The following is a 57,671-nucleotide window of genomic DNA, read 5'->3' as shown; positions in this document are numbered from 1 at the left end:
GACCGTTTTCGAGACCGGCGCAGACTCGGTAGGGCTTGAGGTCGCAGTCTCGCGCGCGGCCGGTCGTTCAGCGGGGCAGGATGCGCAGTACTGCCTCGCGATTGCCGCTGAGCTGCAGGCCTTGCTGTACCGCGGCGCTCAGATCGAGGTCGCCGAGCAGGGTCGCGGCCAGCAGGTGCGGCGGTCCGGTCAGGGACGCGGTGGGGTGGTCGACCCGGCCGGCGTGGGTGTGCACCGAGCCGTCCTTGACTTCGATGACCAGGTCTTCGTTGCCGTCGGCGTGCAGTTGCAGGGCGATTGCCGGCTGGTCGGGACGGTGGTCGGTCAGTGCCCGGGCGGGCATGTCCAGCCAGTGGGTGCGGAAGGTGTCGCTGCCGGCCGGCTCGCGCAACAGCGGAATTCCCCATCGGCTCAGTTCCTGCAGCACCGGCTCCAGCGCGCGGCCACGCTCGGTGAGGGAGAACAGGGTGGTGGCCACCGGCGGCGGGGCGGCCTTGCGGTGGATCAGGCCGGCTTCCTCCAGTTCGCGGAGCCGGTCGACCAGCAGATTACTGGCGATCCCGGGCAGCCCGTTGCGCAGGTCGGTGTGCCGGCACGGACCCAGGGCGAGCAGTTCACGGACGATCAGCAGGGTCCACCGGTCGCCGATGGTGTCCAGTGCTTTCGCGATGCCGCAGTACTGCCCGTAGGTGCGCATGCCACCACCCTACCTTGCGGCGTTGAGATTCAGAACTCTCTTGTTGACTTTCTCAACAACGGCGGTCTAGCGTCGCTGCCCATGACCACCACCCTTTCCGTGCGTCGGCTGGCCTGGGCCGGCGTCGAGATCCGTCTCGGCGACACCCGCCTGCTGATCGACCCGCTTGAGAACGTCGCTCCGCTGGCGCCGGTGATGGGGCCGCCGCACCGGCCGGTCGACCCGGTCGACACCCCGCCCGGCACCCACGCCCTCATCACCCACCTGCACCCCGACCACTACGACCACGACCTGATCGCCCGGATCGCGGCCACCGGCACGATCGGCTGCCACACCCCGAGCGCGGCGGCGCTGCAAGAGGCGGGCATCACCCCCGTTGCCCAGGACCTGGGCCGGTCACGCCGCATCGGAGAGCTGACCGTCACCCCGGTGACCTCGCTGGACTGGCGCGGCAACGACTGCGACCAGGTCGCCTGGGTCGTCGAAGGCGCCGGTCGGCGGATCATCCACTGCGGCGACACCCAGTGGCACGGCAGCTGGTGGCAGATCGCCCGCGACCACGGCCCGTTCGACGTCGCGTTCGTCCCGGTCAACGGCGTCATCGCCCACTTCGAGGGCTACGCGGCCAACGTCCCGGCGACCATGACCCCCGAGCAGGGCGTCGAGGCCGCCGTCGCGCTCGGCGCCGGCACCGTCTGCGCCATGCACTACGGCCTGTTCCACAACCCGCCGTTCTACACCGAACAACCCGACATCGAGCAGCGCTTCCAGCACGCCGCCGACGAGCGCGGCATCACCGCGGCCATCATCGCCGACGGCCGGCCCGTCCTTTGACCATCAGAAAACATCAGAGACCATCAGAAACAAGGAGCAACACATGAAGATCGTCCTGTTCGGTGCCGGCGGCAACATCGGCCGGCCCACCACCGAGGAACTACTGCGTCGCGGCCACACCGTCACCGCGGTCACCCGAGCCGGCCACGTCGACGGACTCAAGCACAAGGCCCTGACCGTGACCACCGGTGACGTCACGGACGCCGCCGCGGTCGCCGGCCTCGCCGCCTCCCACGACGCCGTACTGTCGGCCGTCGGCCCCCGGATCGGCCAGGAGGACGACCGCGCCACGATCGTCGGTGCCGCCCGTGCGCTGATCGACGGACTCCGCCGAGCCGGCGTCACCCGCCTGGTCACCATCGGCGGTGCCGGCAGCCTGCGCACGCCGACCGGCGCCCGGGTCATGGACGACCCGGACTTCCCCGCGCTGTGGAAGGCCAACGCCGAGGCCCAGTCCGAAGCGCTCGACCTCTACCGCGGCGTGCACGACCTCGACTGGACGTACGTGTCGCCCGCCGCGGTCATCGCAGCGGGCGAGCGGACCGGGGCCTACCGCAGCGCCGGGGACACCCTGCTCACCGACGACGACGGCAACAGCCGCATCTCGTACGCCGACTACGCGATCGCCTTGGCCGACACGATCGAGAGCGGCACCGCGATCCGCCGCCGCATCACCGTGGCGTACTGAGCCATGAGCAACGACGCCGCCGGCCCGCACACCCGATTCATCGTCCTGCTCGCAGCGCTTGTGGCCCTGGGACCACTGTCCATCGACGGCTACCTGCCCGGACTGCCGGACCTCGCCGGCGACCTGCGCGCCGGCGCCGCGGCCACCCAGCTCACCATCACCGCCTGCCTGGCCGGGCTGGCCGTCGGGCAGCTGATCGCCGGGCCGCTGAGCGACACCTACGGCCGGCGGCGTCCGTTGCTGGCGGGCCTCGCCCTCTACACGATCGCCGGCGCGTTCTGCGCGGTGGCGCCCGACGTCCCGACCTTCGTCGGCCTACGCCTGGTCCAGGGCATCGGCGGGGCGTTCGGCATCGTCATCGCCAACGCCATGGTCCGCGACCGCACCTCCGGAACCCGCACCGCACGTCTCTTCTCCACACTGACCTTGATCACCGGCCTGGCGCCGGTGCTCGCGCCGGTCCTCGGCGGCCAGCTACTGCGCGTCACGGCCTGGCCTGGAATCTTCGTGGCCCTGGCCGTACTCGGCGCCGTGATGCTGGCGGCCTGCGCCGCAGGACTGCCGCAGACCCGGCCCTCCGCGTCACGCCAGCCGCTGCCGGCTGTCATCGGGCAACTGCTCGGCGACCGGGTCTTCACCGGGTACGTCCTGGCCAACGGCCTGGTCTTCGCGGCGATGTTCGCCTACATCTCCGGCTCGCCGTTCGTCCTGCAGGAAATCCACGGCCTGTCACCGCAGCAGTACAGCGCCGTGTTCGCCGCCAACGCCGCCGGACTCGTCGCGGCCGCCCGGATCAGCGGCCGGCTGGTGGCCCGGGCCGGCGCCCGCGTGCTGCTGCTCGCCGGTCTGCTGGGCGCGACAGCCGGTGGCACCACGGTCCTGGGCGCGGTGCTGACACGGGCGCCCCTGCCCGTGCTCCTGATCGGCCTGTTCGTCCTGGTCTCCAGTGTGGGCCTGGTCATGCCGAACGCCGCGGCCCAGGCCCTGGCCGGCCACGGCGGACACGCCGGGTCGGCCGCCGCCCTGCTCGGCTTCAGCCAGTTCATGTTCGGAGCGGCACTTGCTCCGCTGGCCGGCGCGGGTGGCGCCACCGACGCCTTGCCGATGGGAATCATCGTCGCCGTGCTGCCGGCGCTCGCCCTGCTCACACTCGGCGTCCTCACCCGGTCGATGCCCGGTGAGCGCACCCGCAGGCCGGCCCGCCAAGGACCTCCCGGGCACCGGTGACCGCGCCGGCACACCGATCGCAGACGGGCCCGCATCAAGTGAATCGGGCCGGCGGCCCGGGCCGCGGTCCTCCGGCACGATCACCTCAAGCCATGACGGAGCGGGGGTACGAGGGTGAACAGGTGGATCACCACGCGTGGCGCCGAGCCGTCGCGACTGCCTGGTGTCGGCCACAGACGCCCCTGAACGTCATGGCGACCTGATCCCGCGGGCCGTGAGGTGAGCGCGGACGGGCCCGGGGCTCGCGGACGGCGGTCGCTCACCCCGCTCCGGCGCATGCCTCCGCTTCTGCCAGGTACCGCGCCACCGGGCCCAGGGTCAGCAATCCGCCGGCGGCGCCCGCGTGTTCTGCACGGGCAACACGCAGGGCAGCCGCAGCGCGGGCGGCGATTCCGCGCTCGCCGAGGCGTACGGCGGCACGGGCGGTCAGGCACCACATGGCCTCCTGCATGTGGTCACGCGGTGGATCGGGCACCGCGGCGAGGGCGGTACGGGCCTGCTCGCCCCGGTTCTGGGCGAGCAGCACGAGGGGTCGCGTCCAGGGCCCGTACGGGCCCCAGTCGAGGTGCGGGTCGGTGGGCGCGGGCCGGTCGTGCAGCAGGCGCAGTCCCAGCAGGGCGAGCGGGAAGAGGCCGCGGTGCAGCCCCGGCATTCCGGCCGTCCGGAGGGTGTCCTCGGCGGCGCGGTAGTGCGCTGCTGCCGTGGCGGCGGTCGGTCCGCCGGGTTCGGCGCTGCGGGCGGCCGTGGCCCGGGCCCTGAACCACCCGGTGAGGACGGGGACGAGGGGCGCCTCGGTGGCGGCGGCGAGCCGGTCGGCTGCATCGGCGTGCGAGGTCGCGGCGTCGAGGTCGCCGAGGGCCGAGGCGGATTGCAGGCGGACGAGTCGGCCGAGTACGGCGAAGTTCGGCAGCTCGTGCCGGGTGGACAGGTCGAGGATCTCGACGCCGATCCTGTCCCGTTCCGCCGCGAGCCCGGGGCCGCTGAAGGACTGCAGGAACACCCCGTTGAGGGCGAAGGCCAGCAGGGCTGGATCGGCCAGGTCCCGTGCCAGCGCCTCTGCCTGACGCGCCGCCTGCTGCGCGTGCTTCAGCTCGGTCCCGGACAGATCGGCGCTGCGGCTCTCGACGGCGACCGTGGCCAGGAGGCGGGCGCGCAGGTCGGCGGGGCCGTCTGGTCCGAGCCCGGTGAGCGTGCGCTCGGCAGCAGCGACGACGGCGCGGGACTGCTCCGGGTCATCGGCCCGGCTCCAGATGGCGGGCACGTCGTAGGCGCCGATGATGCGGGCGGTCAGGGAGAGGTCGCCCGTGCGTTCCGCCGCCCGGACGGCGGCGAGGCGGTCGCGCCGCGAGTGGACGAGGGCGTCGCCACCCGCCAGTGCGAGGGTGCGGGCCAGATCCACGGTGGTGCGCGGGCCGAGCCGGACACCAGGGCCGGTCCACGCGGTACGTGCTCCTTCCGGGCGCGCGGACCCGTTGAGGATGTCCCTCTCCAGGCGCTGCAGGTCGCCACCGGGGTCGAGTCCGAGTTGGCCGACGAGCATCGCGCGGGCGCGGCGGAGAGCGGCCAGCGCGTCGGCCCGGCGGCCCGCGCGGTACAGCGCGCGGGCAACCAGCTCCCAGGCCGACTCGCGCCACGGGTGTTCGGCGACATGGGCACCCAGTTCGGCGACGAGATCTGCCCCTTCCCCGGAGTCGAGGAGGATGCGGGCGCGCACTTCCACCCCGTCCAACCTGAGCTCCTCCAGCCGGGTCTGCTCGCGCTGCGCCCATGGGGAGCCGGTCACATCGGCGTAGGCGGGTCCGCGCCAGGCCGCGAGTGCCGCGCCGAGGTCGGTCACCGCCTCGGGGGTGCGGCGGGCTCGGGCCAGGGCGTCCTGGAACCGATGGACGTCCACGTCCTCGCGCGGCAGGCGCAGCGCGTAGCCGGGACCTTCGGTGACGATGACGCGCGGCGGATCGCGGGGCGGTCGGTCGGGTTCGAGGGCGCGGCGCAGCGCGGCGACGAAGGTGCGCAGCGCGCCCACGGCGCGGGCAGGTGGATCGGTCCACAGGTCATTGACGAAGGTGTCGGTGGTGACCATCCGTCCCTCGGCGGCGACGAGCCGGGCGAGTACCTCACGATGGCGGGGTCCGCCCAGGTCAACCGGGCTGCCGTCGTCGTGGAGGGCCCGCACCGCACCGAGCACGTCGATTCGCATGCTCCTATCCTCCGGGCCAGGGGCCGGCTGCGCCCAACCGTACTGATCGGCTGCTGATCGCTGTCGCCCAAGCTGATCCGGTCAAGTCCCCGACCCGCAAGGATGCTCCCTCATGACGCTCACCATTCCCGGCTTCGATCACATCCGCCTGCCCGGCGCGGACGGTGTGGAGCTGGCTGCCGCTGTCGGCGGCAGCGGCAGCCCGGTCGTGCTGTTGCACGGTTTTCCCCAGACCCACCTGATGTGGCGGCACGTCGCCGAGCGTCTCGCCGACGAGCACACGGTGATCTGTCCCGACCTGCGGGGCTACGGCGCCAGCGACAAGCCGGCGGCCACTGACCCCGATGTGTACGCCAAGCGCACCATGGCCGCCGACGTCGTGACCCTGGCGGCGGCGCTCGGGCACGAGCGCTTCGCCCTCGTCGGCCACGACCGGGGAGCCCTGGTCGCCTTCCGGGCGGGGTTGGACCACCCTGAGACCATCACGCACCTGGGCATTCTCGACATCGTGCCGACGCTCGACATGTGGAACGTCCTGCACGGCGCCTCGGCGTCGGTCGGTTACCACCTCTTCCTGATGGCGCAGCCGCCGGGCGTGCCGGAGGCGATGATCGCAGGCAGTGCGGACGCGTTCTTCGGCTCGTTCCTCGACGCCTGGGCCAACGACCCGACCACCATGCCCGAAGAGGTGCGTGCCGAATACCTGCGCGCGAGCGCCGCGGCGGTGACGTCGATCGTCGCGGACTACCGGGCCTCGGCGGACATCGACGTCACGCACGACCAGGCGGACCTGGACGCCGGGTCGCAGCTGGCCATGCCCGTGGCGGTCGTCCAGCAGGACTGGGGTGCGCAGCTCGGCTACGACGCTGTCGGGGTGTGGAAGGCATGGGCGCCGGATCTGGACCACCGGCTGACCCGATCCGGGCACTTCATGGCCGAAGAGGCACCCGACGAGATCGCGGCCGCGATCCGGGACCTGCTGGCCCGCTGAGCCTTCTGCTCTCGACTCGCCGGCTGGGCCACGGCCGGTCGGCGAGCGCCGACCACCCTCCGCCTGCGCGTGCTCGCCGGCCGCCCACTCCGCCACCGGGCCCGCCACATCCTCGCCGCCTTCGAGCAGCTGCGGCCCGGCACCGTGACGGCCGTCGACGTCCGCGTCGGCGCCGCCCCGTGGTGCAGGCCGGCCAGGGCCCCGGCGGCCGGCCCACCACGCGGCCGGCCCGGTCCTCGCTCACCGACCACCACACCTATCGGGAGCTGCGCCGCCGGATGAGCGAGGACGCCACCGCCCACCGAGCCGCGCTCGACGAAGCCGCAGCGAGCCCGAGCACGCCCAACGGCCCGCAAAACGCGGACACCCCGGCCACGATGATGAGCGGCATGTGACGGCTGCTCAGTGCGCGGTCACGAAGACATGCGCGGCCGCCCGTGCGGGAAGTTCCGCGGCCCCTTGTGCGTTGGCGACCGCGACACCGTCGGGCGACGGTGTCACCTGCACGACGGCGCCGGGCTGCACCCCGGCGCGGCGCAGGGCGTGCATCAGCCGGAGATCGGCCTGGATCGGCTCTCCGATGCGGTGTACGACCGCGCTCGCGCCGTCCGGGGCCCGCCGGAAGTCGTTGAGGCTGATCAATCCCTTCAATTCCTCCCCGAGGGACGGGTCCGTTGTGTTCTTCTTGTCGAGCTCCTCCAGGCCCGGGATCGGGTTGCCGTAGGGGGATGTGGTCGGGTGTTGCAGCAGGTGCAGGACGCGGCGTTCGACGGCTTCGCTCATCACGTGTTCCCAGCGGCAGGCTTCGGTGTGGGCCTGTTCCCATTCCAGGCCGATCACGTCGACGAGCAGGCACTCGGCGAGGCGGTGCTTGCGCATGACACGTGTGGCCAGTCGGCGGCCCCGGTCGGTCAGTTCCAGGTGCCGGTCGCGGGCGACGTGCAGCAGTTCGTCGCGCTCCATCCGGGCGACGGTCTGGCTGACGGTGGGTCCGCTCTGGTGCAGTTGCTCGGCGATGCGGGCACGCATGGGGACCACGCCTTCCTCCTCAAGTTCCAGGATGGTGCGCAGGTACATCTCCGTGGTGTCGATGAGTTGCGACATGGTGCTGGTCAGGCGGGGGTTTCGGCGGTGGCGGTCAGGACTGCGCGGCCGAGGATGTGGCCGGCCATGGTGAAGCCGAGGACGGCGGGGGTGGCGTCGGCGGGGACGCCGATGGTGTCGACGTCGAGGGCGTGCACCACGATGAAGTAGCGGTGCGGGCCGTGTCCGGCCGGCGGGGCGGCGCCGATGAAGCGGGCCATGCGGGCGTCGTTGGGCAGCTGGAACGCGCCCTCGGGCAGGCTGGAGCCGGTGTCGTCGCCGGCACCCTCAAGCAGCTCGGTGACGGTGGCGGGGATGTCGGCGACCGCCCAGTGCCAGAACCCGGACCCGGTGGGCGCGTCGGGGTCGTAGACGGTGACGGCGTAGCTCCGGGTGCCTTCCGGGGCGCCGCTCCAGGACAGCTGCGGAGAGACGTCCTTCCCTCCCGGGATGAGTCGGGTCGGATGAGTGGCTCCGGGGCGAGTTCCGTGACGATCGTCGGCGGTGGTCGGCGGTGGTCGGCGGTGCCGTGACGGCGGACCGCGGGCGTCGTGGGGCGTCCGCGGTCCGCTGCTGCCGCTACCGGGCCACCGTCAGGGAGCGGGGTGCCTCGGGGGTGGGCTTCGGCTGGTAGTACTCCGTGTGTCCTTCGACGTGGAGGTGGGGCAGACGGCGGTCCAGCCAGCCGGGCAGCCACCAGTTGCCGCGGCCGAGCAGGTGCATCACGGCCGGTACCAGCAGCAGTCGGACCAGCGTCGCGTCGATCAGGATGGCCGAGCCCATGCCGACGCCGATGACCTTGATCGGCAGGTCGGGCGACGGGACGAAGGCCGCGAACACGGCGACCATGATGGCCGCCGCCGCGGTGATGACCCGCGCGGTGCCCGCCAGTCCGCTGACGATGGACTCGGCGTTGTCGTTGCTGCGAAGCCAGGCCTCACGCATCCGACTCACCAGGAAGACCTCGTAGTCCATCGACAGGCCGAACAGGACGGCGAAGGTCAGCACCGGCACGAAGGCCGGCAGCGGGGTGGGGCTGTCGATGCCGATCAATCGGCCGGCGGTGCCGCCTTCGAGGACGAGCGCGACCACGCCGTACGCGGCTCCGACGGAGAGCAGGTTCATCACGGCGGCCTTGAGGGCGACGGCGAGGCTGCGGAAGGCCACCAGGAGCAGGAGCATCGACACCGTGACCACGCCGCCGACCAGCAGGGGGATGCGACGGGAGATGTTGTCGGTGCTGTCGATCGCGCTCGCGGTCGCGCCGCCGACGTGCACCCGGACGCCGGGGCCGACCGCACCCGGGACGACGTGGTCGCGGAGGTCGCGGACCAGGGCCTTGGTGGCCTCGGACTGCGGACCGCTGTCCGGGACGACGGTGAGCAGCAGCGAGCGGCCGTCGGAGCCGGGCATCGGAGGGGTCACCGCCGTGACGCCGGGCACCGCTTTCAGCGCGGTGGGCAGTGCGGCTGTCGCGTCGGCGGGGGTGCCCGGCGCCAACTCGGCGACCAGGACCAGCGGTCCGTTGCTGCCCGGTCCGAAGCCGGCGGCCACCGTGTCGTACGCCAGCCGGTTCGAGCGCCCGGCGGGGTCGTTGCCCGCGTCCGGGAAGCCGAAGCGCACGCCCAGGAACGGTGCCGCGAGCGCCAGCAGGACGACGACGCCGGTGACGGCGCCGAGGACGCGGTGACGCTCGACGAGCCTGCTCCAGCGCAGCCAGTCGGCGCCCACCGCGCTCCCGCCCCGGGCGGCGCGGCGCTGGGGCAGGGGCAGTCGGAGGCGCTCGATGTGTCGGCCGAGGTAGCCGAGCAGGGCGGGGAAGAGCGTGGCGGACGCGGCGATGACGACGAGTACGGAGAGGATCGCCGAGACCGCGGCGCCGCGCATGAACGACAGGCCCATCGCGAACAGCCCGAGCATGCTGACCACTACGGTCAGTCCGGCGACCACGACCGCGCGGCCCGCGGTGTCCAGCGCGGCGACCGTGGCGGCCTCGGGTTCGAGCCCCTCGGCGCGCCACTCGCGGAACCGGGTGACCAGCAGGAGCGCGTAGTCGATGCCGACGCCGATGCCCAGCATCGCGGCGAGCGAGGTGGACCAGTCCGGGACCGGCATGATCGCGGCGAGGACCGGAAGCAGGGTGCTGCTGACCGCGAGCCCGCCGAGCGCGGTGAGCATCGGCAGGCCGGCGGCCACGACCGAGCCGAAGGTGATCACCAGGATCACGGCGGCGGCCGCGATGCCGATGGCCTCCGAGCCGATCGCGCCCTGCTCGGCCTGCTGGACCGTCATGCCGCCGAGGTGGACGCGCAGGCCGCCGTCGACGGGGCGGGCGAGGTCGAGCAGCCGCTGGGTGTCCGCCTTCGGCATGTCGGGTGCGACGGCGACGTCCAGGTGGATCTGCCCGAGGGCGGTGCGGCCGTCTGCCGATACCTTGCCGCGCGGGCCGTACGGGTCGTCGATGCCGCTGACGTGCGGCACCGTGGCCATCCGGGCGAGCAGGTCCTCGACCCGGTCGCGGGTGGCGGTGTCGGTCACGCTGCCGTCGGTGGTCAGCACCAGGCTGATCGACTCGCCGCCCAGCCCGGGGAAGTCCCGTGTCAGCAACTGCTGGGCCTGCTTGGAGTCCGAGCCGGGCGCGGTGTAGTCGGCGCTGTACTTGGCGCCGAGGCCGGCCGAGAGGCCGAAGGCCGCGCCGGCGGCCAGCAGCCAGAGCAGCACTGTGCGGCCCCGGTTCCGGAAGCTCCAACCGGCTATTCGGCCGAGCGGGCCGGGCCGGTGTGGCCCGCTCTCGCCGGCGGCTGTCCGCCGGTCCTCGCGCAGTCCCTGGGACATGTGGCCCTCCGTGCGTCGTCAGGGGCTCCGCCCCCAGGCGATGCGTTACGCTGCATAACGCGCCTTATGAAGCGTAACGTTTCCCTTGGCGGGTACGGATTGTCAACGCGGTGACTGGCGCGGCGGGCGGACGGAGATGCGATGACGGGCGGGCCGACCGACGAGAGCGGGCAGCGGAGCCGCCGAGAACGGCTGCGCGCCGACACCGTGGAGGAGATCAAGCGCGCGGCCCTGGGCCTGATCGTCGAGCGCGGCGCCGCGAATCTCCGCTTCACCGACATCGCCCGCAGCATGGGGATGACCCCGCCCGCCCTGTACCGCTACTTCGCCGACCGGGACGAGCTGCTCACCGCCCTGGTCGCCGACTCCTACGACAGCCTGTCGGACGCGTTGACGGCGACCCGTGGGACCGTGCCGCCGGACGACCTGGACGGCCGCTTCGTGGCCACCTGCATCGCCTACCGCACCTGGGCGCAGCGGAACCCGGAGCGCTTCGCCCTCATCTTCGGCTCCCCCGTACCCGGGTACGCGGCCCCGCCGGACGGACCGACTGTGGCGGCCGGTCGACGGGCGATGGAGCACATGGCCGAACTCGTCGCCGACACGACCGAGCGCGGCCGGCTCGGCAGCTCGCTGGCGCCGGACCCGGCGGAAGCCCTGATGCTGGCCTGGGCCACGGTGCACGGCTTCGTCACCCTCGAGGCGCACGGCCACTTCCACACGCTCGACCAGCAAGCGCGGGACCGCCTCTTCGCAGTCCAGGCGGGCGTCGCCGCGCGCACCGCAGGCCTGTCGCCGACCGTGGACCAGCGGTGATCAGCCCCTTCGGACGGTCGGGTTCGGCCGGTCCGATGCTCATCCGGCCGAACTGACGGCGAGTTCGCGACGCGTCGCCTCGACGGCGGCGCCCGTGCTCGCGGCTGTCGGGTTCGCCGTCCTGCTCGGTGGCATGGTCGAGACGACGCGGGTGGCCTACCCGGCCGGACGACTGTTCCGGAGGCCGGTCGGGCGCTCCGGGTGGCCGCGTGGTGCGCTGCCGAATGGGTGAATCGCGTCCGCTGACGGGCGGTGGCCGAGCGGGCGGCTCGACAGCGGTCGGCGACGGAGTGTAGCCATGGGTGCTTCGGCCGGTGTGGGGCGTGTGGGGCGGGAGGGGGACCAGTGGCCCGTGTGGTCGGGACGGCGGGCCGGGCAGCATGGGGCGGGTCAGGGAGGTGGGCGGATGAGAGGGCTCGGGGTCGGCGGTGCCGGGATTGCCGCGGCCCTTGCGGCTGCCGGGACCGCGCTGGCGTGTGCGGCGGCCTGGTCGCTCCTCGCGCTCACCCACCCCGGGGTGAGGGGTGTCAGCGAGCAGTATTTCTCCAACGGCGTCTGGGTGGCGGTCGGCCTGACGTTCACGCTCGCGGGCCTGTTCCTGGTGGTGAACCGGAACGGCCAGGCCCTGGGGGCGGTGCTGCTGGTCGCCGGCCTGCTGCAGTCATTGCGCATGGTGCTGCTGCTGGCGGCCGTGTCGGCCGGAGCCGGGTCGACGGCCGTCGCGGTGATCGCGGCGGTGGTGCTGGCCGCCGACATCGCCAACGCCTCCGTGGTGATCGGTTTCCCGCTCTGGCTCCCCGACGCCCGGTTGCCCGGCGGGGCGTGGCGGTGGGTCGCCGCCCTGGTGGCCTCCTGGAGCGCCTTGCTCGCCTTCGGCAACACCGCCCAGGTGCCCGAGTGGTACGGCCTGCCCAATCCGCTCCACCACACCGCGCTGTTCGCCTGGCTGGACGGATGGCTCAGCCCGTATGCCGTCAAGGAGTTCGCCGCGACCCTGGTGTTCACCCTGGCGGTGGCCGCGGTCCGCTGCTGGCGCCTGCCCGGACCGCACCCGTACCTGCGTGCGGTGATCGCCGCCTACCTGGCCTGGTCCGCGCTGGCCGTCGTCCCGCACTTGGCCGTCGGCGAGTGGCTGCCCTACGCGGTCATCGTGGCCGGGGAGGCCGCCTTGATGCTGGTGCCGATGGCCGCCTTCCGCCGTGACCGCCAGCTGTCGTTGGACCGGGCCACCCGGCGTTACCTGGCCGCGTTCGCGTTCTGCGTGCTGCTGTTCGTCGGCGGTCTGCTCGCCGCCTACCTGACGCACCGCCTGCTGCCCGGCACCGGGTTCGGCGCGCACTGGTGGCAGGTGGTGGCGGCCGTGGCCCTGGGCGCGTTGCTGCGACCGGCCGCCCGGGCGGTGGGGCGCGCCGTGGACCGGTACTACTACGGCGAGCGGGCCCACCCGTACCAGCTGGTCCGGCAGCTGGCGGAGCGGATGAGCCATGCCGTCGACCCGGCGGACGCGCCGCCGTTGCTCTGCCGGACGGTGGTGCAGGCCCTCGGGCTGCCGGCCGCCGTGGTTCGGGTGCGGACCCGGAGCGGGCCGCGTGAGCTGGCCCGGCTCGGGACCGTCGATCCGCCCGGTGTGCCCTTTCCCCTCACCTACGAGGGCGCCGAGATCGGCGAGCTGCTGGTGCCGCCCCGCTTCGGGCAGTCCGAGCTGGACCGGCAGGACCACGAGGTGTTGCGCCTGCTCGCGGACCAGGCATCGCCGGCGATCGCCTCGCTCGGCCTGTACGAGGATCTCCAGGCCAGCCGTGAGCAGCTCGTCGTGGCCCGCGAGGAGGAGCGCCGCCGCCTGCGCCACGACCTCCACGACGGCCTCGGCCCCGCCCTCTCCGGCCTGCGCCTGCGAATCGATGCCGCCGGCACCGACCTGCCCGACGACTCCAAGGCCGCTGCCTCGCTCACCGCGGCCTCCGCGGGCATCGGCCAGGCGATCACCGAACTCCGGCGGATCACCGGCGGCCTGAGCCCCGGCCCCCTCGACAGCAAGGGCCTGGCCGACGCGCTCCGCCGACTCGCCGACACCCTCGGCAGCCCGTCACTCCGGATCACCCTCGACCTGCGCCCCGATCCGCTGCCCGTGCTGTCCGCCGCCGTCGAGGCCGCCGTCTACCGGATCAGCGGTGAGGCCCTGAACAATGTGGTCCGCCACTCGGGCGCCACCGTGGCCAGGCTCAGCCTCCACGCCCTGTCCGACCGGGTCACCGTCGAGGTCGCCGACAACGGCTCGGGCTTCGCCGACCGCGCCTCCACGTCCGGTGTGGGCCTTCGCTCGATGGCCGAGCGCGCCGAAGAGCTCGGCGGATCCTTCACCGCCGGGAACGCGCCCGTCGGTGCCGTCGTCCGCGCCGACTTCCCGCGCGGCCGGGCCGACTGATGCTCCGGTCCGGTCCCGTCGGGGAGCGTCCGGCAACGATCGGAGAGCGTCCGGCAACGAAACGATCGGAGAGAACGGCGGCCAGTTCGACGTACTCCCGGTGACGTCGGTGACGTCGGTGACGTCGGTGACGAAGTCGCCTCCGGCGGCTGCTTCGTGGGGCCCGGGCCGGTCGCTCCGGCGGCGGTAGCGCCCGGCGGGGCCTGTGCCGCCGTCGAGTTGAGCGTGCCGTCGAGCGGTGCTTACCTGGACGTACGGGGGAGTGGAGGGCGCAGCGCGCTCGGAGGCACCGGGGGCGCCCGGCGAGGTTCCCGGGCCCCGGCGGTGTCGTGCGCGCCCCCTCATCACGCTCGTACGAGCGGTCGTACGAGACGGGAGGGTTCCGGCCAGGGGGCCAGGAGGCGGCGACATGCCCAGCGGTATCCGGGTCGACGGGGCGACGCGGACGGATGTCGAGGCGGCTTTCCTGGCGGCCGTGCGGGGTGGGCGGCCGCAGCCCGGGCCGGAGCGGGTGGGCAGGGTTCCTGACGGCGAGCTTCGGGCGGTGACCGGCCGGCTGTTGCGGCTGCGAGGCGAATGCGGGTGCCGGGCCGGTGCGTGGTCGATGACGGGGGCGCTGGTGGTGTCGGTCGTCCTCGCCGTGCTGCGCGGGGCGTCCGGCCTGTGGGGTGTGGCGGCGTCGGCGGGCGTCTGTCTCGTCGGCACCGTCACGGTGTCGGTGCTCGGCAAGGGTGTGGCCGTCGCCGTGGCGCGTGTCCGGTGGCGGCGCGCCCGGGACCGGGTGCTGCGGTCGCTCGCGGAGGAGGAGGCGGCGGATGTCGCCCTGCGGTGAGATCCGGTACTCGATCACCCGCACCCGGGACGAGTGGCGTGCGGGGCTCGTCCGGACGTGTTCCCGGTGGGCGGACGAGGGGTCCAACCGGTGCTCGCGGTGGGTGGACGAGGGGTCCGACCAGTGCTCGCGGTGGGCGGACCAGGGTTCGGAGCAGTGTTGTGACTGGGCGCCGTGCTCCTGGTTCTGCGACGCGTTCTACTGGGTCGCCAAGTGGGTCTGCCTCGGCTGGTACTGGGTGGCCGACCTGGTCTGCCAGGCCTGGTACTGGCTGGCGAAGTGGGTCTGCCGCGCGTTCGCCTGGGTCATCTACTGGGTCCTCACGGTGGTGGCGTACGTCGTGTGGCTGGTCCTCTGGATTCCCTGCCGGATCGTCGGTCCCACCGGGCCAAAGGGGCGGATCGAGCACGTCTTCGTGCTCGTGCTGGAGAACCGTTCGTTCGACCATATGCTCGGCGTCTCCACCGGCACGGTCGACGCGGGGCTCGGTTTCCGGCCGGGTATCGGGGTGGACGCGGTGAGCGGGGTGCCGACCACCGTCAACGGGCCCTCGGCGAGCGGGACGAACACCCATGACGGCCAGGTCTTCGCGGTGCGCGCCGGCGCGCCGTTCGTCATGCCGGTCGACCCGCCGCACGAGTTCTGCGACGTCCAGCTCCAACTGGCCTCGGTGCCGATCGTCGGCAGTCCGAAGGACGACGCGTGCCACTACGGCGGCGGCTACCCCGCGCTCACCATGCGGGGGTTCGTGGACAACTACGCCAACCAGGCCGTGGCCAAGGGCAACGCGTCGGCGCTGGCGGACCTCGGGGCGGTGATGGCGTGCTTCACCCCGGCCCAGGTGCCGGTGATCAGCACGCTCGCCCGCGAGTTCGCGGTGTGCGACAACTGGTTCTGCGCCCTGCCGGGGCCGACCTGGCCGAACCGGTTCTTCCTGCACGCGGCGACCTCGGGCGGGCTGGACCGCAGTCCGGACCCGGTGGAACTGGCCGCCTCACAGGTCGACGGCTACCAGTTCGAGAACGGCACGATCTACGACGCGCTCGACAGCAGGGACTGCGACTGGCAGGTGTACCACGGCGACGCCCTTCCGCAGATCGGCGCGCTGGCGGGCATGGACCTGGCCACCATGCTGGAGCGTTTTCACGGCCTGGACGAGCTCGCCGGGGACCTTCGGCACCAGGACTTCGCCGCCTCGTACGTCTTCATCGAACCCAGCTACGGTCACGTCCTCAGCCGCGGCGGCAACTTCCAGTGCGGCAACAGCCAGCACCCGATCGACGACGTCACCCGGGGCGAGGCCCTGATCAAGTACGTCTACGAGTCGATCCGGCAGTCGCCGCACTGGGAGTCGAGCCTGCTGGTGATCACCTACGACGAGCACGGCGGCTTCTACGACCACGTCGAGCCGCCGGCCGCCGTCCCGCCCGGTGACGTGACCGACCCGGCGAACAACAGCCACGGCTTCCGGTTCGACCAGCTCGGTGTCCGCGTCCCCGCCGTCATCGTGTCGCCGTGGGTCCCCGTCGTCCGGCCGGGCGGAGTCGAGGGCCTGAACTGCAACCTGATCGACCACACCGCCTACGACCACGGATCGCTGCTGGCATCGGTCGAACGCCTCTACCACCTGCCGAGCCTCACCCTGCGTGATGCCAGAGCCAATGACTTCATCCACCTGCTGTCCGCGGCCGAGCCGCGCGGCGATGCCCCGCTGACCCTCCCCGCCCCGGCCGACTCCGGGTTCACCTGCGACGACGACGAGGCCGAAGGCGAGCGACCGGTCGCACTGGACGAGCGACCGGTCGGACCGGAGGAGGGGCCGGTCGCACCGCGGGCCGCCGCAGACCGGCCGATCAGCTCCACCTTGCAGGGCTTCCTCCAAGTCGCGGCGCTGCACGACGCCCGCCTCCACCCCGCCGAACGCGAGCGCATCGTCGGACAGCTCCGCTCGGTCCACACGGTCAGGGACGCCCACGGCTACCTGTCCCAGGTCCTCGCACAGCTCGACGCCCTCGGCTTCCGTACGGACATCGCCGCACCGTCGCCCAGGCCGGACGGCCGTCAGTCGGCGGGCCCTCCCGGTTGACGGCCCGGCGCCTCGGCCGGGTCCGTGGTGCCGGCCTCGTGAGCGCGTCGCCGAGCGAGCCCGGGACGTCGGCCGGTCCGACTTCCCACTCCGCTCTCGGGCCTGTGCGGGCGTCGCGGGTGCCGGGGTCGGCGGGGTCGAAGCCCTCGTGGCGGATCAGGATCTCGGTGATCCGGTCGAGCAGCGCCGCCTCCGCCTCCGGGCACAGCGCGCCGTCGGGGACGTGGACGTCGAGCAGCGGCATGGCTGTGACCTCCTGAATTTATGTTCTCAACTCAGGTGGGTCGGAGCCTAGTCGTAGCTGAGTACAGATTGTCAACCCAGGCGGGCGGGGAGGGCTAGGATCAGGGCATGGCGGACCAGCGGGAACAGCAAGAGCACTCGGACTACCCGGAGCACCCGGGACAGCGGTGGGCCGGACGGATCGACCCGGTGAACTGCTCGATGGGGCGCACCCTGGCCGTGGTCGGCGAGCGCTGGTCGCTGCTGATCGTGCGCGAGGCCCTCGACGGCGCGAGCCGCTTCGGGGACTTCCGGGCCCGCCTCGGCATCGCCGGCAACCTGCTCTCCACCCGGCTCGACGGGCTCGTCGCCGCCGGCGTACTGCAGCGCGTGCCGTACCGCGAACCCGGCGCCCGGCAGCGTTTCGAGTACCGCCTCACCGAGAAGGGGACGGACCTGCGGCCCACCGTGATCGCCCTGCTGGAATGGGGCGACAAGCACCTCGCCGATGAGCAGGGACCGTCGGTCGTCGTACGGCACGGCAGCGCCGAGGAGCCCGGCTGCGACGAACCGGTCACCCTCGTCCTGGAGTGCGCCGCCGGACACACCCATCTGCCGCCCGGCTCCGTCTACCGCTCTCCCGGCCCGGGTGCCCACGTCCTGCCCGCCTGAACGGGCGGGCCCGGCAAGCCCGTTGTCGATAAGCCGGACGAGGTGGACGAGGTGGACGAGGTGGACGAAGCGGATGAGCGGCCTGCCGGTGGCCACGGCCTCGGAAGATAGGCTGCCGGGCATGAGCCAGAACGCGACCGCTGCCGTGACCTCCGGAGATGTCGTCATCCTCGACTCGGCGGCGTCGGCCGAGCGGGCGGCGGCGGATGGCGAGTTCGCGGTCGGGGCGCACCGGATCCTGGCGGAGCTGGTGGCGGCGGGTGCCGCGCTGGGGTGGCTGGAGCCGCCGTCGGCGGCGGAGGTCGCGGACCTGGTCGAGCAGGTGGTGGCGCGGTCGCGGGCCGGGGACGGCGCGCTGCGGGCGGCGTACCTGGGCGGGCGGTTGGTCGGGTTCGGGTACTGGCTGCGCCACCAGCGTCCGACGCACCGCCCGCACGCGGACCTGGAGAAGCTCGCGGTGTCCGCCGCCGCCCAGGGCCGCGGCATCGGGCGGGCGCTCACCACGGCGCTGGTCGCGGACGCGAGGGCCGCGGGCATCGAGGTGCTCACCCTGGACGCCCGCGGCGACAATGCCGACGCGCTGCACCTCTACTTCTCCCTGGGCTTCACCGAGTACGGGCGGCTGCCGGACTACGTCGCCGTGGGGGAGCGCCGCTACGACAAGGTGTTCGCCATGCTGGACCTGCGCCGGTCCTGATCCGGACCCGGAAGCGGCCCTTCGGGTGACTCGGTGGTCGAACTATCATGCGGGGAAGGTGAGTTGGCTCTCCGTCGGTCGGCCGGTGCGAGCCGGTGACGGCGAACCCGTCACCGGGGTGACCGGCCCGGACCGCCCGGACCGCCCGGACCGCCCGGACCGCCCGGACCGCCCGACGCGCCGATGCGGAGCCGCCGGAGCCGCTCCGGGGTGGGGCACCAGGTCGACTCCAGGCCGGCGACGTCCCATCCGGCGAGGCGGGCGCCGGCCTCGTAGGCGCTCTGGAGGAACGCGAGGAGTACCGCGGCGGGGTCGCGCGCGGTGCGGACGCCCTCGTAGGGCAGGACCGCCAGCAGGCCCGTGCCGGACTCCACCCAGCCGCCGGCGGCGAGCGGCCGCTCGCCGAGCCCGGCCGGCGCCGGGGCGGTGTACGAGTAGTAGGCGGCGTCGCCGAGCCGGTCGTCGCCGGGCCAGAACCCGAACGAGACGACCTCGTGGGTGTACGCCTCCCGGGTGACGGGGTCGGTCTCCATCGGCGGTGCCGGGCGGCCGGAGAACCGGGTGACGGCGAGGTCGAAGCTGTGCCAGAAGAAGTGCACCTGGCTGCTCTTGCCGTTGAACCAGCCGCTGAACTCCTCGAACACCCAGTCCGACCAGTCCAGGACCCGGTGGAAGCGCTCGACGGCGTCCTGGTCCCAGGAGCAGTGCTCCAGGTCCTGGGGGAACGGCGTCGTCATGGGGACGCCGAAGGGCCGCTCCCGGATGGCGACGTCGATGCCCAGCTCGTCCAGCGCCCGGTGCAGGCGGGCGTCGAACTCGGCGACGGGCAGCCCGCCGCCGAGCCCGAAGGAGTCCGCGCGGCCGTCGGCCGTCCGGACCCGCAGCGCGTGGTCGACCAGGTCGAGGGTGATGTCGAAGGTCGTGTCCCGGTGGCGCAGCCGCCGGGTCGTGAGGCCGCGCACGTCGACGTACAGCGGGACGTTCCACCAGTGGTTGCGCGGCGGAGTGGTCGCCAGCCGGATCTTGCCCAGGATCTGGCAGTACAGGTGCAGGGTGTCCTTGGTGGCCCGCCAGTCGGCGAGGGGCAGCTCGGGCAGGCTCATGACCGGGCGCTCCCGGCCGCGCCGACGCCGGGCCGGCACCGGTTCCGGTTCCTGTCCCGGTCCTGGTTCCGGTTCCGGTTCCGGCCCTCGGTGCGTGAGCTGATCGCGACCATGGTGAACGCCTCTCCGGGCGGCGGTCCCGAGCCCTGCCGACGGCGGCTCCGGACTCGCGGCTGGACATACGCCTCCAGTCTGGACCCGCCCGCCCCGGCCGACCTCCCGGGGCCGACCAGCCTCCCGACCGCCGGCCCGCCGACCTCCCGACCGCCGGCCCGCCGACCTCCCGACCGCCGGCCCGTCCCGCCCCGCGTACCGACCGGGCGGGCGCCCGCTCCGGTGACTCACCGCGACCGTTCAGGCCCCTTTGACGTCCTTCACCATGACGTAGAGGTCGCGGACGGTCAGCAGCGGCATGGCGTGCTGCGCCGGCCCGGCGGCGAAGACCTCCAGCCGGAAGGTGACCCTGGCGCTCACCGGCTGGTGCGTCGCGCGGAAGTCGTCGACGCCGGCGGCCACCGGGCCGATCCAGGCGGCGGCCTCGGAGGCGGCCTTGGCGAACTCCCAGGCGTACCGGGCGCCCAGGGGCGAGTCCATCCGCTCGGGGGTGTAGGCCGGGTAGGCGATCAGGACCTGGGGGTTTGGCACCTTGTCGTCGCAGTAGACGTCCACCCGGGCGTTGCCCGCGTCGTCGCTCAGGCCGAGCCGGAAGTCGTACGCGATCAGTGCGGGCCCGGCCTCGGCGCGTGCCGCCGGCCCGGCCTTGGCCCAGTTCTCGTAGGCGTCCGCCAGGTCGGATGCCTGGGGCGTGTCGCCATATGGTCGTGACGGAGGGCCGGTTGACGTGGAGCCGGGTGCCCGGGGAGGCCGTGAGGCGCGGGTGAGGCCGTGAGGCGCGGGTGGGGCCGTGAGGCGAGGTGAGGTCGCGGGGCGCGGGGGAGGCCGGCGGGCGGCGTGAACCGGGTGCGGGGAGGCGGCCGTATCCACCGGTGGGGTGGCGCGGGACCGTACGGCGCCGCCCGTGACGGTCCCGGACCGTTCGTCACCGTTCTTTGCCGCCAACCGATTTCGGAGAAGCCCTCTTGCGTACCAGCAGGTTCACCTCGGTCCTCCTGGCCGGTGCCACGACGCTGTCGGCCTTCGCCGTCGGCGCCGGCCCGGCGGTCGCCGCCGCACCCGACCCGGCCGCCGTCACCGCCTCACCGGGCGACCAGGAGGTGGAGGTCTTCGCCGAGGACGGCGCCATCAGCCGGGCCAAGGTCCCCACGGCGTCCCCCTTCGTCGCCGAGCCGGTGATGAACGCGGCCGGCGCCGCCGCCGACGGTGCCGTGACGAAGATCGTCAACAACGGGAGTACGGACAGCAAGCTGGACGTGGTCATGATCGGCGACGGCTACACGGCGTCCGAGCAGGACAAGTTCCGCAAGGACGCCGCCGCGAAGTGGAAGGACATCAGCGCCGTCGAGCCCTACGCCACCTACCGCAAGCTGTTCAACGTGTGGGCCGTGGGCGCCGTCTCCCAGCAGTCGGGCGTCTCCGGGGACCCGAAGCAGGACACCGTCCGCAAGACCGCGCTCGGCTCGCACTTCTGGTGCAACTCCATCGAGCGGCTGCTGTGTGTGGACATCAAGGCCGTCGACACGTACGCCGCCAAGGCGCCGCAGGCCGATCTCGTGATCGTCGTCTCCAACACCGCCAAGTACGGCGGTGCCGGCTACGGCAGCACCCAGTCGCCGCTCGGGTACGAGGGCATCGCCACCGTGGCGGGCGGCAACGGCGCGTCCGGCCAGATAGCCGTGCACGAGACCGGCCACTCGCTGGGCAAGCTCGCGGACGAGTACGTCGCCGAGGGCACCACGCCCTACAAGGGCCCCGAGCCCGGGCAGCCCAACATCAGCACGCTGAGCGCCGACCGGATGCGCCAGGACAAGGCCAAGTGGTACCGCTGGCTCGGGAAGACCTCGCCCGACGGCGGCACCGTCGGCGCCTACCAGGGCGCGGGCAACTACCCGTCCGGCCTCAACCGGCCGACCGACAACTCCGTGATGCGCTCGCTCGGGCGCGAGTTCAACCTCCCGGGCCGCGAGGCGATGATCGCGGGCTTCTACCGGCGCGCCTCGCCCCTCACCAGCGGCACGTCCGTCACCACCCGGCTGACCGCGACCGACCGCCTCACCGTCGACCTCCCGGTCTCCGGCACCAAGCTGCGCTGGTACCTCGACGGCAAGGAGGTGACGGCGCTGCGCGACCACAAGACGATCGCGGTCTCCGACCTCGGCCCCACCGGCCCCAAGCCCTCGGCGCACGAGCTGAAGGCCGTCGCGAACGACCCCACCTCGGCCGTCGTCGACCCGGCGCTGACCCCGGCGCTGACCCGCAGCCTGGTCTGGAGCGTCACCCGCTGACCACGGGCGCTGACCGTCCCGTCCGAGCCGTCCGTCCCGTCCGAGCCGTCCGAGCGGGGACGGGACGGACGGGACGGTCCACGTGGATGACGGAGGCCGTGCGGGCCGGTGCGGTCAGCTGAGGGTGCGGATCGCGGCGGCGTCGTAGGGCCGCAGCTCGGCGAAGCGGTCGGCGAGGACCTTGGCGGCCCATTCCGGGTCCTGGAGGAGGGCACGGCCGACGGCGACCAGGTCGAACTCGTCGCGCTCCAGCCGGTCGAGCAGGTCGTCGATGCTGTTGACCGGGGAGCCCTCGCCCGCGAACGCGCCGACGAAGTCGCCGTCCAGGCCGACCGATCCGACGGTGATGGCCGGGCGGCCGGTGAGCTTCCGGCTCCAGCCGGCCAGGTTGAGGTCCGAGCCCTCGAACTCCGGGATCCAGTAGCGGCGGGTCGACGCGTGGAAGGCGTCGACGCCGGCCTCGGCGAGCGGGGAGAGGATCGCCTCCAGCTCCTGGGGCGTCTCGGCGAGGCGGGCGTCGTAGTTCTCCGACTTCCACTGCGAGTAGCGGAAGATCACCGGGAACTCCGGGGAGACGGCCTCGCGCACCGCGGCGACCAGCTCGGCCGTGAACTTCGTCCGGGCGACCGGGTCGCCGCCGTAGGCGTCGGTGCGGCGGTTGGTGCCCGCCCACAGGAACTGGTCCAGCAGGTAGCCGTGGGCGCCGTGCAGCTCGACGCCGTCGAAGCCGATCCGCTCGGCGGCGGCGGCGGCCTCGGCGAACGCGCCGATGACGGCGTCCAGGTCGGCCCGGGTCATCGCCCGCCCCGTTCCCTCGGTGCCGTCCAGCCGGATGCCGGACGGGCCGACGGCGGGGGCGTCGGCGACCGGCGGGTCACCCTGCTTGCGCACCATCCCGATGTGCCAGAGCTGCGGCACGATGGTGCCGCCCGCCGCATGGACGTCCTCGGCGACGCGGGCCCACCCGGCCAGCTGCTCCTCGCCGTGGAAACGCGGGATGTCGTCGCTCTGGCCGGCGGACTCGTGGCCGACGTACGTCCCCTCGGTGACGATCAGACCGACGCCCGCGGCGGCGCGGCGGGCGTAGTACGAGCGGACGTCCTCGCCGGGCACGCCGCCCGGGGAGAACCTGCGGGTCATCGGAGCCATCGCGATGCGGTTGGGCACGGTCAGCCCGTTGATCGTGACGGGCCGGGACAGGATCTCGGCCGCGCGGGAGGACGGGTTCGCGGTGACGGTCATGGGGATTCCTCGCGGATGGCGGTGGTGCACCGGACGTAGACGCTTGCTGCCAACCACTGCGGCAGCCCGGGCATTTCACCGTCCGCGTGGAACCCGCTGTGATCCGCGCCACTGCGGGCCGCGGGGGCGGGGCAGGGCCGGGTCAGGGGGTCGTCCCAGCGGGTCGGCGAGCCGGCGGCAGCCGGGCGGGGAGGCTGCCAGCGCTCTGGCAGCGGTCTGCCAGGGCGGTGCGGAACGGTGGGGCCCGCCGGTCGGTACGACGCGACGCAGGAGCGCGTACGGCCGCCGGACCGTCGAGGAAAGGTCACCCGCATGAATCGCGCCTCCCACCGCAGCCGTCCCGCCGCAGGCCCGCACCGGATCCGGGCGGCCCGGGCGTTCCGGGCCGCCCGGCGCCTGGGCACGGCCGGCGCGGTCGCCGCGCTGCTGGCCGCCGTGCTCCCCGGGCCCGCCCTCGCGGCGTCGGAGGCCGCGTCGGAGGCGGTGTCGCAGGCCGCGGTGGACGCCGCCCCGGTGCCGCGGCTCGACTGGACGGGCTGCGCGGAGGGCTTCGAGTGCGCGACCGCCCGCGTCCCGCTCGACTACCACGCCCCGCGCGGCGAGGCCCTGGACCTCGCCGTCATCCGGCACCCGGCGGCCGACCCGGCCCACCGGATCGGCTCGCTCTTCTACAACCCCGGCGGCCCGGCCGTGCCCGGCACCCAGGCCCTGCCCGCGATGCTGACCCTCTTCCCCGAGGAGGTCCGCGCGCGCTTCGACATCGTCAGCTTCGACCCGCGCGGCACCGGCGGCACCGGAGGAACCGACAGCACCGGCACCGGCAGCAGCAGCAGCAGCGGCGCCGGTGTCCTGTGCTTCGACGACCCGGCGCAGGAGCAGGCCCTGCTGGCCGGCACCGCGCCCGGCTACCCCGAGGGCGCCGACCAACAGCGGGCCTGGGCCGACGGCTACCGGCGCCTCGGCCGCCAGTGCGCGGCCCGCAACCCCGCCCTGCTGCCCCACCTCTCCACCGCGAACACCGCCCGGGACACCGACCTGCTGCGCCGCGCGGTCGGCGACCGGCAGCTCAGCTACCTGGGCACCTCGTACGGCACCTACCTGGGCGCCACCTACGCCAACCTGTTCCCCGGCCGGGTCCGCGCCATGGTCCTCGACAGCGCCATGGACCCGGTGGCCTGGTCCACCGGCAGGGGCGGGCAGGCCGCCGCCGAAGGCACCCTCCTGCGCAACGGCAACGACCTGGCCGCCGGGCGGGTCCTGGACGCCTTCCTCGACCGGTGCGGCGAGGCCGGCCCGGCCGGCTGCGCCTTCTCCGCCGGGACGGCCGCCGACACCCGCGCCAGGTTCACCGACCTGCTCCAACGGCTGCGCGCCCGGCCGGTCGCCGCCCTCGGCACGACCTTCACCGCCGGCTCGGCGGTGGAGGCGACGATCGTCTCGCTCTACGCGGCGAACCCCGTTCCCGGTCTGCCCGGCACGGGCTGGGGGCGGCTCGGGGCGGCCCTCCAGGCGCTGTGGGCCGCCACCGAGGCACCTGCCGCACCGCTGCCGCCGGTCGTCCGGCAGTCCCCGGACCAGGCGCTCGCGGTGGTCTGCTCGGACAGCGCCAACCCGCCGGCCCGGGCGGACTACCCGGCCCTGGCGGCCCTCGCCCGCTCCCGTTCCGGCGCGGTCGGCCCGTACTTCGCCTGGGCCGACGAGCGCTGCGCCGACTGGCCCGCCCGGGACCGCGACCGCTACGACGGCCCGTGGAACCACCGGACCGCCCGGCCGGTCCTGGTCGTCGCCAACACGGGCGACCCAGGCATGCCGTACGAGGGGTCGCGCGCGATGGCCCGTTCGCTCGCCCGCGCCGAGCTGCTGACCGTGGACGGCTACGGCCACACCGTCCTGGCCAACCCCAGCGCCTGCGCCGCCCGTTACGAGACGCGCTACCTGGTCGACGGCACGCTCCCCGCGCACGGGACGGTCTGCGCGCCCGACCGCGAGCCGTTCTCCGGCTGAGCCGGCCCCGCCGCCCCGGCCGCTGCCGCCGCCCCGCCGCCCGCCGGGGCGGCTCGGGCGGTCCGGGACCTCGCCCGTCCCGGCGGGACCGTCAACCCGCCTCCAGCGCCAGCGACTCCGGCCGTGGCAGTGCCAGGCCGCGCTCCCAGGCGCTCCGAAAGCCGTCCTCCCCGAGCGCGGCGGCGCAGCCGTCCAGGACGGCGCGCAGCTCCGGATCGCCCGCGTCGTGCGCACCGCGCAGCCCGTACGCCGCGCCCAGCGCCGCCGCGCCGCGGGCCGGATCGCCCTGGGCCAGGCAGTACTCGGCGTAGCCCTCCAGCACGTCCGCCCGCACCGGCCGGTCGCCGCTGCCCTCGGCCAGTTCCAGTGCCCGGCGGTGCAGCCGGCCGGCCCGGTCGGGGGCGCCGAGGCGCTGCTCGACGCGGCCCAGGCCGGTGTGCAGCAGGGCGAGCAGGTGCAGCCGGGTGGCGGCCGTGGCGCCGTCCGCCGGGAGGCGCTCCAGCTGCCGGACGGTCTCCTGCTGGTCGCGCAGCGCCGCCGCCAAGTCGCCGGTGCGCCGGAGGAGTTCGGCGAGCGCGTAGCGGGCCGCGGCCCGCAGGTGCGGGTCCCGGGCCCGTTCGGCGGCGGCCAGTGCGCGCTCCAGGTCGGACCGGGCTGCGGCCGGCTCGCCGTTCCGCGCCCGCAGCCGACCGGACAGCAGCAGCGGCAGGGGCGCGTCGTTGCCGCCGCCGCCGCTACCGCCCGTCCCGGCACCGCACTCGTCGGCCTGGGCCAGTACCGCCAGCGCCTCGTCGGCCGCGCCGGTGACGGACAGCAGCGTGGCCAGGGTGACCAGCGCCATCGCCAGGCCCCAGCGGTCGCCGAGCGCCCGGAACCCGTCCACCGCCGTGCGCAGGGCGTGCTCGGCGGGCCCGATCCGGCCGGCGCCCAGCTCGACGCGGCCGAGCGCCAGCCGGGCGGCGGCCCGCACCCAGGCGTCCGGGTGCTCACAGAACCGTTCCGCCGTCGCGCCCAAGGCCTCCGGCGGCCCGCCGAGAGCCATCAGCAGCGCGGCGCCCAACGCGACCGGGTGGTCGGCCCGCTGCGCCGTGACCAGTGCCCGCCCCATCGCCTCGGGCGGGACCGCCCGCGCCGCCTGGCCTGCCCCCGCCGCCTGGCCCGCCGCCGCGTCCTCGCCCGTGTTGGCTGCCTCGCCCGCGCCGCTCAGCGGTGCGGTGAGCTGGGCGAGGATCACACACAGCGCGTGCGCCTGCTCGGATGCCTCGTCGGGCGCCTGCTGCGATCCGGACGGCGGGATGGGCCCGTGCGCGACGAGGACGGCCGACGCCCACTCGCCGGCCTCCTGCCCCCGGCCGCGCATCAGCCACGGCCAGGCCCGGGCGGCCGCCAGCCGCACCGCGTGCTCCGGCGGCCCGGCGGCGACCGCCCGGCGCAGCGCCGCGTCCAGGTTGCCCTGCTCGGCGTCCAGTCGGGCCAGCAGGCGCACCTGGGCGTCCGTGCGCAGCCGGGGTTCGGCGGCCTCGGCGAGGCCGAGGTAGTGCGACAGGTGCGCGGCGCCGGCTCGGTCGGCCTCCCCGGCGGCGGCCAGTCGCCCGGCGGCGTACTCGCGGATCGTCTCCAGCAGCCGGTACCGCACGGCCCCGGTCTCCCGGCCGGCGGCCACCACCAGGGACTTCTCGACCAGGGACGCCAGCAGGTCCTCCACGGCCGTCAGGTCCGGCCCGGCCGCCGCACCATTCCCGCCGTCCCCGTCCGGCGCGACCGGCCAATGGGCGGCGCAGACCGGGTGCAGGTCGGACAGGAGCGCCCCGCCGGCGAACACCGACAGCCGTCGCAGCAGGACGCGTTCCGCCTCGTCGAGCAGGTCCCAGCTCCAGTCGATGACGGCGCGCAGCGTGCGGTGCCGGCCGGGCGCGGTGCGCGGGCCCCGGTCCAGCAGCCGGAGCCGGTCGTGCAGCCGTGCCGCGAGCTGTCCGGGGCCCAGCGAGCGCAGCCGGGCCGCCGCCAGTTCGAGGGCGAGCGGGAGGCCGTCCAGTTCCCGGCAGATCCGGACGACGGGCCCGACGGTGTCCCGGTCGAGGGCGAAGCCCGGTGCCGCCGCGGCGGCCCGCTCGACGAACAGGGCGACGGCCGGGTGCGCGAGCGCCTCTTCGGCGGTGGCCCCGGCCGCGGGGACGGCGAGCGGGGGCACCGGCCAGAGGACCTCGCCCGTCAGGCCGAGCGGTTCGCGGCTGGTGGCCAGCACGGTGAGGCCGGGGGCGGCGGCCAGCAGCCGGTGGGCCAGCCCGGCCGCGGCGTCGACCAAGTGCTCGCAGTTGTCGAGGACGAGCAGGACCTCGCGCCCTTCCAGCGCCCGCAGGACGCGCTCCACCGGCTCGCGGCCCCCGTCGCCGGTGGGCAGGCCGCCCGCCGGCGGCGCGGCGTCCTCCGGTCGGCAGAGCGCCGTCAGGACGGCCCGGACGACGTCCTCGGGGGTGGCGGCGCCCGCCAGTTCGGCCAGCCGTATGTCGGTGCCGGCCGGTGCGGCGGCCGCGACCGCGAGTGCCAGCCTGGTCTTGCCGACGCCGCCCGGCCCGGTCAGCGTCACCAGCCGCGCCCGGCCGAGCCGTTCGCCGACGGCAGCGAGCGCGTCGTCGCGGCCCACCAGCGCGGTCAGCGAGGCCGGCAGCGAGGCGGGCGGCGCGGCGCGCCCGGCCGGGCGTCCGGAGGGTGCCGGGGCCGGTCCCCGGGTCGGCGGCGGGCCGCCGGACAGCACCCGCAGGTGGGCCTCCCGCAGTTCGGCGGACGGGTCGGCGCCCAGTTCCTCGGCCAGTGCCCGCCGGGTCCGCTCGAACGCCCTGAGGGCCGCCGCCGGCTGCCCGTCCGCGTGGAGCGCGCGCACCAGCCGGGCCGCGGCCCGCTCGCGCAGCGGATCGGCGGCGCACAGCCCGGTGAGTTCGGCGACCGCGCCGGAGAGCGGGCCGGCCGTGCCGAGCGCGAGGGCGGCGTCGGCCCGGTCCTCGACCGCCGACAGCCGCAGCTCGGTCAGCCGGGCGGCCGGCGCCGCAGCGAACGCGGCGCCCCCGGCGTCCGCGAACGGCGCCCCGCGCCACAGGTCCAGCGCCCCGCCCAGCAGCGTGAGCGCCTCGGCGGGCTCGCCGGCCGCCAGGGCCCTGCGTCCCGCCGCCACCCGCTGCTCGAAGTCCCAGGCGTCCACGGCCGCCCGGGGCAGGTCGAGCAGGTACCCGGCCGGGTGTGAACCGATCGCGGCCCGGTCGGGCCCCAGCGCCCGCCGCAGCCGGGAGACCAGGGACTGCACGGCGCCGACCGGCTCCTCCGGCGGGGTGTCCCCCCAGAGGTCGTCCACCAGGCGTTCGCGGGTGACCACCCGCCCGGGGTCGAGGGCCAGCCGGGCCAGCAGCAGCCGCAGCCGCGCCCCGCCGACCTCGACGGCCCGCCCGTCCTGCCCGTCCTGCCCTTGGACGTCCCTTTCGACGACCCCGGGGACGTCCCCCTGGGCGTCCCCCTTGACGACCCTGAGCGGTCCCAGAACCCCGATCCGCACGCCCCCGCCTCCCGTTCGGCACCGGCTGCCACGACAAGATCATTATTCCGGAGGCAGTCCGGGCCCGGTGACGGGCGGCGTTCGCGGGGACCGGGGACCCGGGCTGGGCCGCCTACGACCCCCCGGCGGCCGGTGGCCGAGCCGCTCGGCGGCTGAGCGACCCGCCCGGTCGCCCGGCCACCCAGTCGCCCGGCCTGCCGGGTGTGCGGGCGCGGGGCCCGCACACCCGGTGCCGGACGTGTCGGCGCGTCAGAAGGTGACGGCCTTCAGGTAGCTGGTCTCGCCGCGCGGGCCGGCCAGGTAGAGGGTGTGCCCGTCGGGGCCGAGGGCGGTGGCGCCGATGCCGTCGAGGCCGAAGCCGGTGAGGTCGGCGGCGGGGAGGGCGGTGTTGGTGGCGGTGTCGTAGCTCAGGACGGTGGCCGAGGGCTTCCAGCCGTCCTTGAGGACGAACAGGCGGCTGCCGTCCGGGGAGACCGACACCAGGTGGGTGTCGGCGGAGGTGGCCGGGCCGCCGAGGGTGAAGGCGGTGCGGGAGGTGTCGGTGAAGGGGTCGAGCTCGTAGCCGGAGCCCTGGGCGACCCGGCTGCCGAGGGCGTAGAGGCGGGTGCCCTCGGGGGAGGCGGTGACCTCGGTCGCGGCGGCGAGCGGCCGGACGGTCCGGGTGACGGTCGGGACGGGGGCGGTCAGGTCGAGGTGGACGACGCCCGCGCCGGTGCCGACGTAGGCGTCGGCGCCGCCGTTGTGGAGGGCGATCCCGTCGACCTCGGGGTCGCCGAGCGGGGTGGCGGCGGTGAAGGAGCGGCTGAAGGTGTCGAAGACCAGCAGTCGGCCGGGGCCGGTCGTGCCCTGCTGGGTGACGAACACCCGGGAGCCGTCGGCGCTGACGGCGATCGAGCGCGGGCCGTCGACGGGGGTGCGGGACAGCACGGTGTAGGTGGCGAGGTCGACGATCAGCAGGTGGTCGGCGGCCAGGACGTAGAGCCGGTTGCCGTCGGGGCTGAGCACGGGTCGGCCGGCGCTGCCGTCCTGGCTGAGCGGGGTCTGCGCGAGGACCGTGCGGGTGCGGGTGTCGAGGACGCGCAGGACGGTGGGGTAGCTGTTGCCGAGGTGGTCCTCGGCGACGACGTAGGCGCGGTTGCCGTCGGCGCTGACGGCGATGCCGGACGCCCGCCAGCCGATGGCGGTGTCCGCGCTGTCGGTGGTGGCGGAGGCGGCGGCGGTGGCAGAGGCAGCGGTGGCGGCAGTCGCGGGAACGGCGCCGAGCAGGACGCCGGCCAGTGCGCAGGCGACGGTCCGACGGGCCTTGTACGCAAGCGGGTTCATCGGTCTCTCCCCGGGGATGGTGTGCGCGTTGGGTGAGGGCGTGGTCACGCTACGGGCAGGGGGGAGGGGGTGTGGAGGAGGCGTGGAGGAGTTGACCGAATCGGCATTGGTCTAGTCCAAAATGCGCGGGCCCGGCGCCGGTGCCCACACGCCACGGCCCCGGCGCGCACCCTACGGAGGGGCGCGCGCCGGGGCCGTGGTGGGCCGTGGCAGGGCGGGGCGGGGTCAGAGGCCGATGATCCGCAGGCCGGCGTCGGCGGCTGGTCCGCCGTGTCCGGGTGGACCAGGCCCGCATCGGTCCCCATGTACGCGTCGTCGCCGTCCGGCCAACGGGCCTTCGGCGCAAGCCGGTTCATGGAGCCCTCCCCTTGGCAGTGCTGCGGGTCCCCGCGGTGGGAGGCGCACGCTACGGGACGCCCCGCCCGGGGAGGGCACAACACCTCCACCGGACCGACGGTGCGTCAGCAGGGCGCGGAGGGCAGAATTGTCCGTCCGACGGGCCGGACCGGCTGCCCCTCGGGTACCCGATCACTTGCCCTTTCAGGGCAGGTCGGCCGGGTCGGCGCGGTGCCTGCGGGTTTGGCGCCTGACACTCGAAAGGGCCAGGGTGTCTGTCGTGAGTTGACATGGCCACGGGGCGCGGGAGGAGATACGGGAGGGGGAAATCATGGAGACGGGCTGGTCGGAAGGGGCCCGTCTCCATCGTTGTGGCATCCGGTACGGCTTCCGTCCGGTTGCCCGAAGAGGGAAGGCCGTCGTGTACGCCGATTCAGTTCCCCTGCCGGATGTCGCTCAGCGTCCCGCTGATGTTGAGGAGTTCGTGGCAGGTGGCCGCCTGCTTGCCCGAGGCCGGGGTGCCCGGCGTCTCACAGGTCACGCTCGCCGTGACCGCCTGGTCCTGCGGGACCTGAATGGGGGTCACCCAGTGGTAGTCCTGGTTGCGGAAGGTCTCCAGGGCGATGGTCGTGATGATCCGGTCCCCGGCCGTGATGGTCAGTAGCCCCTGGTCGCCCTGGAAGTTGGCGGCCACGATGTCCGTGATGTCGAAGACCTTGCCGTGCGGCACCTGGTAGCTGCCCACGGCGGCGGAGGCGCCCGCGGTCTGCACGTCGATCGTGGCGGAGCTCTGTCCTCCCGTGCCCGGCACCGCCAGGCCGCCCGGGCCGGTGCCGCGACCGCCGGCGGTCGGCTGGCCGGTGCCCGGCTTGGTCTGGCCGCCGGGGGTCCCGCCGGAGGACGGCGTCGGGGCGCCGCCCTCGGGGGTCGCGGCGGCCGGGGGCGGGGAGGCGATCTGCTGGGCGACGGCCTTCTCGGCGGCCTGCTTCGCGGAGCTGCGCACCGCCGGACGGACCAGGAGGAACCATGCGAGCAACAGTGCGAGCAGTGCGGCCAGGATGGCGAGCAGCCATTTGGGAAGGATCGGAAGTTGAATGAACTCACCGTCGAGGAGCGGCTTCTGAACTGTCGTCAGAGCGTCGTCCGGGGCGGCTCCGGCCGTGCCGTCCGTCCCCTTGCCGTCCGCGCCCTTCCCCTGGGAACCCTTGCCGTCCGCGCCGCCGGCCGGACCACTGCCGCCCGCGGCCTGCGCCGGGGCCACCGTGGCCTCGAACGGCCAGGAGGCCTGCTTGCCGAACCAGATCAGCTTGCGGGCGCGGGCCTGGAGCCGCATCTCGCCGGACTCGCCGGGTTCGAGGCGCAGCCGCTCCGGGGTGATCCGGAACCGCAGGTCCTCGCCGGCCTGCCCGGGGGTGAGGCCCACCGTGGCGGGCGCGTTCCCGAGGTTGCGCACCGAGGCCCGGTAGCGTCCGCGCAGCCAGCCGCGACGGCGGCGCGGCGCGAGCGCGGCCTGCAACTCCTGGAACGGCGTCACGGTGACGGTCGCCTCCGGGACCGTCACCAGCTCCGGGCGTTCGACCGGCAGCACCCGGATGCCGAGCGGGAACTCGCCGGCCCGCGCGGCGGGCGATCGCGGCGGGGCGAGGCGCACCGTCACCGTCTCGGACGTGCCCGGGAAGAGCGAGATCCGGGCCGGTTCGACCTTCGTCCAGGCGGCGCAGTCGCCGACCACCTCAAGCGAGTACGCCTCGACGATGTCGAGGTCGTTGCGGACCGTCAGAGTCGTGGTGGCCACGCCACCGGGCGCCACCGTCAGTGCGGGCAGGCCGAGTTCGGCGGATGTGGTCATGGTGTGACGGTACGGCGGACGGGCGGCCGCTGGAGAGGCCCGTACGGGCAAGCCGCGGGCACGGCCCTTGCCCGGGAGGACGGACCGGCCCTGCCCGGCGCCGTTCCGGCCCGCCGCGCGCCCCCGCCCCCGCCCCCGCCCCCGCCCCTTGACCCGAGAACCCGGACCACGGCCGGCGCCGCCCCGCGGCAACCGGCCGCCACCCTCACCGGTCCCCTGAAGAATGGAGTAGACGATGACATCGACCGATACGTCCCGCGCCTGCCGTGAGGAAGCCGTCACCACCCGGCGGGCCCAGGTGCCGCCGCAGCCCGGCAGCTCCCGGCTGTCCGGCACCGCCCAGCCGGCCGGCGGCCTCCGGCCGGGCACCGGCGGCATCCGCCCGGCCCGGCCGGGCGTCCCCGCCCACGGGCTCGGCAAGCCGGAGCAGGTGCGGGTGGCCGTGTACGCGGAGGACCTCATCCTGCAGACCGGCGTGGTCCAGCAGCTGCGCCAGCGGCCCGAGGTGGAGCTGCTGGGCGAGGGCGAGGCCGCTCGGGCCGAGGTCTCGCTGCTGGTGGTCGACGCCATGACCGAGACGGTGGCCGAGCACCTGCGCCGGCTCCGGCTGGCCACCTCGGGCGCGATAGGCCTGGTGGTGGGCCACTTCGAGGCCGGCGGGCTGCAGACCATCGTCGAGTGCGGGGTCGCCGCCGTGCTGCGCCGCTCGGAAGCCGACCAGGACCGGCTGGTGCACCTGATCACCGCCCTGGCCAACGGCGAGGGTGTGATGCCGGGGGACCTGCTCGGCGAACTGCTCGACCGGATCGGGATGCTCCAGCGCACCATGCTCGACGGGCGGGGCCTGACCCTGTCGACCCTGACGGCCCGGGAGGCGGAGATGCTGCGGCTGGTCGCCGAGGGCTACGACACGAGTGAGATCGCCACCAAGACCTCCTACTCCGAACGCACCGTCAAGAACGTGCTGCACGAGATCATCACGCGGCTGGGCCTGCGCAACCGGGCGCACGCGGTGGGGTACGCGATGCGGCGGGGGTTGATCTGAAGGACGCGGTGCCTCGCCCGGGCCGGGCGAGGCACCGCGTGGGGCGGGGGAGCGTTCAGAGGAGCCCGAAGTCGAACTCGCCGGTGGCGACGGCGGTGATGAAGGCACCATGGGCCGCGCGGTCGAAGGCCAGGGCCGGGCCGGAAGGGTCCTTCGAGTCGCGGATGTAGGAGATCGGCCCGCCGGGGATGGCAACCTCGACGCAGTTGAAGTCTCCGTTGCTGTAGCTGGACTTCTTGAAAGTCAGCTGGGTCAACTGATCCTTCCTCTCTGTGTGGTGATGAACTCGATCGAGGCATCGACCGGTAGGGCTTCAGCCGTGATCTCCTGGAACTTTGCTCGGTACAACTCGACGTCAGCCGGATCCTCGACCCAACACCCGGCGAGCAGAGCTTCGGCAAACACGACGTCAAGGTCTTTTCGCTGAGGGAAGCCAAGCAGGGCGAATGCGCCGTTCATGCCCGGGTGGAACGCCGCACCCATGGGCATCACCTGGATGTTGACATTTGCCAATCGGCCGAGAGTGAGCAGCTTGTCGAGTTGCGGACCCATGACGTCGGGGCGGTTCGCGAGCGCGCGAAGCGCGGCTTCATGGATGACCGCCCAGACCTGAACCGGGTTCGGGCGCGTGAGGATGGACTGCCGCGCCATGCGGACCTGGACGAGGTCGTCAACCGTGCCGCCCTTCATCGTTCGGAGGCGGTCGATGGCCAGCCGGGCGTATTCGGCAGTCTGGAAGAGGCCTGGGATGAACGCTGACTCGTACGTCTTGTACGTGGTGGCTTCGGCTTCGAGCAGGATCAAGTCGATCGTGGTGGAGTTGATGACATCGCGGTAGCTCAGCCACCAGCCGCGCTTGCTCCCCTCCTTTGCGATGGCGATCAGCCCGGCGCGGTATTCCTCGTTGTCGCACCCGTAGAAATCGAGGAGCTTGTTGACGTCCTCGACCTTGGCTGCTGTATGGGCGGTCTCGATTCGGGTGAGCTTGGCCTGGCTCATCCCGGTCGCCTCCGCCGCCACCTCTGCAGTGAGCCTCTGCTCCTCACGGAGCTTCCGCAGTACGCCTCCGAGCCGCCGTCGGCGAACGGTTGACACGACCATGTGTTTTCCCTCCAGTACTGGCAGTTCGCCAGTCTGCCTGGGCGGGGAGTGCTGTCGCTACCGGCTGCTGGTGGTAAACGGAGGTCGAAGTCAGGTTCGAGTTGCATATATGCGTTTTTCCATGAGTGAGTTGCGCTAGGCGAAGCATGACATGCATGCTGAGTGTAGCGGGTCGGATGCATCGAGTAGGCGTCGATCTGCGGCCTTGCCGTTCCCTTCTGTGCGTTCGCCGGAGCGGCGATGAATGATCCACTTCGCCCCACGGAGGTCTCTTCGTGTTCTCCCTCGAATTCCCCCCTGACTGGTCGGCCGCGCGTGAGGAGTTGCGTGAGGCCACGGCGCGCGCCGGGTGGAAGCCCGAACTGGTCGCCGATGCCGAGGTCGCGCTCCTCGAACTGTTCGTCAATGCCTGGCGCCATGGCGGCAGCATGGCGCCGATCGTCGTCATCGCGCTGATCGACCACGTGCTCCGGGTCTCCGTCAGCGACGAGAGCCCCATCGTCCCGATCCAGCGCGATGGTTCCGACCTCCTGGAGGTCTCCGGCCGGGGCCTGCGCCTCGTGCGCTCCCTCACCGACCGGTTCGGCACGGAGCCCCGGAAGTCGGGGAAGTCCTGCTGGTTCGAGCTGGACTCCGCCGCGTGACCGCCGACCACCGTCGGCCGACCGGGCCGGCCGACGCGATCATGCATACCTACACCGAGCCGGAGGTCGCCTCCCTGCTCGACGAACTCCACGAGCGCGGACGCAAGTTCGGCCTCATCTGGCCCGGTCTGGCCACGGACCACGTGGTCGACGGCCGCGTCTCGGTCCGCTTCGGCGTCGCTCCGGCCAGCACCGTCCTCAACCTCCTCGCGATCCTCCGTCACTACGGCGCGACCGAGGCCCCGTGCGACTCCTGATCGGCCTCGTCGTCCCTCTCCTCCTACTCCTCGCCATCACCGTTGTCGGCCTCGGCGCGGTCGCCGTCCTGCGGATGCCCCGCCGCCCGGACAGCATCTCCACCGCGACCCCCGACCGAGACCGCGACCGCCGGCCGGTGGCCTGAAGCCCCACCCGCCCACGCCGCCCGGCCGGACCCGCCGGGCGGCGTGGGCGTGCGCGAGAAGTCGGCGGAGTCGATCGCTCATTGCAGCCTGCCCTTTGGGGACACCACGTCTTACCCCCGGCTCGGGTGTCCGGGCTCTGCCGTCGTGCGCCCGGGCCGAGGAGACTGCGGGGGAGACCGCCCCTGCCACCCTGTGAGGTCGAGCGTGACCGGCGCCACCGGCACTCCCCGTTCCATCCGGCGTCCGGCCCGTGCCGCCGTCACCGTCCTGGTCGCGCTCGCGACGGCCCTGGTGAGCCTGGGCGCCTCCGCCCCCGGCGGGCAGGGCACGCCCGCGGCCCCGGCCGCCACCGCCGACCCGGCGGCCGGGCGGATCGTGTTCGCCGGCACCGACCACCGCGGCCTCGGCCGGGTCACCGGCGCGGCGTCCAGCACCCCGCTGTCCGGGCCCGGCCCGGTCCACTTCGACCAGGAGCCCTCGGCCCGCGGCGCCGAACTGGTCTTCACCAGCCTGCGGGACGGCCCGCTGCCCCAGGTGTACCTGCGGGACGCGGCCGGCGCGGTGCACCGGCTCACCACCGGCATGGACACCGCGCACCCGGCGCTGGCCCCGGACGGCAAGGGCGTGGTGTTCGAGGCGCTGGAGCCCCGCGACGACGGCAGCACCCGGCACGTCCTGTGGGCCGTCGGCCGGGACGGCGGCGGACTGCGCCGGATCACCGACGGCGCGGCCGACGAGACCCACCCCACGGTGTCGCCCGACGGCAAGTGGATCGCGTACTCCTGTGACGGCGAACCGGCGCACCGGCAGATCTACCTGCGGCCGTTCGGCGGCGGCGCGCCCACCAAGGTCACCGGCGTGACCACCGGGAACGCCGTCGACCCGGTCTGGAACCCGCTGAACGACGACGAGCACCGCAACCAGATCGTCTACACCTGGGACAAGGGCGGCGACCAGGGCCGGACCCTGATGCTCACCTCGCCCACCGGCGGCGACAAGGCCTTCTTCCCCGGCACCGGCTCCACCTGGCAGACCGGCTCCGCCGCCTGGTTGGCCGACGGGACGGGGGTGCTCTTCCTCAGCCCCGACCGGCTCAACCCGGCGGCCCCGATCCAGCGGCCGGAACCGCCGCAGCCGCCGATCGTCAACCTGTACCGGGCGCCGACCTGCTCCTGCACCGACCCCCAACTCCTGTACAGCACCAACCGGTTGATCTCGACACCGGCCTGGCTCGGCAGCCAGTCCGAGGGCGGCCCGGTGGTCGAGCAGACCAGCGCCTCCGCCGCGAACGTCGCCGACCTGCAGGACGTCCGCCCGGACGGCGCCGACCCGCGCGACCTGGGCGTCAGCGTGCTCACCGAGGACCCGGCCGCCGACACCAACACCGACCCCGACCCGGCGGCCGACCCGCTCTTCCACCCCCGCACCGGCTACGACCCGTGGTTCGAGCGGCAGGCCTACACGCCCGACGGCCGGGGGATCGTGGTCACCCGCTACGAGGACTCGCCGGCCGGACGGATCCAGCGGATCTGGCTGACCGACGCCGACGGCGCCGACCCGCACCCGATGAACCTGGCCGGACGCGGCCCGCTCGACCGGGACACCGACCCCTCCTTCTCGCCGGACGGGAAGCGGATCGTGTTCAGCCGCAGCTCCCCGGGCGGCGCCGGGCAGCCCGCGCGGCCGGGGCGGATCCTGGTCGCCGACGTGGCCACGGGCGCGATCCTCGGCACCGTCACCCCGCCGGCCGGCCGGGAGGGCGCCTCCGACGGCGAACCGTTCTGGTCCCCCGACGGAAAGCTGATCGCCTTCTCCCGCACCGAGGTGGTCAACGGCAACGCGGGGAACCTGCACGTCTGGACGGTGCCCGCCGACGACCTCGCCCGGCAGAGCGACCTGAGCCGGACGGTCTGCCCGGGCAGCTGCAACGTCATCGACGACAGCCCGGTGTTCTCGCCCGACGGCCGCCGGATCGCCTTCAACCGCAAGGCCGGTGACGGCGGGAACAACCGGCAGGACGGCGTGCTGGTCACCTCGCCGACCGGCGAGGGCTGCACGGTGGTCCTGCCCGCCGGCCTCGACCGGGACAAGGGCGCCTGCACCCGGCCGCTGCCCGACACCTCCGAGGCCGGGCCGTTCCAGCCCCGCGACGTCGCCTGGACGGCGAACGGCGCGCAGCTGGTGCTCACCTCCCGCCGGGCCCTGCCGCCCAACTCCCCGGAGGGCCTGGCCGTCTACGACTTCGCGGCGCGCACGCTCACCCCGCTCGACCGGCGGATGCCGGGACGCCAGAAGGAACCGGCCGTCCAGCAGTCCGTCGACCTGGCGCTGAGCGCACCGCCCCGGACACCCGCCGTCCCCGTGGACGGCGGCACCGACGTGACGCTCACCGTCACCAACAAGGGCCCCGCGCCCTCGCCCGGCACCGTCCTCACGGCCTCCGTGCCGACCGGCGCCCGGCTCGGCGGGCTGACCACCCCCGTCGGGACGTGCGACGCCGGGGCGCTGCGCTGCGAGCTGGGCACCCTCGCCCCCGGGACGGTGGTCCGGGTGACCGCCCGGCTGATCGGCGCCCGGCCCGGCACCCAGCAGTTCGGCTGGAGCGTCTACGGGACGGTCGTCGACCCCAACCCCGGGGACGACGACGCCTGGACGTTCCTGCCGGTGCTGGACCCGCCGACCCCCCCGCCGACGCCCACCCCGACACCGACCGCCACGCCGTCGCCGACCGCCACCCCGACCCCGAGCCCGACCCCGACGCCGTCCACCAGCCCGCCCGCCACCCCGGCCCCCGCACCGCCGCCCGCACCCGGACCGGCCCCGGCACCCCCGCCGCAGGCGGGCCCCACGGTGGCGGTCGACGCCCAGCCCGACCCCGGCTACGTCGGCGGCCGGGTGACCGTCAGCTACACGGTGCGCAACGGCGGACAGGCCCTCGCGACCGGGCTGCGCATCTCCCTCGGCCTGCCCCCGGGCGTGCCCACCGCGGCCCTGCCCCCGGGCTGCCGGGCCGGCAGCTGCGCGCTCGCCGACCTGGCCCCGGGCCGCAGCCAGGTGATCCGGGTGGTGCTGGCACCGCTCGCGCCGCTGGAGACCACCGTCACCACCGAACTGACCACCACCGGCACCGACGCCGACCCGGGCCCGCACCGGGCGAGCACCCCGCTGCGCGTCGTGCAGCCCCGCATCGTCGCGGTGCCGCCGATCGGCAAGCCCGGCTTCGTGACCTCCGTCCGGGGCGTGGACTTCCCGCCCGGCGTGCCGGTCCGGTTCACCTGGCAGCCCGGCATCACCGCCGCGGCGGCGCCCACCTACCCGCGCGCCGACGGGACCTTCGCCGGCCAGCTGCTGATCCTCCCCAAGGACCAGACCGGCCCGCGGACCATCACCGCCGACGGCCCCGGCTTCTCCCCGGTGACCACCCCCTTCCTGGTGGTCGAGGGCAGCATCGGCCCGCCCGGGGAGGTGGAGCGCCGGTGATCCACGAGGTCGACGAGGCGCTGCGGCTGCTGCTCGCCGAGGCCGGACTGCCCGAGCGCGGCGTCGAGGTGGTCTTCGACGCGCCCACCCGGGACTTCGCCGCCCGGCGCACCGCGCCGACGGTCAGCGTCTTCCTGTACGGGATCCGCGAGGAGACGGGCCGCCGGCAGGCCGGCGCCGTCGCGGAGCACGACGCGGACGGCGTGGTGGTCGGCCACCGGGCCGCACCCCGCTGGTTCGAGCTGGCCTACCTGGTCACCGTCTGGACCAACCGGCCGCAGGACGAGCACCGGCTGCTGGCCGAGGTGCTGCAGTGCCTGACCGCCGTGGACGCGCTGCCCGCCCGGCTGCTCACCGGCACCCTCGCCGGGCTCGGGGCGACCGTCGAGCTCGACATCACGGGCCGCGACACCGGCCTGCCCGCGGTGTCCGACGTCTGGTCCTCGCTCGGCGGGGAACTGCGGCCCTCGATCGATCTCAGGGCGCTCGCCCCGCTGCCCGGCGGGCTCAGCCCGGCCGGGCCGCCGGTCACCGAAGGCCTGGTCGCGCACGTCCGGGACAGCACCCGGGAGGAGACCGCGCCCGCCGACGACCCGGGCCGCAGACTGCGCTACCACGACGGCACGGAGCCCGGACCGAACGCGGACGGCTTCGCCGCGCCCCGGGACCGCGGGCTGCCGCCCGGCCGCCGGGCACGGGGCAGGACGCGATGAGCCCCGACCTCAGGACGGCCGAGGCCCCGGCAGCGGTCGCGGCACCCGTCGTCGTGCCTGCTGCCGCGGGGGCGCAGGCCGACCCCGACCACCTCCGGGACCTGCTCCGGCGGGTCGAGCAGCGGGTCAGGACCGCGGTGCGCGAGCGCCGGGCCGACGACCCGGACCCGGACGACCCCTACCGGGGCCAGTACCTCGCCCCGGAGGGCGCGGAGCGGATCCTGGCGTCCGCCGCCACGGCCTTCCGCGCGGACGGGCCCCCCGAGGCGCTGCCCGCGCCGCCGCCCGGCTCGCGGCTCGCGCGGCTCGTCGAGGCCTTCGGGCTGCTCCCGGTGGACCTGGAACTCCTGCTGGTGGCGCTCGCCCCCGACCTGGACACCCGCTTCGAGCAGCTCTACGGCTACCTCAACGACGATCTGACCCGGCGCCGGGCGACCGTCGGCCTGGCCCTCGACCTGTGCGGGCTGCCGGGGGCGGGGGCCGGCCGGTTCCGGTTCTCCACCCGGGCCCCGCTGGTCGCCGGCGGCCTCCTGGAGGTCGCCGAGCCGGAGCGTCCGCTGCTCTCCCGCACCCTGCGCGTGCCGGACCGGGTGGCCGCCCACCTGCTCGGCGACGACGAGCCGGACGGCGCGCTCGCCGGGCTGGCCCGCCGGGCGGTTCCCGGTCCCTCCGGTCCCTCCAGTCCCCTGGGCACCGACGCGGAGCCCGTCGACCGGGTGCGCGCGGCGGCGGCGGACGGCGGCCTGGTGTACCTGCTGGACCGGGGCGGGCACGCCGGCCCGCAGGCGGTGGCCGCCCTCGCGGCCGACAACCGGCCGCCCCTGGTGGTCGACGCCGCCGCGCTCGCCGCCCGGCCGTCGGCGGGCATCGTACGGGTGCTCGCCCGGGAGGCGCGGCTGGGCGGCGGCGGTGTGGTGCTGGGCGCGCTGGACCGCCTCGAACCCGAACGCCCGGAACGCGCCGCCCTGCTGCGCGACCTGTGCGAACAGCTCGCCGGCGTCCCGCTGGTCGTGTACGGCCCCCAGGTGTGGGACCCGGCCTGGGCGCGGGAGAGCCCGCTGGCCGTCACCGTCCCGCCGCCGGACGCGCGCGGGCGGGCCGAGCGGTGGGCCCGCGCGCTGGCCGCGGCCGGGACACCGGGCGAGGAGCAGGCCGGGGACCCGGCCGAGGAGCTGATCGAGGCGGTCGCCGCCTACCGGGTCGACCAGGAGAAGCTGGAGCGGGCCGCCGCCGTGGCCGCCAGGGCGGCGGCCGTCGAGCGGCGTCCGGTGCGGGCCGAGGACGTGCGGGCCGCCGTGCGGGCGCAGAACGCCGCGGGCCTGGCCCGGCTGGCCCGCCGGATCGAGCCCGCGGTCGGCTGGGACGACCTGGTGCTGCCCGGGCCCACCGCGGCCCGGCTGCGCGAGCTGGTGCTGCGGGCCCGGCACCGCGACCAGGTGCTCGGCAACTGGCGGATGCGGCCGGGCGGCGGCCGGGGCAACGGGGTGATCGCCCTGTTCGCGGGGGAGTCCGGCACCGGGAAGACGATGTCGGCCGAGGTGGTCGCCGCCGAACTCGGCATGGAGCTGTACGTCGTCGACCTGTCCACGGTGGTCGACAAGTACATCGGCGAGACCGAGAAGAACCTGGAGCGCATCTTCACCGAGGCCGCGCAGGTCAACGGCGTCCTGCTGTTCGACGAGGCGGACGCGCTGTTCGGCAAGCGCGCGCAGGTCAAGGACGCCCACGACCGGCACGCCAACGTGGAGACGGCCTACCTGCTCCAGCGCATGGAGTCGTTCGAGGGCATCGCGCTGCTGACGACCAATCTGCGCGCCAACCTCGACGAGGCCTTCACCCGGCGGCTGGACGTCATCGCGGAGTTCCCGCTCCCCGACGCGGCGCAGCGGCGGGTGCTGTGGGACCGCTGCCTGGGGCCGAGGCTGCCCCGGGGCGACGACCTCGACCTGGACTTCTGCGCCGGGCGCTTCGAACTCACCGGCGGCTCCATCCGGGCCTGCGCGGTCTCCGCGGCCTACCTGGCCGCCGGGGCGGGCGCTCCGCTGGGGATGGCGCAACTGGTCTCGGCGGTGGTCGCCGAGTACCGCAAGCTCGGCCGGCTGGTGCTGGAGGGCGAGTTCGGGCCGTGGCTGGGGGTGCTCGGGGACGGCGGGCGCGGCTGACCGGCGGGGCGCGGCGGGTCGGGGGGAGCGGCGGGTCCGGCTTGTTCCGTACATCCGGCTTGCCCGGTGCGTCCGGCCCGTTCCGTACGTCCGGCTTGTCCGGTGCGTCCGGCCCGTTCCGGTTACCCGTGAGTACAGACTGCGCTGCCCGCCGGGGCAGTCGTTCTTGCCCCCGGTCCGGGACCTCGGGACATGTCCTCGACCCGGGCCCGGGCAGCAGACTCGGGGACGACTGACTGGCCACTGAAGGAGCGCGTATGCCGTCGTACCTCACACCGGGCGTGTACGTGGAGGAGGTCCAGTCCGGTGCCCGCCCGATCGAGGGCGTCGGCACGGCCGTCGCCGCGTTCGTCGGCTTCGCCGAGACCGGCCCCTTCCACGAGCCCACCCTGGTGACCAACTGGGACCAGTACGTCCAGCGCTTCGGCGGCTTCACCGAGGGCACCTACCTGGCGCACTCGGTGTACGGCTTCTTCGCCAACGGCGGCGGCTCCGCCTACGTGGTGCGCGTCGGCGACCCGGCCCGGCAGGCCCCCGGAGGCGCCCCCGCCGCCGCGGCGGCCCCGCCCGTCGCGATCGCCGGCTTCCTCTTCTCGGCCCTGCCCGGCGCGGGCGGCGAGGTGTCCGTCGAGGTCACCGACCCGGAGGGGGAGAACGTCCCCGACGACCGGTTCCGCCTGCTGGTCCGCCGCGGTGCCGAGGTGGTGGAGACCTACGACGTCTCGACCCGCAAGAGCACCAAGGGGTACGTCGTCACCCAGCTGCGCGAGTCCAAGCTGGTCGCGGTCGCCGAGCAGCCCGGCACCGCGCCGAGCCGCCCCGAGCGCCGGGCGCACGCCCTCGCCGCCGCCCCCGCCACCGGCCCGGTCTCCGCCCCCGCCGCCCGGCTCGACCCCGCCGAGTACGTCGGCGACTCGGCCGCCCGGACCGGCTTCTCCGGCCTGGAGGCGATCGACGAGATCACCATGGTCGCGGTGCCCGACCTGATGAGCGCCTACCAGCGCGGCGACCTCGACGAGGAGGGTCTGCGGACCGTCCAGCTCGCCGTCATGTCGCACTGCGAGCAGATGGGCGACCGGATCGCCGTCCTGGACCCGCCGCCCGGGCTGAACGCCCAGCGGATGCGCACCTGGCGCAACGAGGAGGCGGGCTTCGACTCCCGCTACGCCGCCCTGTACTACCCATGGATCAAGGTCTTCGACCCGGCGAGCGGCCGCAACGTGATGGTCCCGCCGAGCGGGCACGTCGCCGGGGTGTGGGCGCGCAGCGACGCCGAGCGCGGGGTGCACAAGGCGCCGGCCAACGAGGTCATCCGCGGCGCGGTGGACCTGGAGATCCGCCTCAGCAAGGGCGAGCAGGACCTGCTGAACCCGATCGGGGTCAACTGCGTCCGGGCCTTCCCCGGGCGCGGCATCCGGATCTGGGGCGCGCGCACCCTCTCCTCCGACCCGGCCTGGCGCTACCTCAACGTGCGGCGGCTCTTCAACTACCTGGAGGAGTCCATCCTCCTGGGGACCCAGTGGGTCGTCTTCGAGCCCAACGACGACCGGCTGTGGTCCAGCATCCGCCGGAACATCACCGCCTTCCTCACCGAGGAGTGGCGGCGCGGGGCGCTGTTCGGCCAGACCGCGGCCGAGGCCTTCTACGTCAAGTGCGACCGCGACAACAACCCGCCGGAGTCCATCGACCTCGGACAGGTGATCTGCGAGATCGGGGTCTCACCGGTCAAGCCGGCGGAGTTCGTGGTGTTCCGGCTGTCCCAGTTCTCCGACAGCACGAGCCTGGTCAACGAGTGACCGGCACGGTCGGCACGCATCGGAAGGTGAAAACGGTCCATGGCTGAAGGCGATCCGCTCTCCACACACATCTTCGGCGTCCAACTCGGCGGCTACAACGTCGAGTCCGTCAAGGAGATCAGCAATCTGTCGGTCGACCAGGAGGTCGTCGAGTACAAGCAGGTGACCCAGGAGGGGAAGCTGATCGTCCGCAAGCAGCCGGGTGCCCGGCTGCCCGGCGAGGTGACGATCACCCGCGGCCTCGACAAGAGCGGCGCGTTCACCAACTGGATCAAGGAGACCCTCAACAACGGGGCGATCAACACCGCACGGCAGAACCTCACCATCGAGGTCAAGGACACCACCGGTGCCACCCTGCGGCGGATCCAGCTGACCAACGCCTGGGCCAGCCGCTGGGAGGGCCCCACGCTCACCGCGGGCGAGTCCAGCGCCGCGACCGAGACCGTGACCATCGTGTTCGAGGAGATCAGCGTAGAGTGAGGCGACGGATCGGCCTTGAGGAACTCCTGGAACGGAGCCCGGCCCCGGCCCCGCAGAACACCGCCCCGCAGCAGCAGTCCGCGGGGCCGGCGGGACCTGCCGGGCCCCGGGGGCAGGCGCTGAACACCGAGTTCGAGTTCGAGCTTCCGCTCGGCTACGTCGACGACGAGGGCACCGTCCACCGGTACGGCACCATGCGCCTGGCCACCGCCCGCGACGAGCTGATGCCGCAGATCGACCTGCGGGTCAAGGAGAACCCGGCCTACCTGGGCGTGGTGCTGCTCAGCCACGTCATCACCAGGCTGGGCGAGATCACCGACGTGCACGCCGGCATCGTCGAGCGGATGTACGCCACCGACGTCGCGTTCCTCCAGGACCTCTACCAGCGCGTCAACAGCGAAGGCCACACGCGCGCCGCGGTGACCTGCCCGCACTGCGACGGCGCCTTCGAGGTCGACCTCGCCGGTGGGCGCCTGGGGGAATCGTGACGTACGCGCCTGCTCGGCTGTACGAGGAGATCGCGTACATCGCCTACCACTTCCACTGGCAGCGGGAGGACATCCTCGACCTGACCCACCGTGAGCGCGGGCAGTGGGTGCGCGAGATCGCGCGGATCAACACCCGTGTCAGCGAAGGCGGGTGAGTCGGATGGGGCTGCGGGACTGGATCGGCCGCCGGGCGGCCGGTGGTCGGACGGCCGCCGACCGGACGGCGGGTGAGGCGTCGTCCGCCGGCGCGGTCGGCGGGACCGGCACGGCCGGTTCGGCCGCTCCGGTCGGCGCGGAGGCCGGGGCCGGCGGGGTCGCTTCGCGGCGCCCGGCCCCGGCGGACGGCGGCTGGCGCGCGGTCCGGCCGCTGGTCCCGACCCTGGCCGCGGCGGCACCCGGCGTCAGCGACGGCCTGAGGTTCCGGTCCCGGCTCGCCTCGTGGCAGGACCCCACGCTCAGCGGGCCGCTCGGCCACGCCGTCCTGCCCTCCGCCCCGGCGGGGATCCTGCGGGCGATGGCGAGGCCGATCGCCCCGCCCGCCGACAGCGCGGGCGGGCCCGCGCTCGCCATGCCCTTCGCCGCCGGACCCGGTCCGGGCGAGGCGGAACCGGCGGCGGAGCCGGGGGAGTCGGAGCAGCCGGGCCGGGCCAGGCCCGTCCAGCGGGCCGGCCGGGTGCGGCGGCTCCCTGTCCGCTCGGCGCCGCGAGCGGCCCGGGCGGGCGGGGCCGAGCGGCCCCCCGCCCCGGAGGCCGGCGGCGAGCCCGCCGTCGGCGCCGCGCCGGCGCCCGGTGCGGCAGCGGCAAGCGCCGAACCCCCGCGCCGGAGCGAGGCGAAGGGGCCGTCGCGCCCCGTGCGGCCGCGCCCCGTCGGCGCACCGCTGACCGTGGCCCGGCGTCCCCGGACCGTTCCCACCCGCCCGGTGGCGGTGCTCCCGGGACCCCCGGCCGGTGCGCCGGGTGCCGAGGCCGGTCCGCCGAGCCGCCGTACGGAACCGGTCGACGCCGCTACGCCTTTGTCCGCTGCGCCTTCGGCCGTCGCACCGACGGTGACGGCACCTGGGGCCGCCACCGCGCCCGCGCCCGGCGGGCGGACCGACGGGGTGGTCCAGCGGGCCGCCCTGCCGGGTACCGCCGCGCCCGCCCGGCCGGTCCTCGGCGCGCCCCTGACCGCGCTGCCCGCGAGCGCCGGGCCCGTGGCCGTCTCCGGCCCGCAGTCCTCCGACGGTGGTTCGGGCCTCCCGGCCACGCCGGCCATGCCGGTCGTTCCCACCGGTGCCGGGCCCACCGGTACGGGTTCGGCCAGTTCGGGCTCCGCTGGTACGGGGCCCACCGGTACGGGTTCCACCGGTACTGGTTCCACCGGCGTCGAGCCGTCCGGCCCCGCCGGTACACCGCAGCCCCGGAGCGGGCGCACCGGCACGGCCACCGAACCGGCCGGCCGGACCCCGTCCCGCCCCGCACCGGGGCAGACCGGCGGCACAGCCGTCCAGCGCACGCCGTCCGGGCCCGGGACCTCCCGGTCCACCCCGACGTCGCAGGCCCCCGAACGCAACGGCCCCGCGCACTCCGGCCCTGCGCACTCCGGACCTGCGCACTCCGGCTCCGCTCACCCCGGTCCGTCCACCGCTGCCCGTACGCGCGGAGGGCTGGGCGAACCCCTCGATGCCCTGCCGCCGACAGCGGCGCCGCCGGGCCGCACCGCCCCGCTGCTCGGCGGGCGGGCACCGGTCCGGCGGATCGCGGGTCCGGCGGCAGCCGCCCCTTCGACGGCTGGCCCGACGGCCGGTCCGACGGCCGCGTCGTTGGGCGGGCAGGGCGAGAGCGGGCGGGCTGCCACCGCACCCCCGGCCACCGCACCCCCGACCGACGGAGCGCCGGTCGTGCAGCGTGCGGTCGGACGCCCAGGCTTGCCCTCGTCCGAGTCGACAGCCATGCCCGTACAGCGATCTGACGGAGCGTCGGGCACCGCGAGCAGTCTTTCCGAGAGCGCGTCGGGGACACCTGCCGCCCGGCCGCAGGGCACCACAGGCGGACGGCCGGCAGACCGGTCCGTCCGGACCGGAGGCCCGGGTGCGCCCGCCGCCGGGCCGAGTGTCCAGCGTGCCGCGACCGGTCCCGGCAGCGGCCCGGTCCGGTCAGCGGACGCGGGTACGGGCACGGGCACGCAGCGCACTGCCCCGACGAGCGGGGTGGGTGCCACGCCGATCGCCCCGACGACCGGGACCCGGTCCTCGGGCGCCACGCCCGCCGACGGTGCGACCCCGGTGGTCCCCGTACGGTCGGCGGTCCCGGTACGGCCGGTGGCCGGAGCCCGTGGCGTACAGCGGGCCGTGGCGCTCACCGGGCCCCGGCGTGGGCTGATCGGCGAGCGCCCGATGAGGTCCGTCCTCGCCGCTGCGACGGCGCCGATCGCGACCGCCCCCGGTGCGGGCACCGGCCGCCCGGCGCCCGCACCGCCCGTGGTGCCCGCCGTCTGGCCCCGGGCGATCCAGCCGAGCACCGCCGCCGAACCGGCCGCTGCGCCGTCGGCTGCGGCACCGTCGGCCGCTGCGTCGCGCCCGGGTCCGCAGAATCGCCGGTCGCCGGGCACCCGGTTCGGTCCGGCGGCGTCCGGTGCCCCGGGCGCCGCGCCGACGCCGGGCGACTCCTCCGGCTCGGGCGCGGCACGCGGGTTCGCGGGCGTGCTGCAACGTGCGCGCAGGCGTGGCGGGTCGGAGCCGGGCGGCGGCCGGACGGCGGCCGACCGCCCGTCCGCGCCGGGCAACCCGGCGGCGCCGACTGCCGCCTCGGGCACTGCCGTTCCGGGCGCGCCGTCCGGTGCCGGTGCCGGCGTGGTGCGCGGCGCTGTGGGTGCGCTGCGGCGTACGACCGGGCGGCGTAGGGACGTGCAGCGGACGGCGGGGCAGGAGCACCCGCAGCGGGGCCCGGTGCCGTCCGGGTCCACCCCGGTAGTGGCCGGTCCGTCAGGCCCGCCGCGCGCTGCCGCGCCCGGCGGCGTTCGTGCGGCGGCGCCCGGTGCGGTCGGGCCGGTGTCAACCGTGGTGCGGCAGAAGCAGGGTGGCGCCTCGGGCACGGTCCACCCGGCGCCGCAAGGCCAGACCTCGCAGGGCCAGGCCCCGCAAAGCCAGGCCCCGCAGGGCCCGGCCCTGCAACGCTCCGTCCCCCCGGCCGCCGTGGCGCCCGCCCGGCGCGCGCCCGTGGTCCGGCTCGCGCCCGTGTCCGCCCCGACGCTCCAGCGCCTCCCGGCCACGACCCGGGCGCCCCAGCCGTCCCCGATGCAGTTGTCCCCGGCGCAACCGTCCTCGCTGCTGCCGTCCCCGGTGCGGCTCTCCCCGGCCCAACCGTCCTCCGTGCAGCGCTTGTTGACGCAGTCGTCCCCGGTGAGCCCGTCCCCGGCCCGGCCGGGCCCGGCGGGCGCGGCGCCGTCCGGACGGTCCGTACCGGCCGGGCCCGCGCTGTCGTCGCCCGGTACGGCCGCGGTGCTGCAGCGGGTGGCCGAGCAGGCGGGCCTGGTCGGGGTGCCGTTGACCGCCGTACCGGCCCGTACGCCGACCACCACGGTGCAGGCCGCCCCGCCGGCCGCCTCGTCCTCCCGCCCCGCCGCGGCGGCTGCCGGGAACGCCGGCGGACCACCGGCCGAGACCGGCGGCCACGGGTTCTCCGACCTCGACGAACTGGCCCGGCGGCTGGTCGAGCCGGTCGGGCGGCTGCTGCGCACCGAGCTGCGCAGGGGGAGGGAGCGCGGTGGGCGACCGTACGACACGCGCCGCTGAGCGCGGACCGGCGGGACGGCCGACCGGTGGCCGCGGTGATGTTACCGGAAGCAGCAGACAGCAAGCGGAAGTCAGGATGCGGAACCGATGACCGACAACATCTTCGCGACGAGCGTGTTCTTCAGCCTGACCATCGGCGGAAACGACCTGGGCGAGTTCACCACCTGCTCGGGGCTCGGCGCCCAGGTCGAGATCGAGCAGTACGCGGAGGGCGGCAACAACGGCTTCGCCTGGCAGCTGCCGGGCCGCATCACCTGGACGAACATCACGCTGACCCGCGCGGTCACCGCGGACACCACCAAGATCGCGCGCTGGCTGGGCGAGATCGTCCGGAAGGTCGAACCGAAGGACGGGGAGATCGTGGCGCTGCGGCCCGATCTGAGCCGGATCGTCGGCTGGCAGGTGCTCGGGATCGTCCCGGTGCGCTGGGAGGGGCCGTCCTTCGACCCCTCCAGCTCCCAGGCCGCGATGGAGACCCTGGAGATCGCCCACGCGGGCCTGCGCCCGTTCTGACGCGGCCCCTCCTGACGCCACTCCACCCCGCCACTCCACCCCGCCGCCCCACCCGACCCCAGCCGGACCCACCCACCGTGAGGAGCACCAGGATGTCCGCAGCGGTCCCCGCGAGCGTCACCCGGGCCCAACTGACCATCATGGAGCCCCCGTCCACGGTCGGTGCGCAGCCCGGCGGGGCGATCGCGCGCCTGCCGCTCCAGTTCAACCCGGCGACCCTGGTGCTGCGCAAGACCACCGAGTGGCGGCGTACGCCGTCCCGGATGGCGGGGGAGTCCGCGCTGCCGGAGTTCGTCGGCAGCGGGCCGCGCTCGCTCTCCCTCGACGTGTTCCTGGACTCGACCGCGACCCACGACAACTCGGTGGAGCGGGCGGTGGAGCAGCTGATGACGGCCTGCGTGCCCACCCCGACCAGCCTGGCGCGCAAGACGCCGGCCAGCCCGTGGATCCGGCTGGACTGGGGCACCCTGAAGACGACGTCGTTCAACGGCGTGCTGACCGGCCTCTCGGTCACCTACACGCTGTTCGACGTCGACGGCAATCCGCTGCGGGCGGTCTGCTCGCTCACCATCGACGAGGCCAGCGTCGACCCGGCCGGCCAGAACCCGACCTCCGGTTCGCCGGAGGCCCGCAGTACCCACCGGGTGATCGCGGGCGACAGCCTGCCGCTGCTCGCCTGGCGCGCGTACGGGGACGCGACGGCCTGGCGCACCATCGCGGAGGCCAATGACATCGACGATCCGCTGGCGCTGGTGCCCGGCGAGGAGCTGATCGTGCCGGGTATCGACGAACTCACCCAGGGCGGTGTGCGATGACCACTCCCGAGGCCCGTGGGGGCCGTTCCTTCGCCGCGGATCCCGTCGTCGAGGCGCCGGGCCCGCTGCCGCCGGCGTGGGCGGCCCAACTGGTCTCCTGCGACATCGAGGAGAGCGTCGGCCTGCCCGACACGGCGGTGCTGTCGTTCCGGGACGGGAACCACGCCTTCCTGGCCGCGACCGGGATCACCATCGGCACCCAGCTGCGGGTGTCCGTGGTCACCGTGCAGGGGCACACCCGGGCGCGGCTGTTCACCGGCGAGGTGACCGCGCTGGAGCTGGAGGTGGACACCACGGGCTCGTACACGGTGGTGCGGGCGGCGGCGGTCACCCACCGCCTGATGCGCGGGCGCCGGGTGAAGGCCTTCCGCAACATGACGACCGCCGACATCGTGCGCGAGGTCGCCGCGGGCGCGGGCCTGTCCTGCGGCCGGATCGACTCCTTCCCGGTCGTCCACCAGCAGCTGTCCCAGGCGAACGTCCCGGACTGGGAGTTCCTCCAGTTCCTGGCGCAGGAGAGCGGCGCGCAGGTGCGCGTCGACGACGACGGGCGGCTGGAGTTCGTCCGGCCCGAGCCCGCGTCCGGCGCGCCGGCCCCGTCGACCCCGGCGCCGCAGAACCCGCTGGTCCTGGAGTACGGCCGCAACCTGCTGGAGCTGCGCGGTGTGCTGACCGGCGCCGGCGGAGCGGACACGGTCGAGGCGCGCGGCTGGAACGTCACCACCAAGCGGGCCCTGGTCGCCACCGAGCCGTCGGTGGCCTCCCGGACGGTGCTGCCGGGGATGAGCCCCTCTGCGGTGAGCGCCGCCTTCCCCGGCCCGGCCCGGCTGACCGTCGCCGACACCCCGTACCGCACGCAGGCCGAGACGGCCGCCGCGGCCCGGTCGCTGGCCGCCTCGGTGGCCGCCGGCTTCGGCGAACTGGAGGCGGTCGTCGAGGGCAACCCGCGGCTGCGGGCGGGCACCGCGGTCGCCCTGGGGAACGTCGGCGCCGCCTTCTCCGGCCGCTACACCGCCACCGGGGTGCGCCACCTCCTCGAACCGTTCCGCGGCTACCGGACCACCGTGGTGGTCAGCGCCGCGCCCGACCGCTCCCTGGCCGGGCTGGTCACCGGCGGCAACGCGCCGCCGCGCGGGCCGCGGATGCCGGGCCTGGCCGTCGCCGTGGTCACCGACGTCCGGGAGCCGGGCGACGGGCAGCGCGGCTGGGTCAAGCTCACCTTCCCCTGGCTGGACGACACCTACGTCTCCGACTGGGTGCGCACCGTGCAGTGGGGCGGCCACGGCGGCGGCGGGGTGGTCAGCCCCGAGGTCAACGACGAGGTGCTGGTCGGCTTCGAGCAGGGCGACCTGGACAGCCCCTACGTGCTGGGCGGCCTCTACAACGGCGTGGACCGGCCCTCGCCGCACGACGTGCCGCTGGTCGACGCGGCCGCCGGCAAGGTCAACCGCCGCTCCGTGGTGTCCCGTTCGGGCCACCGCCTGGAGCTGCTGGACGTGCCGGGCGGCGCCTCCGGCGTCCGGCTGGCCAGCGGCGACAAGAAGCTGGAGGTCAAGCTGGACCAGCAGAGCGGGGAGATCGTCCTGACCGTCCACGGCGCGGGCGGCGCGGCGGGGAGCACGGTGCGCCTCTCCTCCTCCGGCATCACCCTCGACGCGGGCACCGGCGAGGTCGACATCCGCGGCGCCTCGGTGACCGTCCGGGGCACGACCGCGGTCACCGTGGACGGCGGCGTCGAGGCGGTGCTCAAGGGCACGCTCGTCCGCATCAACTGACGAAACACCGTTGACGACACGTCAATCGACCGAGCACCGACCGCATTGGAGACCGCACATGCCCCCCGCAGCCCGGACCGGTGACCTCACCGACCACGGCGGCGCCCTCACCACCCCGCCGCCGGGCGCCCTCAAGGTGGCGACCGTGCTGATCGGCGGCCGGCCCGCCGCGGTGGTCGGCACCATCCATGCCTGCGTCCCGCACGTGGAGATGGGCCCCGCCAACCTGGTCGAGCCCGGCGCGGGCACGGCGACCAGGGGAGTGGTCCTGATCGGCGGCCTCCCCGCCGCCCGCATGGGCGACAAGACGACCTGCGGCGCCACTATCACGAGCGGCGCCTTCACCGTGCTGATCGGAGGCGCCGTATGACCGGGCGGAGCACGGCGGCCGTCCAGGCCGCGCCCGTCACCGTATCCACCCCGGCCGCCCCGGCCGCTCTCGCGGCTCCGGCCACTCGGGCCGTGGGCCGCGTCCGGACCACGGCGGGGTGCGCATGAGCGGCGGCTTCATCGGCCGGGGCTGGGCCTTCCCGCTGCGGGTCAACGCCACCGGCGGCATCGGCATGGTCGACCGGGACCGGGAGATCGCCGAAGCCATCCGGCTGATCCTCGGCACCGCCCCCGGCGAGCGCCCGATGCGGCCCGAATTCGGCTGCGGCATCCACGAGTACGTCTTCGCCCCGGGCGACGGCACCACCGCCGGGCGGATCGCCCGCGAGGTGCGCATCGCCCTGGAACGCTGGGAGCCGAGGATCGAGGTCGACGACGTGGCGATCGCCTTCGACGCCGTCGACGAGGGCACGCTCTACATCGACGTCCGCTACACCGTGCGCGCCACCAACGACCGCCGCAACCTGGTCTTCCCCTTCTACACCATCCCCGAGCACCCGGACCCGGCGGCCGCGGCGGACGGGGGCGAGAGCTGATGGCACTGCCCTCCCCGAACCTGGACGACCGGCGCTTCCAGCAGCTCGTCGACGAGGCCAAGCGCTACGTCCAGCAGCGCGCCCCGGAATGGACCGACCACAACGTCTCCGACCCGGGCGTCACCCTCATCGAGACCTTCGCCTACCTGGTCGACCAACTGCTCTACCGGCTCAACCGGGTGCCGGAGAAGAACTACTCCGCCTTCCTCGACCTGCTCGGCATCCGGCTCTTCCCGCCCGCCGCCGCCCGGGCCGAGGTCGACTTCTGGCTCTCGGCCCCGCAGCCCGAGACGGTCCTGCTGCGGGCCGGCACCGAGGTCTCCACGCTGCGCACCGAGACCGACGAGGCCGTGGTCTTCTCCACCGCCGAGGACCTCCCGATCGTCCCCAGCTCCCTGGACCGGCTGGTCACCCTGCACGCCACCGGCGAGCAGTCCGACCGGACGGCCCGGCTGGCCGACGGCGCCGACGTGCCGTGCTTCCAGGCGCGCCCGGCCGCCGGGGACGCCATGCTCTTCGCCCTGCCGGCGGTGGTGCCGCACTGCATCCTCGTCGTCCGGCTGGACAGCCGGGTGGAGGGCGTCGGCGTCGACCCGCGCCAGCCGCCGCTGGCCTGGGAGGTGTGGGACGGCGCCCGCTGGACCGCCTGCGAGACCGGCACCGACACCACCGGCGGCCTCAACCGGCCCGGCGAGGTCGTGGTGTTCGTCCCGGCCGGGCACACCGCGTCGGTGGTCGCCGGACGGCGGGCCGGCTGGCTGCGCTGCCGGGTCACCGAGCCGCGGCCGGGCCAGCCGTTCTACTCCGAGTCCCCCACCATCCGCCGGGCCGAGGTCTTCACGGTCGGCGGCACCGCGACCGTCTCCCACGCGCAGACCGTCACCGACGCTCCGCTCGGCGCCTCGGAAGGCGTCGCGGGCCAGCGCTTCCGGCTCGCCAGGCCGCCGGTGCTGCTCGACGGCGAACCGCCGGTGGTCGAGGTCGCGGCCGGCGAGGGCTGGGAACGGTGGACGGTCGTCGAGCACTTCGGCGACTCCGCGCCTGCCGACCGGCATGTGGTGCTCGACGCGACCACCGGCGAGTTCCTCCTCCCGCCCGCCGTCCGGGAGCCCGACGGCACTCTGCGCGCCTTCGGCGCCGTGCCGCCCAAGGGCGCCCGGCTGCGCGTCCCGCGCTACCGCACCGGCGGCGGGACCGCCGGCAACGTCGCCCGCAGCACCATCACGGTGCTGCGCAGCTCAGTCCCCTACATCGCCCGGGTGGACAACCGGGAGGCGGCCAGGGGAGGAGTCGACGGCGAGACCGTCGACAACGCCAAGACGCGCGCCCCGCACCAGCTGCGGCTCCAGGAACGCGCCGTCACCGCCGGGGACTTCGAGCTGATCGCCCGGCAGGCCGCACCGTCCGCCGCCCGGATCAGCTGCGTGCCGGCCGGCGGCGGCGAAGCCGGGACGGTCCGGGTGCTGCTGGTCCCCGACGCGGTCGCGGACGACGGCGACCGGCTGCGCTTCGAGCAGCTGATCCCGGACGACCAGGTGCTCGCCGCCGTCGCGACGGCCCTCGACGAGCGGCGGCTGATCGGCACCCGCGTCGTCGTGCAGCCCCCCGCCTACCAGGGCGTGACGGTGGTCGCCCGGCTCACCACCCGCGCCACCGACCCCGACCGGGTCCGGGAGGAGGCGCTCGCCGCGCTGTACCGCCACCTCAACCCGCTGCGCGGCGGCGCCGACGGCACCGGCTGGCCGTTCGGCCGGGCGGTCCAGTACGGGGAGGTGTTCGCCGCGCTCCAACAGGTGTCCGCCGTCGCGGGCGTCGAGGAACTGCGACTGTTCCCGGCCGACCCGATCACCGGCCGCCGGGGCGCGCCCGCCGAACGGGTCGAGGTCCCGCCGGACGCCCTGGTCTTCTCCCACCAGCACCAGGTCGTGGTCACCGCCGTCGCCGAGGGCGGGCCGTCGTGAACCGGGCCGCGGTGCCCGGCCTGCCCAGCCCGTACCCGATCGGCGAACTGCTGCCCGCGCTCTTCGCCGACGACGACTTCGCCCAGCGGTTCACCGCCGGCCTGGACACCGTCCTGGCCCCGGTCTTCGCCACCCTGGACAACCTGCCCGCCTACTTCCGGCCCCGCCTCGCACCGGCCGACTTCCTCGACTGGCTGGCGTCCTGGGTCGCGGTCGAGACGGACCCGGCCTGGCCGCTGGAGGTGCGCCGCGCGGTGGTCGAACGCGCGGTGGAACTCCACCGGTGGCGCGGCACCCGGCGCGGACTCGCCGAACGGCTGCGGCTGGTGCTCGGCGCCGGCGTCGAGATCGTGGACGGCGGCGGCGCCACCTGGACCACCGACCCGGGCCCCGTCCCGTCGGCCGCGCCGAGCGGCGAGGTGCTGATCCGGGTCTGGCCCCTGTACGGACCGGCGCCGGACGAGGGCCGGGTGCTGTCCGTCGTACGGGCGGGCTTCCCGGTCCACCTGACCTGCCGGGTGGAGATCCTGCCCGGCCCACCCCATCCCCCCGGCCCAGCCGGGCGAGCGGAGGACTGACGGATGCCGGTGTGCCCCGACTGCGGAACGGTCAACGGGGAGGGGGACGACTTCTGCGGCAACTGCGGGGCCTACCTGGGGTGGTCGCGCGGTGGCGCCGCAGGGGCGACGCCGACGGCCGGGCCTGCGGCTCCTGCGGCTCCTGCGGCGCCGCCGGCCGGCCCGGCGGCTGCGCCGACGCCCGCGCCCGCGCAGGCGGAGCCCGCCGCGCCTGGCACGGCCGCCGTGCCTGCCGCTCCCGCCGTGCCCGCTGCTCCTGCCGGAACCGCGGTGCCCGCTGTGCCCGCCGGACCGGCCGAGCCGGGGACGGCGCGGACCGGGTCCACGTGGCGAAGCGTGTCGCGACGGGTGACGGGCGGCAGGCGGGAACCGGCCCCGTCCGCACCCAGCGCACCGGCTGCCCCGGCCGCCGAGACGCCGACCCCGTCCGTCGAGGAGCCACCCGCGCCTGCCCCCGTTGCTCCCGCGTCCGCTCCTCCTTCTTCTCCTCCCGTCGCCGTTCCCGAACCGCGGACCGAGCCGAAGACCGAGCCGAAGACCGATCCGGTGGCCGTCCAGCCGGCCAGGCCCGTCGCACCGCGCCCCGTCGTCCGGGCGTCCGCCGCCGAGGAGACGCCGGACGGTCCGCCCTGCCCCCGCTGCGGCACGCCCAACCTGCCCGAGCGGAGGTTCTGCCGCCGCTGCGCGGCCCCGCTGACCGTGACGGCGGCCCCGCCGAAGCTGCCCTGGTGGCGCACCCGCTGGCCGTTCCGGCGCCGGGTGCGGATCGGCGGCTCGGGCAACGCGCTGCGCCGCACCATCGCGGTGCTGGCGCTGGTGGCCGTGGTGGTGGCGGGGTTCCTGCTGTACCCGGCCGGCCGGAACGTCTACGAGGACGTGCTGGACAAGATCGGCAGCACCGCGCCGATCACCCCCGCCACGACCACGGCGAGCGCCGCCCTGGAGGGCCACCCGGCTTCGGCGGCCGACGACGGCCTGACCAACACCTACTGGGGGGCGCCCGCGATCGGTGACTCGGTCACCTTCGACTTCCGGACCCCTTTCCGGCTGGTGGACCTGATCATCCACACCGGCGGCTCGGCGGATCCGCAGCAGTTCCAGCAGCAGGCCCGCCCCCTGGTCCTGTCCCTGGAGGTCACGGCAGCGGACGGTGAGCAGCACCGGAAGCAGATCACGCTGAACGACCAGCCGGGGCCGCAGACCGTGGCGACCGGGATCAGCGACGTCGTGCAGGTGAAGCTCACCGTCCGCGAGGCCGCCGGGACCGGTCCCGGCCGGGCCATCGCCCTGGCGGAGGTGGAATTCTTCAAACGCGCCTGAGCCTGCCGTAGGAAGCTGTCCGTTTATCGCCTGTCTACTGTGCGTCAACGCACCATCGGTGAAATAGTCATGTCCACCTCAGGGCATCGACCAGAAGGAGAACCTTCCTTGACCACTCACCTCAGGCGCGGCGCGGGCTCGCGGATGCTGCCGGCGCTCGCGGCGACCGTGTGCGGGATCATCGGCGCCACCGCACTCGGCACGACCCCGGCGGCAGCGGCCGACACCCGGCAGGCGATCTACGCGATCGCGCACCGGGTCGACACCGTGGACGGGGTGGACGCCGCGCTCAAGCACGGCGCCAACGGCATCGAGATCGACGTCTGCGCCTGGTGGAACCCGAACGAATGGCGCGCCTACCACGACTGTTCCTCGGCCGGGGAGAACCGGCTGGGCCCCAGCTTCGACAGCATGATCGACCGCATCCTCTCCAACGCCAACGCGGGCCGTCGGCTGTCGCTGGTCTGGCTGGACATCAAGGACCCGAACTACTGCGGGGAGGAGCCCAACCGCACGTGCAGCGTCGCCGGGCTGCGCGACAAGGCGCAGCGGCTGACGGCCGCCGGGATCCAGGTGCTCTACGGCTTCTACGAGTACCACGGCGGCAACACGCCCGACGTCGGCGGCCGGGGCTGGAAGAGCCTGGAGGGCAAGCTCGGCCCCCTGGAGGGCATCACGACGACCGGGACCCGCGACCAGGCCCGCGCCGCCTTCGACAAGTCCGGCAACGGCTTCCCGACCGGACACCGGGCGATGGACTACGGCGACAGCGACATCACCAAGGGATTCGGCAACTGCACGGAGGCCGGCTACAACACGTGCGCCGAACTGAAGAAGGGGGCGGCGGACCGGGCGAACGGCCGGCTCGCGGCCACGCTGTCCTGGACGACCACCTACAACGACCCCTGGTACGTCGACAAGTTGCTCGGTGACGCGCGGGTGGACGGCATCATCGCGGGCTACGGGGCCTTCACCGGCGTGCGGGAGTACGACGACAGCTGGCAGTGCGCCAATGCCGTCACCCTCGTCCGTGACTGGGTGAACCGCCACGGCTCCACCCACCGCATGGCCACCAGCGGTGACCGCCTCTTCCACTGACGGGGGACTCGGGCCTGACAGGGGACTCGGGCCGCATCCGGCGGACGGCGCAGGCCGGATGCGGCCCGGACCGGGGCATTTGTTCTCGGGCGCGGAGTGGGAGTACTGTCTACCAGTCGCTCGGCTGGGAGCACCGGACACGCATCTGCGCGGACGGTCCCGGAGCGGCCAATCCCTGAAACACCACATTCCGGTTCAGCCCGGCCTTCCTGTCATGTGCAGGTGCGGCTCGACGCTTTATTTGGCATGTTCGTTTTATCGGATTGCGGTCGATTCGCTTTTCGGAGTGAGGGTCGGCTAGAGTTTGAAACGTCGGACAGGGTGTCAAGCCCCGGAAGACACCGGCGAGTCGAATGAATGAAGCCCCGGAAACGGCGCGGAAAGCATCTGATAAGCTGGGAACACGAAAGAACGAAGCCCGGAGGGTCCGCTGGAAGGCGGTCCGAAGGAAGCGTCCGTTCCTTGAGAACTCAACAGCGTGCCAAAAGTCAACGC

46 protein-coding genes and 1 pseudogene are annotated in these 57,671 nt (G+C 74.5%); 34 read left to right on the top strand and 13 right to left on the bottom strand.

The genetic code is table 11. The features are described 5' to 3' along the window. Positions 1–67: 67 nt before the first annotated feature. Positions 68–697, bottom strand: a complete 630-nt coding sequence (locus ACFQ6N_RS12810) for a winged helix-turn-helix transcriptional regulator (protein WP_380342642.1) — start codon at positions 695–697, stop codon at positions 68–70. 81 nt (positions 698–778) lie between these two features. Here ACFQ6N_RS12810 and ACFQ6N_RS12805 point away from each other — a divergent pair, with 81 nt between their 5' ends. From ACFQ6N_RS12805 to ACFQ6N_RS12795, 3 genes are read left to right on the top strand one after another with little or no spacing between them, the layout of a single operon-like run. After that, positions 779–1,531 (top strand): MBL fold metallo-hydrolase, encoded by a 753-nt coding sequence (locus tag ACFQ6N_RS12805; protein ID WP_375946412.1) that lies wholly within the window; start codon positions 779–781, stop codon positions 1,529–1,531. A 43-nt stretch (positions 1,532–1,574) separates the two neighbouring features. Further along, positions 1,575–2,219, top strand: coding sequence for an NAD(P)-dependent oxidoreductase (locus ACFQ6N_RS12800; protein ID WP_375946411.1), 645 nt, complete (start codon positions 1,575–1,577; stop codon positions 2,217–2,219). Between the two features lie 3 nt (positions 2,220–2,222). Continuing rightward, on the top strand, positions 2,223–3,446 hold the full coding sequence (locus tag ACFQ6N_RS12795) for a multidrug effflux MFS transporter (protein ID WP_380648861.1): 1,224 nt from the start codon (positions 2,223–2,225) through the stop codon (positions 3,444–3,446). Positions 3,447–3,705: 259 nt separating this feature from the next. Here ACFQ6N_RS12795 and ACFQ6N_RS12790 read toward each other — a convergent pair whose 3' ends face one another. Continuing rightward, complete coding sequence (locus ACFQ6N_RS12790; RefSeq protein WP_380648860.1) at positions 3,706–5,643, bottom strand: BTAD domain-containing putative transcriptional regulator; 1,938 nt, start codon at positions 5,641–5,643, stop codon at positions 3,706–3,708. A 112-nt stretch (positions 5,644–5,755) separates the two neighbouring features. Between ACFQ6N_RS12790 and ACFQ6N_RS12785 the strand changes: the two genes are divergently transcribed. Next, positions 5,756–6,634 (top strand): alpha/beta fold hydrolase, encoded by an 879-nt coding sequence (locus tag ACFQ6N_RS12785; protein WP_380648859.1) that lies wholly within the window; start codon positions 5,756–5,758, stop codon positions 6,632–6,634. A gap of 179 nt (positions 6,635–6,813) precedes the next feature. Then, complete coding sequence (locus ACFQ6N_RS12780; protein ID WP_380648858.1) at positions 6,814–7,029, top strand: hypothetical protein; 216 nt, start codon at positions 6,814–6,816, stop codon at positions 7,027–7,029. Positions 7,030–7,036: 7 nt separating this feature from the next. Here ACFQ6N_RS12780 and ACFQ6N_RS12775 read toward each other — a convergent pair whose 3' ends face one another. From ACFQ6N_RS12775 to ACFQ6N_RS12765, 3 genes and pseudogenes are all read right to left on the bottom strand, one after another. Next, positions 7,037–7,738 carry a metal-dependent transcriptional regulator gene (locus ACFQ6N_RS12775; protein ID WP_380648856.1) on the bottom strand — a complete coding sequence of 234 codons (702 nt, stop codon included), beginning with the start codon at positions 7,736–7,738 and terminating at the stop codon, positions 7,037–7,039. Positions 7,739–7,746: 8 nt separating this feature from the next. Then, a pseudogene (locus tag ACFQ6N_RS12770) lies at positions 7,747–8,169 on the bottom strand (YbhB/YbcL family Raf kinase inhibitor-like protein); the annotation flags it as partial. Positions 8,170–8,296: 127 nt separating this feature from the next. Then, a complete protein-coding gene (locus ACFQ6N_RS12765; RefSeq protein ID WP_380648855.1) occupies positions 8,297–10,552 on the bottom strand; it encodes an MMPL family transporter in 2,256 nt (751 codons plus the stop codon). A 141-nt stretch (positions 10,553–10,693) separates the two neighbouring features. On the opposite strand from ACFQ6N_RS12765, the gene ACFQ6N_RS12760 reads away from it, so the two are divergent. The 6 genes from ACFQ6N_RS12760 to ACFQ6N_RS12735 all read left to right on the top strand — a co-directional run bounded on the left by ACFQ6N_RS12760 (position 10,694) and on the right by ACFQ6N_RS12735 (position 18,302). Further along, entirely contained in the window at positions 10,694–11,368 is a 675-nt protein-coding gene (locus ACFQ6N_RS12760) for a TetR/AcrR family transcriptional regulator (protein WP_380648854.1), read from the top strand. Positions 11,369–11,774: 406 nt separating this feature from the next. After that, positions 11,775–13,793 (top strand): sensor histidine kinase, encoded by a 2,019-nt coding sequence (locus tag ACFQ6N_RS12755; RefSeq protein WP_380648853.1) that lies wholly within the window; start codon positions 11,775–11,777, stop codon positions 13,791–13,793. A gap of 409 nt (positions 13,794–14,202) precedes the next feature. Then, a complete protein-coding gene (locus ACFQ6N_RS12750; protein WP_380648852.1) occupies positions 14,203–14,625 on the top strand; it encodes a hypothetical protein in 423 nt (140 codons plus the stop codon). Continuing rightward, the gene (locus ACFQ6N_RS12745) at positions 14,609–16,711 is read left to right on the top strand and encodes an alkaline phosphatase family protein (protein WP_380648851.1); all 2,103 of its coding nucleotides are present in this window, start codon (positions 14,609–14,611) and stop codon (positions 16,709–16,711) included. Before ACFQ6N_RS12750 ends, ACFQ6N_RS12745 begins: the two co-directional genes overlap by 17 nt. A 351-nt stretch (positions 16,712–17,062) precedes the next feature. After that, positions 17,063–17,605, top strand: coding sequence for a winged helix-turn-helix transcriptional regulator (locus tag ACFQ6N_RS12740; RefSeq protein ID WP_380648850.1), 543 nt, complete (start codon positions 17,063–17,065; stop codon positions 17,603–17,605). A gap of 121 nt (positions 17,606–17,726) precedes the next feature. Next, a complete protein-coding gene (locus ACFQ6N_RS12735) occupies positions 17,727–18,302 on the top strand; it encodes a GNAT family N-acetyltransferase (RefSeq protein ID WP_380648848.1) in 576 nt (191 codons plus the stop codon). 110 nt (positions 18,303–18,412) lie between these two features. On the opposite strand, the gene ACFQ6N_RS12730 is transcribed toward ACFQ6N_RS12735, so the two are convergent. Further along, positions 18,413–19,405: a DUF5996 family protein gene (locus ACFQ6N_RS12730; RefSeq protein ID WP_380648847.1), complete on the bottom strand. Its 993-nt coding sequence runs from the start codon at positions 19,403–19,405 to the stop codon at positions 18,413–18,415. A gap of 354 nt (positions 19,406–19,759) precedes the next feature. Next, positions 19,760–20,074 carry a hypothetical protein gene (locus tag ACFQ6N_RS12725; RefSeq protein ID WP_380648846.1) on the bottom strand — a complete coding sequence of 105 codons (315 nt, stop codon included), beginning with the start codon at positions 20,072–20,074 and terminating at the stop codon, positions 19,760–19,762. A 410-nt stretch (positions 20,075–20,484) separates the two neighbouring features. On the opposite strand from ACFQ6N_RS12725, the gene ACFQ6N_RS12720 reads away from it, so the two are divergent. After that, positions 20,485–21,807: a M64 family metallopeptidase gene (locus ACFQ6N_RS12720; protein ID WP_380648845.1), complete on the top strand. Its 1,323-nt coding sequence runs from the start codon at positions 20,485–20,487 to the stop codon at positions 21,805–21,807. Positions 21,808–21,921: 114 nt separating this feature from the next. Here the strand turns inward: ACFQ6N_RS12720 and ACFQ6N_RS12715 are convergent, their stop codons facing one another. Beyond that, positions 21,922–23,049 (bottom strand): NADH:flavin oxidoreductase, encoded by a 1,128-nt coding sequence (locus tag ACFQ6N_RS12715; protein WP_380648844.1) that lies wholly within the window; start codon positions 23,047–23,049, stop codon positions 21,922–21,924. Between the two features lie 312 nt (positions 23,050–23,361). Here ACFQ6N_RS12715 and ACFQ6N_RS12710 point away from each other — a divergent pair, with 312 nt between their 5' ends. Further along, positions 23,362–25,053, top strand: a complete 1,692-nt coding sequence (locus ACFQ6N_RS12710; RefSeq protein ID WP_380648843.1) for an alpha/beta hydrolase — start codon at positions 23,362–23,364, stop codon at positions 25,051–25,053. Between the two features lie 91 nt (positions 25,054–25,144). Here ACFQ6N_RS12710 and ACFQ6N_RS12705 read toward each other — a convergent pair whose 3' ends face one another. From ACFQ6N_RS12705 to ACFQ6N_RS12695, 3 genes are all read right to left on the bottom strand, one after another. Then, positions 25,145–28,597 carry a BTAD domain-containing putative transcriptional regulator gene (locus ACFQ6N_RS12705; RefSeq protein WP_380648842.1) on the bottom strand — a complete coding sequence of 1,151 codons (3,453 nt, stop codon included), beginning with the start codon at positions 28,595–28,597 and terminating at the stop codon, positions 25,145–25,147. A gap of 249 nt (positions 28,598–28,846) precedes the next feature. Beyond that, positions 28,847–29,920, bottom strand: a complete 1,074-nt coding sequence (locus tag ACFQ6N_RS12700; RefSeq protein ID WP_380648841.1) for a YncE family protein — start codon at positions 29,918–29,920, stop codon at positions 28,847–28,849. A gap of 769 nt (positions 29,921–30,689) precedes the next feature. After that, positions 30,690–32,105: a hydrolytic protein gene (locus ACFQ6N_RS12695; protein WP_380648840.1), complete on the bottom strand. Its 1,416-nt coding sequence runs from the start codon at positions 32,103–32,105 to the stop codon at positions 30,690–30,692. 235 nt (positions 32,106–32,340) lie between these two features. Here ACFQ6N_RS12695 and ACFQ6N_RS12690 point away from each other — a divergent pair, with 235 nt between their 5' ends. Next, positions 32,341–33,150: a LuxR C-terminal-related transcriptional regulator gene (locus tag ACFQ6N_RS12690; RefSeq protein WP_380648839.1), complete on the top strand. Its 810-nt coding sequence runs from the start codon at positions 32,341–32,343 to the stop codon at positions 33,148–33,150. 55 nt (positions 33,151–33,205) lie between these two features. On the opposite strand, the gene ACFQ6N_RS12685 is transcribed toward ACFQ6N_RS12690, so the two are convergent. Both ACFQ6N_RS12685 and ACFQ6N_RS12680 read right to left on the bottom strand, forming a co-directional pair. Beyond that, positions 33,206–33,406 (bottom strand): DUF397 domain-containing protein, encoded by a 201-nt coding sequence (locus tag ACFQ6N_RS12685; protein WP_380648837.1) that lies wholly within the window; start codon positions 33,404–33,406, stop codon positions 33,206–33,208. Beyond that, a complete protein-coding gene (locus ACFQ6N_RS12680) occupies positions 33,403–34,251 on the bottom strand; it encodes a helix-turn-helix transcriptional regulator (RefSeq protein WP_380648836.1) in 849 nt (282 codons plus the stop codon). Before ACFQ6N_RS12680 ends, ACFQ6N_RS12685 begins: the two co-directional genes overlap by 4 nt. A 275-nt stretch (positions 34,252–34,526) precedes the next feature. Between ACFQ6N_RS12680 and ACFQ6N_RS12675 the strand changes: the two genes are divergently transcribed. The 20 genes from ACFQ6N_RS12675 to ACFQ6N_RS12580 all read left to right on the top strand — a co-directional run bounded on the left by ACFQ6N_RS12675 (position 34,527) and on the right by ACFQ6N_RS12580 (position 57,176). Beyond that, positions 34,527–34,895, top strand: coding sequence for an ATP-binding protein (locus ACFQ6N_RS12675; RefSeq protein WP_380648834.1), 369 nt, complete (start codon positions 34,527–34,529; stop codon positions 34,893–34,895). After that, a complete protein-coding gene (locus ACFQ6N_RS12670; RefSeq protein WP_380648832.1) occupies positions 34,892–35,152 on the top strand; it encodes a hypothetical protein in 261 nt (86 codons plus the stop codon). The genes ACFQ6N_RS12675 and ACFQ6N_RS12670 overlap by 4 nt, the downstream gene beginning before the upstream one ends. Then, positions 35,140–35,298 (top strand): hypothetical protein, encoded by a 159-nt coding sequence (locus ACFQ6N_RS12665; RefSeq protein WP_380648831.1) that lies wholly within the window; start codon positions 35,140–35,142, stop codon positions 35,296–35,298. Before ACFQ6N_RS12670 ends, ACFQ6N_RS12665 begins: the two co-directional genes overlap by 13 nt. 205 nt (positions 35,299–35,503) lie before the next feature. After that, positions 35,504–38,779 (top strand): hypothetical protein, encoded by a 3,276-nt coding sequence (locus ACFQ6N_RS12660; RefSeq protein ID WP_380648830.1) that lies wholly within the window; start codon positions 35,504–35,506, stop codon positions 38,777–38,779. Further along, positions 38,776–39,492 carry a DUF4255 domain-containing protein gene (locus tag ACFQ6N_RS12655; protein WP_380648829.1) on the top strand — a complete coding sequence of 239 codons (717 nt, stop codon included), beginning with the start codon at positions 38,776–38,778 and terminating at the stop codon, positions 39,490–39,492. The genes ACFQ6N_RS12660 and ACFQ6N_RS12655 overlap by 4 nt, the downstream gene beginning before the upstream one ends. Further along, positions 39,489–41,654: an ATP-binding protein gene (locus tag ACFQ6N_RS12650; protein WP_380648828.1), complete on the top strand. Its 2,166-nt coding sequence runs from the start codon at positions 39,489–39,491 to the stop codon at positions 41,652–41,654. The genes ACFQ6N_RS12655 and ACFQ6N_RS12650 overlap by 4 nt, the downstream gene beginning before the upstream one ends. 257 nt (positions 41,655–41,911) lie before the next feature. After that, positions 41,912–43,450, top strand: a complete 1,539-nt coding sequence (locus ACFQ6N_RS12645; RefSeq protein ID WP_380648827.1) for a phage tail sheath family protein — start codon at positions 41,912–41,914, stop codon at positions 43,448–43,450. A gap of 39 nt (positions 43,451–43,489) precedes the next feature. Next, positions 43,490–43,930 (top strand): phage tail protein, encoded by a 441-nt coding sequence (locus tag ACFQ6N_RS12640; protein WP_380648825.1) that lies wholly within the window; start codon positions 43,490–43,492, stop codon positions 43,928–43,930. Continuing rightward, positions 43,927–44,418 (top strand): hypothetical protein, encoded by a 492-nt coding sequence (locus ACFQ6N_RS12635; protein WP_380648824.1) that lies wholly within the window; start codon positions 43,927–43,929, stop codon positions 44,416–44,418. The genes ACFQ6N_RS12640 and ACFQ6N_RS12635 overlap by 4 nt, the downstream gene beginning before the upstream one ends. Beyond that, positions 44,415–44,573, top strand: a complete 159-nt coding sequence (locus tag ACFQ6N_RS12630) for a DUF6760 family protein (protein ID WP_360509020.1) — start codon at positions 44,415–44,417, stop codon at positions 44,571–44,573. Before ACFQ6N_RS12635 ends, ACFQ6N_RS12630 begins: the two co-directional genes overlap by 4 nt. Positions 44,574–47,446: 2,873 nt before the next feature. Continuing rightward, a complete protein-coding gene (locus ACFQ6N_RS12625; protein ID WP_380648823.1) occupies positions 47,447–48,190 on the top strand; it encodes a hypothetical protein in 744 nt (247 codons plus the stop codon). An 87-nt stretch (positions 48,191–48,277) separates the two neighbouring features. Next, the gene (locus tag ACFQ6N_RS12620) at positions 48,278–48,703 is read left to right on the top strand and encodes a phage tail protein (RefSeq protein ID WP_380648822.1); all 426 of its coding nucleotides are present in this window, start codon (positions 48,278–48,280) and stop codon (positions 48,701–48,703) included. A 92-nt stretch (positions 48,704–48,795) separates the two neighbouring features. Beyond that, a complete protein-coding gene (locus tag ACFQ6N_RS12615; RefSeq protein WP_380648821.1) occupies positions 48,796–49,518 on the top strand; it encodes a LysM peptidoglycan-binding domain-containing protein in 723 nt (240 codons plus the stop codon). After that, entirely contained in the window at positions 49,515–51,293 is a 1,779-nt protein-coding gene (locus tag ACFQ6N_RS12610) for a VgrG-related protein (RefSeq protein WP_380648820.1), read from the top strand. The genes ACFQ6N_RS12615 and ACFQ6N_RS12610 overlap by 4 nt, the downstream gene beginning before the upstream one ends. A gap of 58 nt (positions 51,294–51,351) precedes the next feature. Continuing rightward, entirely contained in the window at positions 51,352–51,663 is a 312-nt protein-coding gene (locus ACFQ6N_RS12605; protein ID WP_380648819.1) for a PAAR domain-containing protein, read from the top strand. 124 nt (positions 51,664–51,787) lie between these two features. Then, positions 51,788–52,219 (top strand): GPW/gp25 family protein, encoded by a 432-nt coding sequence (locus ACFQ6N_RS12600; RefSeq protein WP_380648818.1) that lies wholly within the window; start codon positions 51,788–51,790, stop codon positions 52,217–52,219. Continuing rightward, the gene (locus tag ACFQ6N_RS12595) at positions 52,219–54,180 is read left to right on the top strand and encodes a putative baseplate assembly protein (RefSeq protein ID WP_380648817.1); all 1,962 of its coding nucleotides are present in this window, start codon (positions 52,219–52,221) and stop codon (positions 54,178–54,180) included. Before ACFQ6N_RS12600 ends, ACFQ6N_RS12595 begins: the two co-directional genes overlap by 1 nt. Continuing rightward, a complete protein-coding gene (locus ACFQ6N_RS12590; protein ID WP_380648816.1) occupies positions 54,177–54,758 on the top strand; it encodes a phage tail protein in 582 nt (193 codons plus the stop codon). The genes ACFQ6N_RS12595 and ACFQ6N_RS12590 overlap by 4 nt, the downstream gene beginning before the upstream one ends. A gap of 546 nt (positions 54,759–55,304) precedes the next feature. Continuing rightward, positions 55,305–56,078 carry an NADase-type glycan-binding domain-containing protein gene (locus tag ACFQ6N_RS12585; RefSeq protein ID WP_380648815.1) on the top strand — a complete coding sequence of 258 codons (774 nt, stop codon included), beginning with the start codon at positions 55,305–55,307 and terminating at the stop codon, positions 56,076–56,078. Between the two features lie 108 nt (positions 56,079–56,186). Continuing rightward, a complete protein-coding gene (locus ACFQ6N_RS12580; protein ID WP_380648814.1) occupies positions 56,187–57,176 on the top strand; it encodes a phospholipase in 990 nt (329 codons plus the stop codon). Positions 57,177–57,671 lie beyond the last annotated feature (495 nt).

The organism is Kitasatospora sp. NPDC056446, from assembly GCF_042796115.1.
GTDB lineage: Bacteria > Actinomycetota > Actinomycetes > Streptomycetales > Streptomycetaceae > Kitasatospora.
The sequence above is the reverse complement of the archived record's forward strand: the minus strand, read 5'-3'. Positions and strand labels throughout refer to the sequence as shown.

Bases quoted from the DNA above. Each gene is read 5' to 3' on its own strand.
- ACFQ6N_RS12740 (WP_380648850.1), top strand. From the start codon at position 17,063: ATGGCGGACCAGCGGGAACAGCAAGAGCACTCGGACTACCCGGAGCAC.
- ACFQ6N_RS12700 (WP_380648841.1), bottom strand. From the start codon at position 29,920: ATGAACCCGCTTGCGTACAAGGCCCGTCGGACCGTCGCCTGCGCACTG.
- ACFQ6N_RS12690 (WP_380648839.1), top strand. From the start codon at position 32,341: ATGACATCGACCGATACGTCCCGCGCCTGCCGTGAGGAAGCCGTCACC.
- ACFQ6N_RS12730 (WP_380648847.1), bottom strand. From the start codon at position 19,405: ATGAGCCTGCCCGAGCTGCCCCTCGCCGACTGGCGGGCCACCAAGGAC.
- ACFQ6N_RS12755 (WP_380648853.1), top strand. From the start codon at position 11,775: ATGAGAGGGCTCGGGGTCGGCGGTGCCGGGATTGCCGCGGCCCTTGCG.
- ACFQ6N_RS12680 (WP_380648836.1), bottom strand. From the start codon at position 34,251: ATGGTCGTGTCAACCGTTCGCCGACGGCGGCTCGGAGGCGTACTGCGG.
- ACFQ6N_RS12735 (WP_380648848.1), top strand. From the start codon at position 17,727: ATGAGCCAGAACGCGACCGCTGCCGTGACCTCCGGAGATGTCGTCATC.
- ACFQ6N_RS12600 (WP_380648818.1), top strand. From the start codon at position 51,788: ATGAGCGGCGGCTTCATCGGCCGGGGCTGGGCCTTCCCGCTGCGGGTC.
- ACFQ6N_RS12800 (WP_375946411.1), top strand. From the start codon at position 1,575: ATGAAGATCGTCCTGTTCGGTGCCGGCGGCAACATCGGCCGGCCCACC.
- ACFQ6N_RS12785 (WP_380648859.1), top strand. From the start codon at position 5,756: ATGACGCTCACCATTCCCGGCTTCGATCACATCCGCCTGCCCGGCGCG.
- ACFQ6N_RS12750 (WP_380648852.1), top strand. From the start codon at position 14,203: ATGCCCAGCGGTATCCGGGTCGACGGGGCGACGCGGACGGATGTCGAG.
- ACFQ6N_RS12645 (WP_380648827.1), top strand. From the start codon at position 41,912: ATGCCGTCGTACCTCACACCGGGCGTGTACGTGGAGGAGGTCCAGTCC.
- ACFQ6N_RS12615 (WP_380648821.1), top strand. From the start codon at position 48,796: ATGTCCGCAGCGGTCCCCGCGAGCGTCACCCGGGCCCAACTGACCATC.
- ACFQ6N_RS12775 (WP_380648856.1), bottom strand. From the start codon at position 7,738: ATGTCGCAACTCATCGACACCACGGAGATGTACCTGCGCACCATCCTG.
- ACFQ6N_RS12790 (WP_380648860.1), bottom strand. From the start codon at position 5,643: ATGCGAATCGACGTGCTCGGTGCGGTGCGGGCCCTCCACGACGACGGC.
- ACFQ6N_RS12745 (WP_380648851.1), top strand. From the start codon at position 14,609: ATGTCGCCCTGCGGTGAGATCCGGTACTCGATCACCCGCACCCGGGAC.
- ACFQ6N_RS12710 (WP_380648843.1), top strand. From the start codon at position 23,362: ATGAATCGCGCCTCCCACCGCAGCCGTCCCGCCGCAGGCCCGCACCGG.
- ACFQ6N_RS12715 (WP_380648844.1), bottom strand. From the start codon at position 23,049: ATGACCGTCACCGCGAACCCGTCCTCCCGCGCGGCCGAGATCCTGTCC.
- ACFQ6N_RS12810 (WP_380342642.1), bottom strand. From the start codon at position 697: ATGCGCACCTACGGGCAGTACTGCGGCATCGCGAAAGCACTGGACACC.
- ACFQ6N_RS12765 (WP_380648855.1), bottom strand. From the start codon at position 10,552: ATGTCCCAGGGACTGCGCGAGGACCGGCGGACAGCCGCCGGCGAGAGC.
- ACFQ6N_RS12760 (WP_380648854.1), top strand. From the start codon at position 10,694: ATGACGGGCGGGCCGACCGACGAGAGCGGGCAGCGGAGCCGCCGAGAA.
- ACFQ6N_RS12795 (WP_380648861.1), top strand. From the start codon at position 2,223: ATGAGCAACGACGCCGCCGGCCCGCACACCCGATTCATCGTCCTGCTC.
- ACFQ6N_RS12805 (WP_375946412.1), top strand. From the start codon at position 779: ATGACCACCACCCTTTCCGTGCGTCGGCTGGCCTGGGCCGGCGTCGAG.
- ACFQ6N_RS12640 (WP_380648825.1), top strand. From the start codon at position 43,490: ATGGCTGAAGGCGATCCGCTCTCCACACACATCTTCGGCGTCCAACTC.
- ACFQ6N_RS12605 (WP_380648819.1), top strand. From the start codon at position 51,352: ATGCCCCCCGCAGCCCGGACCGGTGACCTCACCGACCACGGCGGCGCC.
- ACFQ6N_RS12595 (WP_380648817.1), top strand. From the start codon at position 52,219: ATGGCACTGCCCTCCCCGAACCTGGACGACCGGCGCTTCCAGCAGCTC.
- ACFQ6N_RS12650 (WP_380648828.1), top strand. From the start codon at position 39,489: ATGAGCCCCGACCTCAGGACGGCCGAGGCCCCGGCAGCGGTCGCGGCA.
- ACFQ6N_RS12610 (WP_380648820.1), top strand. From the start codon at position 49,515: ATGACCACTCCCGAGGCCCGTGGGGGCCGTTCCTTCGCCGCGGATCCC.
- ACFQ6N_RS12620 (WP_380648822.1), top strand. From the start codon at position 48,278: ATGACCGACAACATCTTCGCGACGAGCGTGTTCTTCAGCCTGACCATC.
- ACFQ6N_RS12695 (WP_380648840.1), bottom strand. From the start codon at position 32,105: ATGACCACATCCGCCGAACTCGGCCTGCCCGCACTGACGGTGGCGCCC.